The sequence below is a fragment of the Nitrospirillum goiasense genome (assembly GCF_034427435.1).
Classification (GTDB): Bacteria; Pseudomonadota; Alphaproteobacteria; order Azospirillales; family Azospirillaceae; genus Nitrospirillum.
Genome location: NZ_JAXQNP010000002.1, coordinates 2,022,612 through 2,079,694 on the forward strand (window position 1 = coordinate 2,022,612; position 57,083 = coordinate 2,079,694).

Consider the following 57,083-nt stretch of genomic DNA (forward strand, 5'->3'; position numbering starts at 1 on the left):
TGGTGCAGTACGGTTTGGCTAAACTGTACTGGTTCAGATGGCAATACAGTCAGCGGATGCGGCGGTCCCGTTGGTCATGGGGCGTACCCTGGTGGATACGGTCATGGCGGACATCCACGCTCGCGTGGACGGAAGACTGCTGTTGGCCGGCGCTCGCGCGCCGTCTCTCCGCGCCACAGCGAAGCGGCTTGGCGTGTCGAAGTCCACGGTGGTCGAGGCCTATGACCGGCTGGTGGCGGAGGGGGTGCTGGCCGCCCGTCCGGGCTCTGGATTCTATGTGGCCAAGCGGGCCGCCCCCCTGGCGCTTAGGGGGGCGGCGTTGGCGGGGGCCGAGCCGCCGCCGGACCGCGCGGTGGACCCGTTATGGCTGATGCGGCAAGCGCTGGAGCCGGGCGAGGGTGTGCTGAAACCCGGTTGCGGTTGGCTGCCCGCCGACTGGATGCCGGAACCGGCCATCCGGCGCGCCTTCCGCGCCCTGGCGCGGGCGCCGTCCAGCGCCTTGCTGGATTATGACAACCCCTTGGGCTATCCGGCCCTGCGCCGCCACCTTTGCGACCGCTTCGCCGCGCGGGGCATCACGGCGGCGTCCGACCAGATCCTGCTGGCCGACAGCGGCAGCCAGGCCATCGACTTGGTTTGCCGCTACTTTCTGGAGCCGGGCGACGTCGTGCTGCTGGATGACCCCTGCTACTACAACTTCAAGGCCGTGGTGGCCGCCCACCGCGCCCGCGCGGTGCCGGTGCCCTATACCCCCGCCGGGCCGGACCTGGCTGTCTTCGCCCACGCCGCCGCCGCCCATCGGCCGCGCCTCTACATCACCAACGCCGCCCTGCACAATCCCACGGGCGCCAGCCTGACGGCGCCGGTGGCGCACAAGCTGCTGACCCTGGCGGCGGCCCATGACATCCTGATCGTCGAGGATGACATCTTCAGCGACTTCGAGGTCGACCCGTCGCCCCGGTTGGCCGCCTTCGACGGGCTGGAGCGGGTGATCCATATCGGCAGCTTCTCCAAGACGCTGTCGGCCGCGGTGCGCTGTGGCTATATCGTGGGCCGGACCGACTGGATCCAGGCCATCGCCGACGTGAAGCTGGCCACCGCCTTCGGCAACGCCACCACCAATCCCCGGATTGTCCATCAGTTGCTGACCGATGGCAGCTACCGGCGGCATATGGAGGGTGTACGCGGTCGCCTGGCCGGTGCCATGGGGCGTACGGTGCGGCGGCTGGAGGCCCTGGGGCTCAAGCCCTGGGTGGAGCCACGGGGTGGCATGTTCCTTTGGGGGCGCTGCCGCCGGGGGTATCGTCCGTGGCTCTCGCCCGGGCCGCGCTGGACCAGGGCGTGGTGCTGGCGCCGGGGGACGTCTTCAGCCTGACCAACAGCGCGGACGGCTTTTTGCGGTTCAATGTCGCCCAGTGCGACCACCCCCGGATCTTCGAGGTGCTGGCCCAGGCGCTGGAGACGGCTCACATCGCCTGATAAACCCCATCGCGAAGGATGGGGGCCGTGACGCTGGTGTCCACGGCCAGGGCGAGGTCCACGTCACCGGCATAGCCCCAGCCGGCCAAGTCGCGGCCGGACATGCCGCCCCGGATGATATCGGCCAAGTCGGCACCAGCGGCCCGGTACGCGTCGCGCGCCACCCGCGCTTCAGCCGACGGGGACAGGTCCAGGGCCGCGATGATGGCGCCGGCCCCCAGCAGGTCCTCCACCGCCGGCCGCAGGCTGCCATCGGGCCAACGCTCGCCCGCCGGGATGACGGCGATATCCCCACCGTTCGCCCACATACGGGCGGTCCCGGCGACGGCGGCGGCATTGCGCAGGCAACCGGCCAACACCGTTGCGGCACCCCCCGCCAGCGACAAGCGGGAGCCATTGGGCGACAGCAGCATCAGGCGGGTTCCCGCCGGAATGGTCATCAGCGACTGGGGGGACAAGCTCAATTGGCCGCCGGCGTTGCGCGGGGAGGCCAACCTCGCGCCCGCGCTCGCCGCCGCCGTTCGCGCCTTGCCGGGATCGCCGTAGGGAAATGGCAGGATGGCCGCTCCTCGGCTGACGGCGATGTCTACGGCGGTGCAGAAAGACAGCACGTCGACGATCACAAGCACCGCCACGGCCTCGCGCAGCGCCTCCACCCCGGCCAGGCCCCACTCGCAGCATACGGTCTGGGTCATAGGCGTACGTTCCCTTTTGCCGTCCGTTATTGGGGGCAGGTACGCCCAATACAGGGACGTCTCCACCCAGGTGCCCGGCATAGCCGGTAGGTTATGCCGTCAATGCCATCAACGAAGGCATTGACGGCATGACATTGGTTCGGGCGTTGGAGGAAGCAGGGCGAAAGGAAAAGGCCGCCCGGTTGCCCGGACGGCCTTTCCAAAACCAGGGGAAGGTTTTCGCCATCGCCCTTCAGTGCAGCAGGGACACCACGGTCGCCGCGACGCCCAGGACCACGCCCAGGGTGGTGACGATCATCAAGGCCAACCGCTTCAACCGCCGGCCCGGGGGCACGGGGTTGTCGTTGGCCGGCAGGTGACCTTCCAGGGAACGGGCGGGCAGGATGCGCGCGCGGGGCTGGGACCGGCCACCGCCGCTCTCCTTATCGCCATCACTGGGATGAACCCGCTCGCCCATCGTTTCGCCCGCCTATGCCTCAGCGCTGTTCGACCGGGACATAATCCCGCGTCGTGGCGCCGGTGTACAGCTGACGCGGACGGCCGATCTTCTGCGAGGTGTCCGCGATCATCTCCTGCCACTGGGCGATCCAGCCCACGGTGCGGGCCAGGGCGAACAGCACGGTGAACATGCTGGTCGGGAAGCCGATGGCCTTCAGGATGATGCCCGAGTAGAAGTCGACGTTGGGGTACAGCTTCTTCTCGATGAAGTACGGGTCTTCCAGCGCGATGCGCTCCAGCTCCACCGCGATGTCCAGCAGCGGGTCGTCCTTGATGCCCAGTTCGGCCAGGACTTCCTTGCAGGTCTGCTGCATGACCTTGGCGCGCGGGTCGTAGTTCTTGTAGACCCGGTGGCCGAAGCCCATCAGACGGAAGCTGTCGTTCTTGTCCTTGGCGCGGGCGATGAACTCGGGGATCCGGTCCTTGTGGCCGATCTCCGCCAGCATCTTCAGCACGGCCTCGTTGGCGCCGCCGTGGGCGGGGCCCCACAGGCAGGCGATACCGGCGGCGATGCAGGCGAAGGGGTTGGCGCCGGAGGAGCCCGCCAGACGCACCGTGGAGGTGGAGGCGTTCTGCTCGTGATCCGCGTGCAGGATGAAGATCTTGTCCATCGCCTTGGCGATGACCGGGTTGATCTTGTACGGCTCGCACGGGACGCTGAACGTCATGTTGAGGAAGTTCTCAGCATAGCTCAGGTCGTTGCGCGGGTACACGAAGGGCTGGCCGATGGAGTACTTGTAGGCCATGGCGGCCAGGGTCGGCATCTTCGCGATCAGGCGGTGGGAGGCCACCATGCGCTGGCGCGGATCCTCGATGTCGGTGCTGTCGTGGTAGAAGGCGGACAGGGCGCCGACCACGCCGCACATGACGGCCATCGGGTGGGCGTCGCGGCGGAAGCCGCGGAAGAACTGCGACAGCTGCTCATGCACCATGGTGTGGTAGGTGATGGAGCGCTCGAACTCGCCCTTCTGCTTGGCGTTCGGCAGCTCACCGTGCAGCATCAGGTAGCAGACTTCCATGAAGTCGCTCTTCTCGGCCAGCTGCTCGATGGGGTAGCCGCGGTGCAGCAAAACACCCTTGTCGCCATCGATGAAGGTGATCTTGGACTCGCAGCTGCCGGTCGAGGTGAAGCCCGGGTCGTAGGTGAAGTAGCCGGTCTCGCCGTAGAGCTTGCGGATATCGACCACGTCAGGGCCGGTCGTGCCGTGCATGACCGGGAATTCATAAGACTTACCGGTTTGGTTGTCGGTGAGGGTGACCGTTTTCTTTCCGGCCGCCGGTGTCGTCGTATCGCTCATTTCGGCACGTCCTTGTTTATACGAAGTGGGGCCCTCTGCCCCTTATTGGTCTTTATGACGCGGTGCGGAGTGTAGTGTTCCGCACCGCCGAAGGCAATGACGCCAGGAGGGTTCACGCACCCCCTGCGACATCGCTGATACGGGCCAGGGTTTCGTCCCGGCCCAAGACTTCCGCCACCTCGAAAATCGGCGGCGACACGGTGGAGCCGGAGAGTGCGGCGCGCAACGGCTGGGCCAATTTGCCCAGCTTCAGGCCCGTCTCCCCGGCGTACGCGCGGACGATTTCCTCAAGGGCCGCCGCGGTCCAGTCGGACGCGGCCGCGAACCGCGCGGCGAGCACCGCCAGCTGGGCGCGCGCCTCGTCCGACAACAGTTGGGAAGCCTTGTCGTCCAGCGGTAGGGGGCGCGTCGTGACATAAAACTGTGCGCCGGCCGCAAGTTCCACCAGGGTCTTGGCCCGCGCCTTCAGGCCCGGCATGGCGCGGCGCAGCACGTCGCGCTCGCCCTCCGTCAGCTCCCGCCCCAGCGCCGTGGCCAGGCGGGGGGCGATGAGGCCGACCAGCCGGTCGTCGTCGGCCTGCCGGATGTAATGGCCGTTCAGGTTGTCCAGCTTGGCGTAATCCATGCGCGAGGGGGAGCGGCCGATGCCTTCCAGGTTGAACCAGGCGACGGCGTCCTCGGTGCTGATGATCTCGTCATCGCCATGGCTCCAGCCCAGCCGCAGCAGGTAGTTGCGCAGCGCTTCCGGCAGATAGCCCAGGTCGCGGTAGGCCTCGGCCCCCAGGGCGCCGTGGCGCTTGCTGAGCTTGGCGCCGTCGGGGCCATGGATCAGGGGGATGTGGGCGAAGTCCGGCGGCGTCCAGCCCATGGCCTGGTAAATCTGCAACTGGCGGAAGGTGTTGGTCAGGTGGTCGTCGCCACGGATGACCTGGGTGACACCCATGTCCTGGTCGTCCACCACCACCGACAGCATGTACGTGGGCGTACCGTCGGCGCGCAGCAGCACCATGTCGTCCAACTGGCTGTTCTGCACCCGTACCTCGCCCTGCACCTTGTCGTGCAGGACCGTCTCGCCTTCACGCGGGGCCTTCAGGCGGATGACGGGGGCGACGCCGGCGGGCGCTTCCGACGGATCGCGGTCGCGCCAGCGCCCGTCGTAGCGCACCGGCAGGCCGGCGGCCTTCTGCTGCTCCCGCATCGCTTCCAGCTCTTCCGGCGAGCAATAGCAGTAATAGGCGTGGCCCTGGGCCAGCATGGTGCGCGCCACCTCGGCATGACGCTCGCGCCGCTCGAACTGGCTGACGGCGTCGCCATCCCAGGTCAGGCCCAGCCAGCTCAGGCCGTCGATGATGGCGTCGACCGCCGCCTGGGTGGAGCGCGCCCGGTCCGTATCCTCGATGCGCAGCAGGAAGGTGCCGCCGTGATGGCGGGCGTACAGCCAGTTGAACAGGGCGGTACGGGCGCCGCCAATGTGCAGGTAGCCGGTGGGGGACGGGGCGAAGCGGGTGACGACACTCATGGGAAACGCACTCTCCGGCATGCGGGCGGGCGGCGCTTCGCCAGGGGCTTCGGAGACGGTCTCCCGAGGGGACGTCATCCAAAGGTTGACGACGCGACGCGACTATCGAGATGTCTGGTGATAAGGTCCGGCGGCAGGATAGCCGCCAAGGGCGCATCACCAGGATGCGGAAGCCGCTGAGATAGCACACCCGGAACGAAGATGCACCCTGAGGCGGGTCCCGCTGGACAGACTGGCAGTCCTCCAAATCTTGCGCCCGCAGGCCGGTCGCCCGGTAGCGGGGAACAGGATTGGAACGTGGGCGTTCCGTCCTATTTAACTACTGGGCGGAGCGAATTTGGAACCGAGCCACCCCCGTCAGATGTGATGCGCGTCACACATCGTGTGCTCGGCGCGTTAGTCAGCATTGTCGCATCTGCGTATGTCAATTTGGTGGAAGAGCGCGAACGGTGGGTCCTTTGGGTGCCGGTCTTCCTGGGGGCCGGAATCGCCCTTTATTTCGCCCTGCCGGGCGAACCGCCCCCGTGGAGCGGCCTGCTGTTCGCCTTGGGCGTTCTCGGCCTGTACCTGCTGGCGGGTGATCGGCTGCCACTGCGCCTGACGCTGGGCGCCTTGCTGGCCTTGGGGGTTGGGTTCACGGCGGTGCAGGCGCGCACCACCTGGCTGAAGACGCCAATTCTTCAACGCCCCCTGGGCCCGGTTCCCGTGGAAGGCCGCGTCGCCAATGTCGAGCGCCTGGACAAGGGCGTACGGGTCACCTTGGCCGATCCCCATATCCCCCGCCTGGCGGCGGAGGCGACGCCCCCGGCCGTACGCATCCGCTTGCGGCCGACCGACGCGGCCCCGCCGGCGGGTACGCGCGTTCGCATCCTGGCCGCCCTGCGCCCGCCGCCCGACAGCCCGGAGCCCGGCGCCTACGACTTCCGCCGCTCCGCCTTCTACCAGGGCATCGGCGCCGTGGGCTTCGCCTTCAAAACGCCGGAGGTGGTGGCGCCGGCGCCGGTGGGCGTGCTTGGGTGGGTGAACGACCGGGTGGTGGCCCTGCGCGAGCTGATCGCCGCCCGTGTGGCCGAACGGCTGACGGGCGCGCCCGCCATGATCGCCATCGCCCTGCTGAATGGGGAGCAGACCGGCATTCCGCCTGATGACCTGCAGGCCATGCGCGTTTCCGGCCTGCAGCACATCCTGTCCATCTCCGGCCTGCACATAAGCCTGGTGGCGGCCATCTTCTATTTCACCGCCCGCGCCGCGTTGGCGCTCTGGGAGGGGGTGGCGCTGCGATATGCCATCAAGAAATGGGCGGCCGCCTTCGCCATCCTGGCGACCCTGGCCTATATGATGCTGGTGGGGGCACAGGTGCCGACCTTGCGCTCCGTCCTCATGACAGCGCTGGCCATGGTGGCCATTCTGGCCGACCGCTCGGTGCTGAGCCCCCGGGCCATCGCCGTGGCCGGCATCCTCTGCCTGCTGTACCAGCCGGAGCAGTTGCCCGGTCCCAGTTTCCAGATGAGCTTCGGCGCCGTGCTGGCGCTGATCAGCGCCTATGAGGTGCTGCGCGAGCCGCTGAGCCGTTGGCGCAAGGAGGGCGGCTGGCCGCGGCGCGTGGTGCTGTTCGTCGGGGGACTGTGCCTGACCTCCATCATCTCCACCATCGCCACCATGCCGTTCTGCCTCTACCACTTCCAGCAGGTGGCGAATTACGGCGTGCTGGCCAACCTCATCGGCATCCCCATCACCGAGCTGTGGATCATGCCGCTGTGCCTGGTGGCCTATGTCGCCATGCCGTTCCACCTGGAGGGCTGGATCATCGACATGATCGGCTGGGGCTGCCAGGGCATCCTGTGGACGGCCCGTATCACCGCCGCCTTGCCGGGGGCCGCCCTGCACGGCGCCGCCCTGTCCGACCTGGCCTTCGGTCTCATGGTGGTGGGGGGCCTGTGGCTGATGCTCTGGCGCCGCCGCTGGCGCCTGATCGGTCTGGCGCCCATCGCCCTGGGCTGCGTGTTGGCGCCGCTGACGCCCCGGCCGGACATGGTGGTGTCGGGTGGCGGCACCATGGTGGCGGTGCGCGATGGGGGCGGCAAGCTGTGGCTGTCGTCCTCGCGCGGCGGCGGTTTCGAGGTGGAGACCTGGGGCAAGCGCGATGGCGGGGAGGGGCGGCCCCCCGCCTGGCCCACCGTGGGCACGGATGACGGCAGCCTGCGCTGCGACAGCCTGGGCTGCCTTTACCACCCCGATCTCTATCGGCCGGACAGGCGCGATCCGGCCGAGCCGGAGGGGCGCTTGGTCGCCATCGCCTGGACGCGGGACGCCCTGGCGGAGGATTGCGACAACGCCGATTTGGTCATCTCCCGCGTGCCGGCCGCGGGCTGTGACGCCCCTCAGGTCATCGGCCCCGACGTGCTGGCGGCGCGCGGCGCCCATGCCCTGTATTTCGAGCGGGGCGCCATCCGCATCGAGACGGTGCACGATCCGCAAAGCAAACGGCCCTGGGACTGATGTCACCAGGGCCGTTTTACCTTTGTTTTCCCCTCAGGTGCCGGGCACCGCCATCCGGCGGCTTGGCTATCCTCGCGTTTCAGTCCGCTTACGCTCCCCGAAACGCTCCGGCGGCCGCAGTCGCAGCCTAGATCGGCAGGGAATGATCAATACCGGCGGAACAAACCGACCAGGCGGCCCTGTACCCGCACCCGGTCGGCGCCGAACACCCGCGTCTCGTAGGAGGGGTTGGCCGGTTCCAGGGCGATGGAGTTGTTCTTGCGGCGCAGGCGCTTCAGCGTCACCTCGGCGGCGTCCACCAGGGCGACGACGATGGCGCCGTTCTCCGCCGTCTCGCAGCGCTGGATGATGACCGTGTCGCCGTCATGGATGCCGGCCTCGACCATACTGTCGCCGGCCACCTCCAGGGCGTAATGCTCCCCGATGCCCAGCATGGAAACGGGGATGTCGATGCTGCTGCCGCTGTCGCGCAGCGCCTCGATGGGCAGACCGGCGGCGATGCGGCCATACAGCGGCAGGCTCACGGAGCCGACGGCGTCACCCGGGTCCTTGCCCGGCAGCCCGGCCTGGAAGTCGGCCTTGATGACATTGGGCTTGAACCGGGGTTCGACCTCGGCGGCGGCCTTCTTCGGCGCCGGCGTCGTCTCCGGCAGGCGCAGCACCTCCAGCGCGCGGGCGCGGTGCGGCAGGCGGCGGATGAAGCCGCGCTCCTCCAGCCCGGTGATCAGGCGGTGGATGCCGGACTTGGACTTCAGGCCCAAAGCGTCCTTCATCTCATCGAATGAGGGGGAGACGCCGCCTTCACCCAGATGCTGGTGAATGTACAGCAGAAGCTCCTGTTGCTTACGCGTCAGCATATCGCCCCCTTCGCTGCGTCGAACCGCTATATATGGAACAAACCCGAAACGTACTGGCCATGTTCTATTTTGGTTCACGGCCCACGTCAAGCGTTAGCGATCAAAAACCATCAGACGATGACAGATTTAGGGCGGGCTCCACGGCTGGCGGCTTAAATCCCGTCAAGCGGCACGATGTCCACGGTGTCACCGGCCTCGGCGGCGGGGGCGTGGGGCGGCCGGACGATCAGGCAATCCGCCGCCGCCAGGCGACTCAGCATGGAACTGTCCTGCTGGCCGAAGGTGGTCGCGATGGGCAGGGCGCCATCGCCGGGGCGCAGCGTGGCGCGTAGGTAATCCTGGCGCCGATCATTGGCGGGCAGGGGGGCCCCCAGTGCCGCCCGCGCCCGGTGCGGTTCCGCCGGGTCCAGGCCCTGCAGGCGCCGCAGGGCCGGCACCAGGAACAGGGCGGCGCACACCAGGCTGGAGACGGGGTTGCCCGGCAGCCCCAGCAGGGGGGTGGCGCCCAGGCGCCCGAACATCAGCGGCTTGCCCGGTCGCATGGCGATCTTCCAGAAGTCCAGTTCCAGACCCTGGGCGCCCAGCACGTTGCGGATCAGGTCGTGTTCCCCGACGGAGGCGCCGCCGGTGGTGACCAGCAGGTCGCAGCCCGCGGCCCCGCGCGCCAGGATGCCCAGGGTGTCGGCGTCGTCGGGCGCGATGCCCAGGTTGACGGGGATGCCGCCGTGGCGCCGCACCAGGGCCGCCAGCGCCAGGCCGTTGCTGCTGACGATCTGGCCCGGGCCCAGCGGTTCGCCCGGCATCACCACCTCGTCACCCGTGGCCAGGATGGCGACGCGGGGGCGACGACGCACCGTCAGGAAGGGGTGGTTCATGGCGGCGGCCAGGGCCACGTCGCGCACGGTCAGGCGGCGGCCGGCCCTCAGGCCCACGGTGCCCGCGGTGAAGTCCAGGCCGGCGGCGCGCACCCAACGGCCGGGCGTGCCCTCGCGCACGCGCACGGCGTGGCCCAGGTCGTCGCAATCCTCCTGCAGCACCACCGTGTCGGCGCCATCCGGGATGACGCTGCCGGTGAACAGGCGCACGGCCTGCCCCGGGGCGACGGTGCCGGTGTAGGGCCGGCCGGCCGGCGCCTCGCCGATGCGGGTCAGGGTGGCGGGCAGGGTGGCCAGGTCCGATCCCCGCACGGCCCAGCCGTCCATGGCGGAAACGGCGGTCGGCGGCTGGGTCACGCGGGCGACGACGTCGGCGGCCAGGACACGGTCCACTGCCTCGCCCACCCCCACCAACTCCCCGGCCACCGGCTGGAAGTGCGACAGGATGCGCGCCAGCGCTTCATCAACGGGGATCATGGGCGGGCCTTGGCAACAGCTTTGGGGGCGGGGTCAGGGAGTGTCCGCGCGGTAGGGGCCGCTTTTGCCGCCGTCCTTGGCGACCAGGCGGATATCGGCGATGACCATGCCCTTATCCACCGCCTTGCACATGTCATAAAGGGTCAAGGCCGCGACGCTGACGGCGGTCAGCGCCTCCATCTCCACGCCGGTGCGGCCCTTCAGCTTGGCCGTGGCCTCGATTTCCACCGCGTTCTGGTCGGGCAGGCAGGTCAGGTCCACCGTCACCTTGGTCAGGGCCAGCGGGTGGCAGAGGGGGATCAGGTCGGGCGTGCGCTTGGCCGCCATGATGCCGGCCAGACGCGCCACGCCCAGCACGTCGCCCTTGCCCATCTGCCCGGCCTGGATCAGGGCCAGCGTTTCGGCCTTCATGACCACGCGGCCGCGGGCGATGGCCAGGCGCTCCGTCTCCGCCTTGTCGGAGACGTCGACCATCACCGCCTGGCCGGCGGCGTCGAAATGGGTGAAGCCGCTGTTCTCCGCCATGTCAGGCGACCTTCTGGTCCAGGCCCAGCAAGGCGCGGGTGGCGGCCGCCACGTCGGCCTGGCGCATCAGCGACTCGCCGACCAGGAAGCGGCGGGCGCCCACGATCTCCATGCGCATCAGGTCCTGCGGGCTGTACAGGCCGCTTTCCGCCACCAGATGGCGGCCGGGCGGCACCATGCCGGCCAGCATCTCGGTGGTGGCGAGGTCGATGGATAGGGTCTTGAGGTTGCGGTTGTTCACGCCCAGCAGGCCGCCGGGCAGGGCCAGGGCCCGGCGCATCTCGTCGGCGTCGTGCACCTCGACCAGCACGTCCATGCCCCAGCCGGTGGCGGCGTCATACAGCTCCGCCGCCTGGGCATCGTCCAGTGCCGCCATGATCAGCAGGATGCAGTCGGCGCCCAGGGCGCGGGCCTCGGCCACCTGATAGGGGTCGAGCATGAAGTCCTTGCGCAGCACCGGCAGGTCGCAAGCCGCGCGGGCCGCCACCAGATACTCATCCGCCCCCTGGAAATAGGGCACGTCGGTCAGCACCGACAGGCAGGCGGCGCCGCCCTCCTGATAGGCCTTGGCCAGGGCCGGCGGATCGAAATCCGCACGGATCAGGCCCTTGCTGGGGCTGGCCTTCTTGATCTCGGCGATCAGGGCGTAGAGCCCCGCGTCCACCTTGGCCTGCAGGGCGCGGGCGAAACCGCGGGTGGGGCCGGCGTCGCGCGCCGCCCGTTCCACCTCCGCCAGGGGGCGGGCGGCCTTGGCATTGGCGATATGGTCGCGCTTGTCGGCGCAAATCCGGGCCAGGACATCGCTCATCAGCGGGTTCCTTCGTTTTTCGCCGCCGCTGTTGCCGGGGCGGCTTCTTCCGTCACCGGGGGCGGCAGGGGGCAGTGGTGGACCAGGGCCGCCAGCTTGGCGGCGGCGCGGCCGTCGTCCAGGGCCTGGGCCGCCTGGGCCACGCCGTCACGCAAAGTGGTGGCCTTGTCCGCGACGATCAAGGCGGCGGCGGCATTGATCAGAACAATGTCACGGTAGGCGCCGCGTTCGCCCGCCAGCAGGGCACGCAGCGCGCGGGCGTTCTCCGCCGCGTCGCCGCCCTTGATGTCCTGCGGCCGGGCGCGCGGCAGGCCGGCATCCTCCGGCGTCACCTGGAAGCGGCGGACGGCGCCGTGGCGCAATTCCGCCACATGGGTGGCGCCGGTGGTGGTGATCTCGTCCAGCCCGTCCTCGCCGCTGACCACCCAGGCGACCTCGGTGCCCAGGCGGTTCAGCACCTGGGCCAGCGGTTCCACCCAGCGCTCGGCGAACACGCCCATCAACTGGCGCCGCGCCCCCGCCGGGTTGGACAGGGGCCCGGTCAGGTTGAAGATGGTGCGGGTGCCCAGTTCCACCCGGGTCGGGCCGACATTGCGCATGGCGCCATGGTGGCGGGTGGCCATCAGGAAGGTGATGCCGTCCTGCCACAGGGCCGCGCGCACGGCCTCCAGCTCCGCCTCCACGTTCACGCCCAACTGGCCCAGCACGTCGGCGGCGCCGGACTTTGAGGACAGGGCGCGGTTGCCGTGCTTGGCCACCGGCACGCCGCAGGCGGCCAGGACGAAGGCCACGGCGGTGGAGATGTTGTAGGTGCCGCTGGCGTCGCCGCCGGTGCCGCAGGTGTCGATGGTGCCGGGGGGGCAATCGATGCGGGCGGCGCGGCCGCGCAGGGCGCGCACCGCGCCGGTGATCTCATCCACCGTTTCGCCGCGCACGCGCAGCGCCATAAGAAAGCCCCCCATCTGCGATGGGGTTGCGTTGCCGGACATGATGATGTCGAAGGCGGCCAGGGCCTGATCCTCAGACAGGCGCTTGCCCTCGGCCACCCGGCCGAGCAGCGCCTTCATGTCGCCGATGTCACCACTCATGCCGCCAGGCCGGTCTTCTTGACGGCCTTGCGCGCCACGCCGGCGAAATCCAGGAAGTTCGCCAGGATCTGGTGGCCATGGTCGGAGGCGATGCTCTCGGGATGGAACTGCACGCCGTGGATGGGCAGGGTGCGGTGGCGCAGGGCCATGATCATCTGGTCCTCAACGTTCCCCTGGGGCCCGCCCTCGATCCAGGCGACCGACTCCAGCTCCGCCGGCAGGGTTTCCCGCTCCACGATCAGGGAGTGGTAACGCGTGGCGGCGAAGGGCGAGGGCAGGCCCTTCATGACGCCGCCGTCGGCATGGCTGACCTGGCTGACCTTGCCGTGCATGGGCAGGGGCGCGCGGATGACACGGCCGCCGAAGGCCTGGCCGATGGCCTGGTGGCCCAGGCAGACGCCGAACAGGGGGATGCGCTTGTCCGCGGCGGCGGCGATCAGGGGCAGGCAGATGCCGGCCTTGTCGGGATCGCAGGGGCCGGGGGAGAGGACGATGGCCTCCGGCTTCAGGGCCAGCGCGTCGTCCACACTCAGCGCGTTGTTGCGCCAGACGGCCACGTCGGCGCCCAGCTCGCCGATGTAATGCACGAGGTTGTACGTGAAGCTATCGTAATTATCGATGAGCAGCAGCATGATCTGGGACCCGTTCGGGGAAATTGGACATGGCCAAAGGCGGCTTACACCAGAGGCGGCTTACAGTAGTCCGGCCGATGTTGGCAGGGCAACCGGATTGGGTGCGGATCCGATAAGCGGCATAAGCCGCCTAGGAGATTGCCAGTACGCCGGCGCTGTAGCACTAGTGGTGGGCCGGCCGGCGACACGCTGCCGGTGCTTCTTCAAGGGACAGGCATGACCGTTTCCACCGCGACCGTTCCCGCCACGTCCGTTCCCACCATGGGGGCCCGCTGATGCCCCGCCGCGTCACTCCCCCGCCGCCGCTGGGACGGCCCGGCCAGAAGGGCCCCGCCAAGCGTGCGCCCGCGCGCCGGCGCAAAGGCGCCCGGATCAGCCTGACCCGGGCGCAACTGGCTGGCATCGTCGGCCTCACGGCCATCGTCGCCCTGCTGGGCGCCTATGTGCTGGGCAACCGCCATCCGCACAAGCCCGCGGTTGCGACCGCGCCCGCCCCATCGGGACCAACCAAGACTGGCCCCCGCCCGCCCGGCACGCCGTCCGCCCCGCCCGTGGCGCCGCTGCCGGAACAGCATGCCGAAGCGTTGACGCCGCCGCCAACTGTGCCGCCCAAGGCCGAGGCGCCCAAGCCTGAGCCGGGCAAGCCGGAAGCTGGCAAGGCCGGCGCCGCCTGGCGGCGCAACGCCGTGCCGGCGCCCCCGATGGCGCCCCCCGTGCCCGGTGCCGCGCATGCGCGCATCGTGCTGGTGATCGACGATCTGGGCCTGGATCGGCCCCGGTCCACCCGCGCCGTGGCATTGCCGGGCCCGGTCACCACCGCCTGGCTGCCCTATGCCCACGATCTGGCCGAGCAGACCCGGGCGGCAAGGGCGGCGGGGCATGAGCTGATCGTCCATGTGCCCATGGAGCCGATGGGCAAGGCCGACCCAGGCCCCGGTGCCCTGACCGTGAACCTCAGCGATGAGGAAATACAGCGGCGCCTGGAAACGGATCTCGCCTCCTTCGATGGCTATGTCGGCATCAACAACCACATGGGCAGCCGCTTCACCGCCAATGAGGGCAAGCTGGCCGTCGTGCTGGCCGAATTGTCGCGGCGCGGCCTGATGTTCCTGGACAGCCGCACCACGCCCGACACCAAGGGACCGGAACTGGCCGCGCGCTACCATCTGCCGCTGGTCAGCCGCGACGTCTTCCTGGACGACGACCAAACGCCCAAGGCGGTGCAGGCCATGCTGGCCAAGGTGGAGGAGGTGGCCCGCCGCCATGGCACCGCCATCGCCATCGGCCATCCCCACGACGTCACCTTGACGGCGCTGGAGCATTGGCTGCCCACCCTGGCCGCCAAGGGCTTCACGCTGGTGCCATTGACGTCCGTCATAGCGCCCCCGCCGGGTGGGAGCTAAAAGCCCTTTCACGTCCGGCAGGGCGGCCTTGGCGGTTTGGCTTGGGGCCGCTTGGCCGGTGGCGGTTTGCAGCCCGTGGCAGTTTGGAGAGAGAGATGAGCGCGTCATATCGGATCGACGGCATGACCTGCCAGGGCTGCGCCCGGTCGGTGACCAAGGCCATCCAGGCGGTCAGTCCCACGGTCGAGGTGTCCGTGGACCTTGAGGCCGGCGTGGTGGCCGTCACCGGCCCCGCCGATGGCGACCAGGTGAAACGCGCCGTCGAGGATGCCGGCTTCGACTTCGTCGGGCCGGTCTGACCACCGCCCATGCAAGCTGGGTGGGCAGGCGCCTGAGAGGTGCGGCGCGTTTTCTCCGTGACGCGCGCAGACCATAAAAAAGCCGCCGGCAGGGGCTCCCACCGGCGGCTTTTCTTTCAAGCGGCCTTCAGATATTCCGCGTCGACCGTTTTTCCTGGGCGTAGCGCACGGCCTCCTCGGCGGCCTTGAACAGGGCCTTGGCCTTGTTCACGGTCTCCTGGTACTCGGCCTCGGGATCGCTGTCGGCCACGACGCCGCCGCCCGCCTGGACGTGCATGACGCCGTCCTTGATGACGGCGGTGCGCAGGGCGATGCAGGTGTCCATGGTGCCGTTGGCGGCGAAATAGCCGATGCAGCCGCCATAGATGCCGCGCCGCGTGCCCTCCAGCTCCTCGATGATCTCCATGGCGCGCACCTTGGGCGCGCCGGAGACGGTGCCGGCGGGGAAGCCGCCCACCAGGGCGTTGATGGCGTTGAAGCGGGACTTGTCCAGCTTGCCCTCAACGTTGGAGACGATGTGCATCACATGGGAATAGTGCTCGATGGTGAAGCGCTCGGTCACCGTGACCGTGCCCACCTCGGCCACCCGGCCCACGTCGTTGCGCCCCAGGTCCAGCAGCATCAGGTGCTCTGACAGCTCCTTGGGGTCGGACAGCAGATCCGCCTCCAGCTCCTTGTCCTCCGCCGGGGTCTTGCCGCGGCGGCGGGTGCCGGCGATGGGGCGGATGGTGACGGTGTCGTCCCGCAATCGCACCAGGATCTCGGGGCTGGAGCCGACCACGGCCAGATCGCCGAAATCCAGGAAGAACAGGAAGGGCGAGGGGTTGATGCGCCTGAGCGCGCGGTAGAGCGCGAAGGGCGGCAGGGCGAAGGGGACGGAGAAGCGCTGGCTGGGCACCACCTGGAAGATGTCGCCGGCGCGGATGTACTCCTTCGCCTTCTCCACCATGGCGTGATAGTCGGCGCGGCTGACGTTGGAGGACGGGTCGGGCAGGCCCTCGACCTCGCCCACCGCATCGTGGCCCACGGGCAGCGGCCGGTCCAGGTCGGCCATGGCGTCGGCCAAGCGTTCCTTGGCGGCCAGGTAGGCCGCTTCCGCCGACACCCCCGCCTGCGGCCGCACCGGGGTCACCAGCGTGACCACGTTCTCGATGCTGTCGAAGATGGCCATGATGGTCGGGCGGATGAGGACAGCATCTTCCACCCCCAGCGCGTCCCGGTTCTTCTCCGGCAGCTTTTCCATGAGCCGGACCATGTCATAGCCGAGATAGCCGAACAGGCCGGCGGACATGGGCGGCAGGTGCGCCGGCAGGTCGATGCGGCTTTCCTCCAGCACATCGGCCAGGGCGTCCAGGGGCGGGGCCGACAACGGCTCGAACGCCGCCGGGTCGGTGGCGGCCCGCCGGTTGATCCAGGCCTGGGTCCCCTTGCTTTTCCAGATCAGGTCGGGCTTTAGCCCGATCAGGGAATAACGGCCGCGGACGGAGCCGCCGGTGACCGATTCCAGGAGGAAGGAGAACGGGCGCCCATGCGCCAGCTTCAGCATGGCGGCGACGGGCGTCTCCAGGTCGCTGACCAGCCGCGTCCAGACGACCTGCGCCTGGCCTGCAGCGTACGCCGTGCCGAAGGCCGTCTCATCGGGGAAGGGGATCACGTCACCTTACTCCTGGTGTTCCAGGCGCTGCAGCAGCGTCCGGTTCTCGGTGATGCGGTAGCGCTGGCGCAGGGCGTCCAGGAACTGGACGTAGAGGTCGCCGGCCACGCCGTCGCGTAGCTGCTTGGCGGCCACGGTGGCGCGGTCAGCCAGCAGCGGTTCCGGCATGGGCACCAGCGCCGCCAGGCGCACGACCATCTGGCCGTCGGCCACGGGGCCGGTGGTGATCTCCCCCGGCTTCAGGGTGAACAGGGCGTCCACCAGCTCGGGCGTCAGGGGGCTGTCCTTGGGCGGGGTACGGCCCACCGGCGGCTGGCGGGTATAGACGGCGCCCGTCTCCTTGGCCACCTGCTCGGGCGAGGCGCCGGCCTTCAGCTTGTCGGCGATCTCCTTGGCCTTGGCCTTGGCGGCCTCGTCGCGCTTGCTGGACTTCCAGTCGGCGATGACCTGGTCCTTCACCTGGTCCAGCGGCTTCAGGGCTGGGGCCTGCACGCTGTCGACGCGCACGGCGAAATAGCTCTTGTTGCGCTCGCCTTCCGTGGTGCTGCTGGTGTCGCCAGAGGCCAGGCCGAAGGCGGTCTGCACCACCTTGGCGATGGGGGCGGCCAGGCCGGTCACCGGCTTGCCGGCGGCGTCCTTGCCGTCGCGGTCCACGGCGGCGATCTTGGTCACCGTCGCGTCCACCTTCTTGGCGGCCTCCTCCAGCGAGGCGCCGCCGGAAATGGCGTCGTCCAGCTTGTTCGACAGGTCGTATAGCTGGTCGGTGGCGCGCTCGGCCTTCACCTGCTCCACCAGCTGGGCCTTCACCTGGTCCAGGGTCTGGGTGCTGCCGGGGACGATCTTGGTGACGGCGACGACGTGCCAGCCGAACCCGCTCTTCACCGGTTCCGACACCTTGCCCTGGGGCAGCGAGAAGGCGATCTCCTGCAGCTCCGCCGGCAGGTCGGCCTTGGTGATGCCGGCCAGCGGCAGCATGGTCACGCCGGCGGCCTTGGCGGCGTCGGCCAGCGACTTACCCCCGGCCGCAGCCTGGACCACCTTGTCGGCCTGTTCCTTGGTGTCGACCAGCACCTGGTCCAGATCGCGGCGTTCCGGCTTCACGAAGTCCTTGGCGCGGGCGTCGTAGGCCTTCTTCAGGTCCTCGTCGCTGACCTCCTCGGTCTTGGCGATGGCGTCGGTCGACAGGGTGACCACGGTCAGGGCGCGGTATTCGGGCGCCGTGTAGCGCGCGGCCTGGGCCTTGTGGAAGGCCTCCAGCGCCGCCTGGTCGGGCGTGCCCGGATCCGGCATGGCCTTGTCGGCCACGAACAGGGTTTCCGCCCCGCGCTGCTCGCCGCGATAGCGCACCAGGTCGCGGGCCAGCGCCTGCGGCACGCGCACGCCGGCGGCCAGGGCCTCCGTCACCTCGGTGCGGGCCATGTCCTCGCGCACCTCGCCGACGATCTCTTCCTCGGTCAGCTGGTTCTGGCGCAGCAGGGCGCGCATCAGCATCGGATCGAACTGGCCGGACTTGTCCTTGAACACGGGCATGTCGGCGATCTTCTGCGCCGCCGCCTGTTCCGACACGCGCAGGCCGAAATCGTGGGTGGCCTGCTTGATCAGCGCCCGCTGGATCTCGTCCTGCAGCGCCGCGCGCATCAGGCCCATCTGCTTGGCCTGTTCGGCGGTGAACTCAGGCCCCATGGTCTGGCGCAGGCGGTTCACCTGCTGGCGGAAGGCGCGGTCCACGTCTTGCGGGGTGATCTCCGTGTCGCCAACCCGGGCCACAGCTTGGTCACTGACGGTGGTGCCCACCCGGCCCACGCCCCAGATCCCGAAGCTGATGATCAGGAACACGAACAGGATCTTGGAGAACCACGAGCCCGAGAATTTGCGGATGAACTGAAGCATGTGCCTGCTGCGTCTTGCGAATTGGCTTGCGGGTGGGGAAAGGGGCCGAGGCCCCGCATACCCACCCTCCCGTCAGGGCGCGGCATCATAGAAGCAGGCACCATGGCCGGCAATAGATGGTTGGGCGGGCGACGCGCATGGGCCGGACGTGCCGACTCACGGCCTTGTCACGGCCTGAATCATGGAAATGCCGTCGCATGACTGTTACAGCATGACGACAGGGACAGGTGTGACAAGGTGGGCCACCACTATAAAGGCCCCCGCGCGCCTGTTCCTTTGAGTGCGTTAAACTCGGGGAGATAACAAAATGCGCCGCAAGTTCATTGTCGGTAATTGGAAAATGCATGGGCTGAGGGAAGGGGGCGCGGCATTGGCCTCCGATCTCGCCGGCCGCATGCTGGGGGCGGGTGACGTCGCCTTCGACATGCTGCTGTGTCCGCCCGCCACCCTCATCCACACCGTGGTCCAGGCCGTGTCCGACGCGCCGGTCAGCGTCGGCGGCCAGGATTGCCACGGCAAGGATTCGGGGGCCCACACCGGGGACATCGGGGCCCCCATGCTGGCGGATGCCGGCTGCCGCTACGTCATCGTCGGCCATTCCGAGCGCCGGCAGGGCCACGGCGAACTGAGCGGTGAGGTCAAGGCCAAGGCCGCCGCTGCCCACCGCGCCGGCCTGGTTGCCATCGTCTGCGTCGGCGAGACCGAGGCGGAGCGCGATGCCGGCCGCGCCCTGGATGTCATCGCCCGCATGGTGGACGAGTCCATGCCTGACGGGGCCACCGCCGCCAACACCGTGGTGGCGTACGAGCCCGTCTGGGCCATCGGCACCGGCCGCACCCCCACGCCCCAGGATGTGGGAGCCATGCATTCCATGATCAGGCGCCGTCTCGCAACGCTGGTTGATCAGCCGGACGCCGTGCGCATCTTATATGGCGGTTCCGTCAAGCCGGACAACGCGGCCAGCCTGCTCCACATCGACGATGTGGACGGGGCCCTGGTGGGCGGCGCCAGCTTGAAGGCGGACGAATTCTGGGCCATCGCGGAAACTTGCCGCTAGCGCCCCGGGTTCGGACTGGGTAAAGAGATGCGCTTGAAGGTCGGCCGCCCCCGCATGGGGGCGGGCGGCTATTTTATGTTTTGCCAACACCTCCTGTTTTGGCCTGCTGGATAGGATTGCTGCTTCGATGTCCACCGTCGTCCTGGTTTTGCACATTCTGATCGGCATCGCGCTGGTCGGCGTCGTCCTGGTCCAGCGTTCCGAAGGCGGCGGGCTGGGTATGGGCGGCGGCACCATGGGCGGCTTCATGACGGCCCGGGGCAGCGCCAACCTGCTGACCCGCACCACCTCCATCCTCTTCGGCGCCTTCCTGGTGACCAGCCTGGTGCTGGCCCTGCTGAACCGCGCCGCCACACACCATGATTCGGTGTTCGACAAGCTGCCGGCGGCCCCCGCCGCGGCTCCGGCGCCGGCCACGCCCGCGCCCGGCGCCGTGCCCACCGGCGACCAGCCGGCCGCGCCAGCGGCGCAGCAGCCGGCCCCGGCGACCACCACCCCGGCTCCCTCCTCGGGCGAGCCCAAAGTTCCGACCGGCCAGTAAAAGGCGGGCGACACAAGAACGGAGGCGGCGAAAGCCGCCTCTTTCAATTCGGGGGGCCGGCGCATTCGCGTTGGCCCGACATGCGGCCTTTAGCTAAACTAGGCTTCCATGACGCGCTTCATTTTCATCACCGGCGGCGTGGTCTCTTCCTTGGGTAAGGGACTGGCGTCGGCCGCTCTGGGTGCTTTGCTCCAGGCTCGTGGCTACAAGGTCCGCCTGCGCAAGCTCGACCCCTATCTGAACGTCGACCCCGGCACCATGAGCCCCTACCAGCATGGTGAGGTGTTCGTGACCGACGACGGTGCGGAGACCGACCTGGACCTGGGCCATTACGAGCGCTTCACCGGCGTCTCGGCCCGGCAGTCGGACAACATCACCACCGGCCGCATCTACTCCAACGTCATCGCCAAGGAGCGCCGCGGCGACTACCTGGGCGCCACCGTGCAGGTGATTCCGCACGTCACCGACGCCATCAAGGAATTCATCCTGGGCGACGTGAAGGATGAGGACTTCATCCTGTGCGAGATCGGCGGCACCGTTGGCGACATCGAAAGCACCCCGTTCCTGGAGGCCATCCGCCAGCTCGGCAACGATTTGGGGCCGGAGCGGGCGCTGTTCATCCACCTGACCCTGCTGCCCTACATCCCGTCGGCGGGTGAGCTGAAGACCAAGCCCACCCAGCACTCGGTGAAGGAGCTGCTGTCGGTCGGCATCCAGCCGTCCATCCTGCTGTGCCGCTCCGACCGCCCGATCCCGGAGAACGAGCGCCGCAAGATCGCCCTGTTCTGCAACATCCGGCAGGAGCGGGTGATCGCCGCCCTGGACGTGGACACCATCTACCACGTGCCGGTCAGCTATCACGAGCAGGGCTTCGACGAGCAGGTGCTGCGCTACTTCGGCCTGCCGGCCGACGAGGCGCCGGACCTGACCCGCTGGAAGGAGATCGCCGCCCGTGTCCGCCAGCCGGAGGGTGAGGTCACCATCGCCGTGGTCGGCAAGTACACCAGCCTGCTGGACAGCTACAAGTCGCTGGCCGAGGCCCTGACGCACGGTGGCATCGCCAACAACGTCAAGGTCAAGCTGGATTGGATCGATAGCGAAATCTTCGAGGGCGGCGGCGCTGTGCAGCGGCTGGAAGGGGTGCATGGCATCCTGGTTCCCGGCGGCTTCGGCGAGCGTGGGTCCGAAGGCAAGATCCGCGCGGCCCAGTTCGCGCGGGAGCGCAACGTGCCCTATTTCGGCATCTGCTTCGGCATGCAGATGGCGGTGATCGAGGCCAGCCGCCACCTGGCGGGCCTGGAGGACGCGGGCTCGTCCGAGTTCGGCCACAAGTACAAGCACCCGGTCGTCGGCCTGATGACCGAGTGGGTGCGCGGCAACGACACCGAGAAGCGCGGCGCCGAGGGCGACCTGGGCGGCACCATGCGGCTGGGCGCCTATCCCTGCCAGCTGCTGCCCGGCTCCAAGGTGGCGGAGGTGTATGGCGCCAACCATATCGAGGAGCGTCACCGCCACCGGTATGAGGTGAACATCACCTACAAGGACCAGCTGGAGAAGGTGGGCCTGAAGTTCTCTGGCCTGTCGCCCGATGGCGAGCTGCCGGAGATCGTCGAGATCCCGTCCCACCCCTGGTTCATCGGCGTGCAGTTCCATCCGGAACTGAAGTCCAAGCCGTTCGAGCCGCATCCGCTGTTCACCAGCTTCATCAGCGCCGCCATCGCGCAGAGCCGGCTGGTTTAAGCGGGAACGCCCGTGTAACCCTTGGCATGGACCTGGTTCCAGGCCAAGGGAGGCCGGCGACGGCTGGCCCGGACCGTGAGGTCCGTAAGCCAAGCCGGCGGACGCCGGCGACCGGCGCCTGAGGGCAACATAGAGTCCCAGGGGGCCGCCGCATCGTCAGCGGCGGCCTTTTGGCTTTTGGGAGCATCTTGAGATGAGCGATATCCGCACCGTCCGCATCCGCGACCTGGCCGTGGCCAACGACAAGCCCTTCATGCTGATCGCCGGCCCTTGCCAGCTGGAAAGCCGCGCGCACGCGCTGGAGATGAGCCACGCCCTGGTGGAGATCACCGCGAAGCTGGGCATCGGCCTCGTCTACAAGACCAGCTTCGACAAGGCCAACCGCACGTCGGTCAGCACAGCGCGTGGTCTGGGCATGGAGAAGAGCCTGCCCATCCTGGCCGAGGTGCGGGAGAAGTTCGGCTGCCCCGTCCTGACCGACGTGCACACGGCGGAGCAGTGCGCCCCCGTGGCCGAGGTGGTGGACGTGCTGCAGATCCCGGCCTTTCTCTGCCGCCAGACCGACCTGCTGCTGGCGGCCGGAGAGACCGGCAAGGTCATCAACGTGAAGAAGGGCCAGTTCCTGGCGCCGTGGGACATGAAGAACGTGGCGGCCAAGATCGCCTCCACCGGCAACGAGAACATCCTGCTGTGCGAGCGTGGCGCCAGCTTCGGCTACAACACCCTGGTCAGCGACATGCGCAGCCTGCCCATCATGGCGCAGACGGGCTACCCGGTGGTGATGGACGCCACCCATTCCGTGCAGCAGCCGGGCGGGCAGGGCACCACCAGCGGCGGCCAGCGTGAGTTCGTGCCGGTGCTGGCCCGCGCCGCCCTGGCCGTGGGTGTCGCCGCCGTCTTCATGGAAACCCATGAGAACCCCGACTGCGCCCCCAGCGACGGCCCCAACATGGTCAAGCTGAAGGACTTGCCGGCCCTGCTGGAAACCATGGTCGCCATCGACCGCATCGCCAAGGCCAACCCGATCTTCTGATCAACGGCTTCGGCCATTGGGTCTGAATGTCCGACGCCGGCGGCAGGGCGACCTACCGCCGGCGTTTCATTTGGAGGAATGCGCCGCCAACCAGCGCGCGGTGGCGGGCATGGTGTAGATCCTGGTGCGCTGGGCCAGGGTGTGCTTCTGGAAATCGTGGCCGCCCGGATCGGCTCCCGCCTCGAGCAGACGAAGCGCTATGGCGTCTTGATCGGTATGCAGCACGGGCGTTGTGCCATACTTGTCCCGGACATTCGGATCGACGCCAGCAGCCAGTAGCAGGCTCAGCATCTCCACGCTGGTCACCTGGAACAAGGCGTTCCTGCCGACGGCGTCCACGTGGTTGGGGTTGGCACCATGCGCCAGCAAGCGCTTGGCCGTTTCCAGCCGGTCTGCTTCGGTCTTGCACGTGGCGAATCCTACCCCGGTGAAGGCGGTGCCGCCGGCGCCATAGTCAGTGCCGGGCGCCGCGGTGGTGGCGTCCATCTTGATGCCGGCCGCAGCGGCGGCATCGACCAGATCGGGGCTGCAACCGGCGCTGTTGGACGCGAAATCCTCTTCGATCTCCTGATGTGGCAGGCGCGCCAGCCAGCCTTGGGCGGCTAGCCGTTTGAAAATGGCCGCTTCCCCGAATTTAAAGGCCTCGCGCAGCAGGTCCAGTCCTACAAGACTGTCAGGCTGGCCATCGCGTCCCCTAGCGACGGTTTCCAATGGCAAGCCACGGTCGATCATGCCTAGGACGGTTTCGGTGGCAGGCGGGTTCGGGCTGCGCAGGGCGAGGGCGGCGGCGGATACCGACGTGAAGTCGAACCCGGTGGCGGCCAGCCACTCAACCAGCCCCGGCGCGCCATCGACCCATCGGGCGGTATTGGCGACGCGGTCGACGTCATCCTCCAGCGTTCTGACCACGGCCGGCATTCCCACCCGGGTTCCGGCATAATCCTCGATATGCTTGCGGCCCTGGCTGGTCTCCAGGGTCAGGCTGTAGTGCGGTTGATCGGTGACCATGGCGACATAGCTGTCAGCCAGGTCAAAGAAATGCGCCTCCTCGAAGCGGCGCACCAGCGCGGCCACCGCTTCGGGCGGCACATGGTCCTCCTGCCGGCCGGGCACGACCACGTCGGGGGAGAAGAAGGGTGGACGACGATAGACGACGGTGGGGAAACGCTGGCCCGCCGGCAGATCGCCGCCGCCGTCGAAGACGACGCGGCCCGATCCCTCGATCTGCACGCTGTATTGCGGGCAGCGCCCTATGCCGCATCCCAGGCGGGTCAAGGTTATCCGCAGCTTGCTGGTGTCCTCGGCGGGAAGCGGCTGCGGCTCGGGCGCTGCCCGCGCTGGGAAGCCTGCCAAGGCCAGGAGCAATAGCCCGGCCGCGCTCAACAGGCGGAGCGCAAAGCGGGGGGCTGCGGGCCGCTGCTTCATGGCTTCACACTGGGGGCCGTCGCCTGCCCATGCGCCGCCAACCAGCGCGCGGTTGCGGGCATGGTGCCGTCCTTGAGCCTGTTGTCGAGTGTTTCGCCGTGTTCGAGTTGGCCCAAGGAACTGGCGCCAGCTTCCAGCAGGCGCAGGACGACTGTATCCTGACTAGAATACAGGACGGGACCGGCACCGTCCCGGTCGCGTATCCGGGCATCGGCGCCGGATGACAACAGCAGCTCCAAAAGATCCGGGTCCTCCATCCAATAAAGCGCGGTCTGCCCCCGACTGTCACGGTGGTTGGGGTTGGCGCCATGGGCGACCAGGCGCCGGGTGGTCTCGATCCGATCCGCGTCGGTCTTGCACCGGGCGACATCCAGGCGATTCAGCGCCGTCCCGCCGGCATCGATGCTCCAGACTGGGTCCGCGATTGTTTGGGCGTTAGCCGGGATGCCGCTGGCAATGGCTGCATCAATGAAGTCGGGATTGCAGCCCCCGACCCACGCGGCGAAGAGGTGGCCCGCCTCGCTGGGGGGCAAGCGCTTTAACCACCCGTCGGCGACCAGGCGCCTGAAGACGGGAAGCTGGCCATCATGGAATGCCTCACGCAGCAGTTCTAGGCCCAGCGGGGTGTCCGGCTTCCCCGCACCGCTTTTGATCGGCGTGTCAAGCGGCAGGCCCCGGTCGACCATAGCCACGATGGTATCTGCATCGGCTGGCTGTGCAGCGTTCAACAGGATCGCGGCGGCTTCCCGGGACTTGAAGTTGAATCCCTGCTCATCCAACCACGCGACCAAGCCCGAGCCGCCGCGAACCCAGCGCGCCGTCCCGGCTACGCGGTCCACAGCTTCCTCAAGCTGGCGCACAGCCTCCGGCATGCCGATCCATAAGCCGGCATAGTCTAACACCCGTTTCTTGCCATTGCCGGTGTCAACGGTAAGGGAAACGGTCGGCTGGTCGGTGATGGCACTTTCGTAATCATCGGCTAGGCCAAAGAAGATCGCGTCCTGGAAGGCATGCACCAGCGTCACGACCGCCGCTTTTGATACCTGAGTCTCGTGCCGTCCCGGCATCGCCACGCCGTGGAGCACCTGGCCGACCCGGCTCCCCAGGCTCTTGGGCGGCGTCTGATTGGCTGGTTCGCTGGAGAAGACGACCCGGCCGGTGCCATCGATCTCCACCTCATAGGCCGGGCAGCCGAAGAAGCAGCCGCTGCGTGTCAGGGTGATCCGTAATGTGTCCCAATCGATCTTGGGAAAGGGCGCACTCCGGTTCGCCCACCGTTCCGCAGGACGGACGACGAAATCGATGTGCACCTCGGCTGTGATCGGCCGCCCCCGATAGGTGAACGGGGAAAATCCCACGGAGCGGGCGGCTGATTGCGCGGCCGCGATGGCCGCCGGATTGGGGGACGGACTGCCGCCGTGGAATGGCGTCGCCCGTACCGACAGGACGTCGCCTTCTGGGCTCACCCTGATCGTCATGCCGATGTCCTCGACGTGTTCCACGGCGGCCGAACGAACCACCTGTGAACCGAGCAGGTGACGCTCCGCCAGCTTGCCGCTGACGCCAATCACCTCTGGTGCCTGGGCGACGGCCGTTGGCGCCAGGGTCAACAGGCAGATCGCCGCCACGGCCCCGGCGACCGCGTGGCTACGAAGCTGCCAGCCAAACCCAGTGAGCGACATGTCGGTCATCCGCGTTTCAATGGGCCTGCCCATGCGCCGCCAACCAGCGCGCGGTTGCGGGCATGGTGTAAAGCGTTGTCCGCTCGCTCAAGGTGTGGCCGTCCTCGTCGCGCCCCTCCGGGCTGGCGCCCGCCTGCAGCAGGCGCAGGGTTATGGCGTCTTCCTGGCTGTACAGGACCGCGCTGTTGCCGGCCGGGTCCCGCAGCGTCGCGTCGGCGCCGTGGGCCAGCAGCAGTTCCAGGAGGTCAAGATTGCGGACATGGAACAGGACGGTGCGGCCGTCTTCATCCCGTCGGTTGGGGGCGGCGCCCAGGGCCAGCAATTGGGCTGCAGTGTCCAGCCGTGCCTGCTCCGACCTGCAGGAAGGGCGGGTGGCCAGGGTGATCAACGCCGTGCCATCGGGGCCGTTATCCGATCCGGCGGCCGGGCCATCCACCGTCAGGCCCGCCGCCATGGCCGCCCGGGCGAAGCCCGCGTCGCAGCCCGCCGCGCCCAGCGCGAACATGCGATCCGCGTCCCCGGGCGCCAACCGCGTCAGCCAACCCGCCGCCGTCAGGCGGGTGAAGACGGCGGTCTGTCCCTTGGTCAGGGCCTGGCGCAGCAGCATGGCTCCGACAGGCTCCGCTGGCGGGTGGCCCACGGTCGAGGTCTTTTCCAAATCCACACCCCGGTCCATGAATTCCAGCACTGTGCTGACGTCGTTCCAGCCATAGTCGCTGACGGCCAGGATGGCGGCCATGTCGGATTTGAAGTCGAATCCGCTCGCCGCCAGGAAGCCGACGACGCCCGGCGCGCCCTGGATCCAGCGGGCGGTGCCGGCGACGTGGTCCACCTCGTCTTCAAGGTCTTTCACCGCTTGGGGCATGCCGACATCGCGGCCAACATAATCACTGACTTGGCGGCTGCCGTGACCGGTATCCAAGGTGAGGGTGCTGAACGGAGCCTCACGCGTTCGCGCCTTGTACTCCGGCGCCAAGCCGAAGAAGCGTGCCGCCTGGAACTTGGCCACCAGGGCGCGGACGGCATCCGGCGCGATATGGTCCTCATGCCGGCCCGGCAGGAACAGGCCGCGCGGCAACATGGCGCGGCTTGAGAAGACGGCCATCTCGGGCCGGGCGGGGCTCTCGAAGACGACATGGCCGTCACCCGCCACGGTAACCGTATAGTGGCTGCCGAAAGGCAGATCGCGGCTCAGACTGATGCGCAGCTTGGACCAGTTGATCTCGGGGAAGGGGGTGTCGGCCTGAGCCCAGCGTTCGGCCGGCAGGACATGCACCGTTACCGTGGCCTGTGTCGGCACGGGCCGTCCCCGATAGGGGAAGGGGCGCAGGCGCCAGCCTTGGGCCGCATCCATCGCGGCCTTCACCGCCGGGTCATCTGCCTTTTGCGGCCAATCGATGCCATAGGCGTGCCTTTGCGGCGGCGCGGTCACGGCGACGACGCGGCCGTTCTCGTCGGCGCGCACCTGCAGTTCGACGGTGGTCGCCTCCGCCAGCGAGGGCTCGCGGATGTCCGCAGGGTTGGTGAGGCGGCTGAAGAACGTCGTGGAACTGACGCCGAGGTCGCCATCGGTGCCCCGGTTCAGGGCGCAGGCGCTGAGGAGCAGGAATTGGACGGCGATGAGCAGGGGCACGAAACGGCGCGGCGCTTGCGGCAAGGCGGGCTCCCCAACGGCACAGTTGCCCCCACTCTGCCATAACGGGAATAAGGTGGCCAATTTTCCCGCAGGAAAGGGGCTATCCGGGTGAGGCGGGGCCGTCACCGCGCCCGTCCACAACCGCCGACTTTAAAACGTCATAGGCGATACCGCGCCTGCTGGTCTTGCCTGGGGCCGGCCCTAAAGGCTATGACGGGCACCGTCCCGCCACGACGCATCCGCCGTCACGACGCATAAAGGGAAGAACCCATGTCCGCGATCATCGATATTCAGGGCCGCCAGATTCTCGACAGCCGGGGCAACCCGACCGTTGAGGTCGACGTTCGGCTGGAGTCCGGCGCCTTCGGCCGCGCCGCCGTGCCCTCCGGCGCCTCCACCGGCGCCCACGAGGCCGTTGAGCTGCGCGATGGCGACAAGAGCAAGTACCTGGGCAAGGGCGTGCTGAAAGCGGTCGAATCGATCAACAGCGAGATCTTCGACACCATCGGCGGCCTGGAATCCACCGACCAGGTCACCATCGACACCGCCATGATCGAGCTGGACGGCACCCCGAACAAGGCCCGCCTGGGCGCCAACGCCATCCTGGGCGTGTCGCTGGCCGTGGCCAAGGCGTCGGCGGCCGAGCTGGACCTGCCGCTGTACCGCTATGTCGGCGGCACCAACGCCCGCATCCTGCCGGTGCCGATGATGAACATCATCAACGGCGGCGCCCACGCCGACAACCCCATCGACATCCAGGAATTCATGGTGATGCCGGTGGGCGCGGAGAGCTGCGCCGACGCCATCCGCATCGGCGCCGAGATCTTCCACGCCCTGAAGAAGAAGCTGAAGGACGCCGGCCACAACACCGCCGTGGGTGACGAGGGCGGCTTCGCCCCCAACCTCGCCTCCACCGACGAAGCTCTGTCCTTCATCATGAAGGCGGTCGAGGCCGCGGGCTACACGCCGGGCGACGACGTGGTGCTGGCGCTGGACGCCGCCTCCACCGAGTTCTTCAAGGACGGAAAGTACGTGCTGGCCGGTGAGAACAAGACCCTCGATCCGGATGCCATGGTGCGCTATTGGGCCGACCTGGTGGGCCGCTACCCCATCGTCAGCATCGAAGACGGCATGGCCGAGGACGATTGGGCCGGCTGGAAGGCCCTGACCGACGCCATCGGGTCCAAGGTGCAGCTGGTTGGCGACGACCTGTTCGTCACCAACCCGGCCCGCCTGACCGATGGCATCAAGAAGGGTGTCGCCAACTCCATCCTGGTGAAGGTCAACCAGATCGGCAGCCTGACCGAGACGCTGGAGGCCGTGCGCATCGCCCAGAGCAACGGCTATACCGCCGTCATGTCGCACCGCTCGGGCGAAACCGAGGACGCCACCATCGCCGACCTGGCCGTCGCCACCAACTGCGGCCAGATCAAGACCGGCTCGCTGTCGCGTTCCGACCGGATCGCCAAGTACAACCAGCTGATTCGGATCGAAGAGGCGCTGGACCTGGCGGCGGTGTTCCCGGGGCGCGGCGCGCTGAAGCGCGGCTGAAACCGGGCATCGTTCCGGTATCGTCCGGAATAGCCGGAAAGTGGGGGTGGGGGCCTGGCTTCCACCCCTTTTTCTTTGCCCTATAGTCGGTTGAAGTCGCGCGCCGGTTGGTATTTCAGATGAATTAAATGCTGCACCCAGACTAGGCGCCGCTTTCCATTTGACGGTTGCGGAACCCTTGTGGAACCATGGCCCCATGATTGGCGCCCGTTCTTTCCGTACCGCACTGAACCGCGCCCTGCGCCAGGTGGTTGCACCTGTGGTGGGGGCGTCCGTTGTCGCCTATTTCGCTTACCACACGGTGCAGGGCGAACGCGGGCTGGTGGCGCTGACCCAGCTGCAGACCCAGGTCAGCCAGGCCAAGGCCCAGCTGGACCAGGTGCGCGCCGAGCGCGAGGCCATGGAGCGGCGCGCCCGCCTGTTGCGCCCCGACAATCTGGACCCCGACATGCTGGAGGAAGAGTCCCGCAAGGTGCTCGATTTCTCCCGTCCGGATGACCTCGTGATCCTTCTTCCGGGCAAGCCTGCCCCGCATGAAGACAAGGACGCGCCGGCCAAAACGCCGTAAACCGCTGATAATCCACCGATTAGCCAGAATTAGGTTAATCGTAAATAATCCTTTTGAAGCAAGGTATTGCAGTGCACACTCCTTGCATTGCACCGCACTTGTGGTTAGCAGTGATGCCGTGCCGGCCGACCCGGCCCGGAGTGCACCTGGGGCCGACCCCCGGGGACCGCGACGCAATGCCCACGCTTGAGAAGGGAGACGCCAGTGGCCACGACCACGAGACGCCGTGCCAAGCCCGCTGAGAACGCAGCGCCGGAGCCGACCCAGGAGGAACTCCTCCACTATTACAAGGAAATGTTGCTGATCCGCCGCTTCGAGGAGAAGGCCGGTCAGCTGTACGGCATGGGCCTCATCGGCGGCTTCTGCCACCTGTACATCGGCCAGGAGGCCGTGGTGGTGGGCATGCAGGCGGCGCAGCTGCCGGGCGACAGCGTCATCACCAGCTACCGTGACCACGGCCACATGCTGGCCTGCGGCATGGACGCCAAGGGCGTGATGGCGGAGCTGACGGGGCGCGCGGGCGGCTATTCCAAGGGGAAGGGCGGCTCGATGCACATGTTCTCGCGCGAGAAGAACTTCTACGGCGGCCACGGCATCGTCGGCGCCCAGACGCCCATCGGCACGGGCCTGGCCTTCGCCCACAAGTACAAGAAGGACGGCTGCATCGACGTCTGCTACCTGGGTGACGGCGCCGTCAACCAGGGCCAGGTCTATGAGTCCTTCAACATGGCCGCCCTGTGGAAGCTCCCGGTGATCTACGTCATCGAGAACAACAAGTACGCCATGGGTACCTCGCAGCAGCGCGCCTCGGCGGGTGAGCTGTACCTGCGCGGCAGCGCCTACGGCATCCCCGGCAAACAGGTCAATGGCATGGACGTGCTGGAGGTCAAGAAGGCCGCTGACGAGGCCGTGGCCTATGTCCGCGGCGGCAACGGCCCCATGATCCTGGAGATGAAGACCTACCGCTACCGCGGCCACTCCATGTCCGACCCGGCCAAGTACCGCACGAAGGAAGAGGTCAACAAGATGCGGTCGGAATATGACTGCATCGACCATCTGAAGTCGCTGCTGTTCACCAAGGGCTATGCCGACGAGGAAAGCCTGAAGGTCATCGACCGCGACGTGAAGGCCATCGTCACCGACGCCGCCGACTTCGCGACCACCAGCCCCGAGCCCGACGCCTCGGAGCTGTGGACCGACATCCTCGTGGAAGCCTGATCGCTGGCCGGAGAATAAGAAAATGCCCATCGATATCCTGATGCCGGCCCTGTCCCCCACCATGACCGAAGGCAAGTTGGCCAAGTGGGTGAAGAAGGAAGGCGACACCATCAAGGCTGGTGACGTCATCGCCGAGATCGAGACCGACAAGGCCACCATGGAAGTGGAAGCGGTCGACGAAGGCACCCTGGCCAAGATCCTGGTGCCGGAAGGCACCGAGAACGTGGCCGTGAACACCGCCATCGCCCTGCTGGCCGGCGAAGGCGAGAGCGCCAGCGACGTGACCGCCGCCCAGGCCCCCGCCACGCCGGCCGCCAAGGCCGAGGCGCCCGCCCAGGTGTCCAAGGAAGAGGCCAAGCCGGCCGCCGTTCCCGCCGCCCCGGTGGTGGCCCCGGCGGTGAAGGCCCTGGTGGCCCCGCCCCCGTCGGACGAGGACCGCTTCTTCAAGAACACCCAGACCATGACGGTGCGCGAGGCCCTGCGCGACGCCATGGCCGAGGAGATGCGCAAGGACGCCAACGTCTTCGTCATGGGCGAGGAAGTGGCCGAGTACCAGGGCGCCTACAAGGTGACCCAGGGCCTGCTGCAGGAGTTTGGGCCCGACCGCGTGATCGACACCCCCATCACCGAGCACGGCTTCGCCGGCCTGGCGGTGGGTGCGGCCTTCGGCGGCCTGCGCCCGGTCGTGGAGTTCATGACCTTCAACTTCTCGATGCAGGCCATCGACCACATCATTAACTCCGCCGCCAAGACGCTGTACATGTCCGGCGGCCAGATGGGCTGCCCCATCGTGTTCCGTGGCCCCAACGGTGCGGCCGCCCGCGTGGCCGCGCAGCACAGCCAGGAATACAGCAGCTGGTACGCCCACATCCCGGGCCTGAAGGTGGTGTCGCCGTACAGCGCCGCCGATGCCAAGGGCCTGCTGAAGGCCGCCATCCGCGACCCGAACCCCGTGGTCTTCCTGGAAAACGAAATCCTGTACGGCCAGCACTTCGAAGTGCCGACCGATCCGGATTTCATCATCCCGATCGGCCGCGCCAAGATCGAGCGCGCCGGCACGGACGTGACCATCACCGCCTTCTCTCTGCAGGTGGGCATGGCCCTGGCCGCCGCCGAGAAGCTGGCGGAGCAGGGGATCAGCGCCGAGGTCATCAACCTGCGCAGCATCCGTCCCCTGGACGTCCACACCATCGTGGAAAGCGTGAAGAAGACCAACAGACTGGTCTCGGTGGAAGAGGGCTGGCCCTTCGCCGGCATCGGCGCGGAAATGTCCGCGGTGATGATGGAGCACGCCTTCGATTACCTGGATGCGCCCGTGGTGCGCGTGCACGGCAAGGACGTGCCCATGCCCTACGCCGCCAACCTGGAAAAGCTGGCCCTGCCGCAGGTGGATGACGTCGTCACCGCCGCCAAGGCCGTGCTGTACCGCTGAACCGGCCGGGAAGGCGCCTCCCGCCCCGATAGGGGCAGGGGGTGCCTTCTGCCGCATCCGTCAGAGATTTGGGGCGCCTGGCCTGACGCCACGGCCCCCTGGGGGAGAGCAAACCCATGCCGATCGATATCCTGATGCCGGCCCTGTCGCCCACGATGACCGAGGGCAAGCTGGCGAAGTGGGTGAAGAAGGAAGGCGACACGATCAAGGCGGGCGACGTCATCGCCGAGATCGAGACCGACAAGGCCACCATGGAAGTGGAGGCCGTGGACGAGGGCACGCTGGGCAAGATCCTGGTGCCGGAAGGGACCGACGGCGTGGCGGTGAACGCCAAGATCGCCATCCTGCTGGAGGAAGGCGAGGGCGCCGACGCCCTGAACGCAGCACCCAAGGCCGCCGCTCCCGCGCCCGCCAAGGCGGAAGCCGCCGCCCCGGCCCCCGCCAAGGCTGAGGCCGCCCCGGCCGCCGCCGTTGCGGCTCCGGCCCCGGCGCATGACGGCAAGCGCGTGTTCGCCAGCCCGCTGGCCCGCCGCATGGCCGCCCAGGCCGGCCTGGACCTGGCCAAGGTGTCGGGCACCGGCCCGTCCGGCCGTATCGTCAAGGCCGACGTCGAGGCCGCGCTGAAGGGTGGGGCCGTCAAGGCCGCGCCGGCCGCCGCTGCCGCTCCCACCGCTGCCGCGCCAGCCGCAGCCCCGGCTCCAGCCGCTGCTGCCGCTGCCGCACCGTCTGCTGCGCCCAAGGGGGGCATCGACGCCAAGGCTTTGGCCGACAAGCTGGGCATGAAGTACAAGGTTCTGCCCAACAGCGGCATGCGCAAGACCATCGCCAAGCGCCTGACCGAAGCCTGGCAGACCATCCCGCACTTCGGCCTGTCGGTCGATTGCGAGATCGACGCCCTGCTGGCGCTGCGCGCCCAGCTGAACGAGAAGTCGGGCGAGAAGGTGTCGGTCAACGACTTCGTCGTGAAGGCCGTGGCCGTGGCCCTGCGCAAGGTGCCGGAGGCCAACGTGTCCTGGCATGAGGACGGCATCCTGCAGTACGAGGGCGTGGACGTCTCCGTGGCCGTCGCCACCGATGGCGGCCTGATCACCCCCATCGTGAAGAACGCCGACCAGAAGGGCCTGGCCACCATCTCCGCCGAGGTGAAGTCCCTGGCCGCCAAGGCCAAGGAAGGCAAGCTGAAGCCCGAGGAGTTCCAGGGCGGCACCTTCAGCGTGTCCAACCTGGGCATGTTCGGGATCAAGAGCTTCACCTCCATCATCAACCCGCCGCAGAGCTGCATCCTGTCCGTGGGTGCCGGTGAGAAGCGGCCGGTGGTGAAGGGTGACGCCCTGGCCGTGGCCACGGTCATGAGCCTGACGCTGACGGTGGACCATCGCTCGGTCGACGGCGCCGTGGGCGCCCGTTACCTGCAGGTCCTGAAGAAGCTGATCGAGGACCCCATCACGCTGATGCTGTGATGCCCATCCCCGGAAGCGCCCGACGCTTCCGGGGATTTCTCTTGTCGTTGACCAAAAGCGCGGGGTGGGCGCCCCCAAGGTTGGGCGGGCCCGGCGCCTTTTGAAGGGAACAGAGCGAAATGGCCGATACCGAATTCGACGTGCTGGTCCTGGGCGCCGGCCCCGGCGGCTACGTCGCCGCCATCCGCGCCGCCCAGCTGGGCCTGAAGGCCGCGGTGGTGGAACGCGAGCATCTGGGCGGCATTTGCCTGAACTGGGGCTGCATCCCGACCAAGGCCCTCCTGCGCTCCGCCGAGATCTACGGCTACATGAAGCATGCCGACGCTTACGGCCTGTCGGCCGGCGCCATCGGCTTCGACCTGCCCAAGGTGGTGAAGCGGTCCCGCCAGGTGGCGGGCCAGCTGTCGGCGGGCGTGAAGGGCCTGCTGAAGAAGAACAAGGTGCCGGTGTTCGACGGCAGCGCCAAGCTGGCCGGCGGTGGCAAGGTCACCGTCACCGCCAAGGACGGCACCGCCCAGACCCTGGCGGCCAAGCACATCATCATCGCCACCGGCGCCCGCGCCCGCTCCCTGCCGGGGCTGGAGCCGGACGGCAAGTTCGTCTGGTCGTACAAGGAGGCCCTGGTCCCCGACACCATGCCGAAGTCGCTGCTGGTCGTGGGCTCCGGCGCCATCGGCATCGAATTCGCCAGCTTCTTCCGCACCCTGGGTGCCGAGGTGACGGTGGTGGAGGTCATGGACCGCGTCCTGCCGGTGGAGGATGAGGAAATCTCCGCCTTCGCCCGCAAGCAGTTCGAAAAGCAGGGCATGAAGATCATCACCGGCGGCAAGGTGACCAAGCTGGACAAGGGCGCCGCCACCGTCACCGCCCATATCGAGGTGGGCGGCAAGGTGGAGACCCTGACGGTGGAGCGGGTCATCACCGCCGTCGGCATCCAGGCCAATACCGAGAACATCGGCCTGGAGAACACCAAGGTGAAGCTGGACCGCGGCCACATCGTGACCGACGGCTATCTGCGCACGGACGAGCCGGGCGTCTACGCCATCGGCGACGTGGCCGGCGCCCCCTGGCTGGCCCACAAGGCCAGCCATGAAGGCGTGATCTGCGTGGAGAAGATCGCCGGCGTGAAGGATGTCCACCCGATGGACAAGCTGAACATCCCGGGTTGCACCTACTGCAACCCGCAGGTGGCCAGCGTCGGCCTGACCGAAGCCAAGGCCAAGGCCGCCGGCTATGAGGTCAAGGTCGGCCGCTTCCCCTTCATCGGCAACGGCAAGGCCATCGCCCTCGGTGAGCCGGAAGGCATGGTCAAGACGGTGTTCGACGCCAAGACCGGCGAGTTGCTGGGCGCCCACATGGTGGGGGCCGAGGTGACGGAGCTGATCCAGGGCTATGTCGTCGGCAAGACCCTGGAGACCACCGAGGCCGAGCTGATGCACACCATCTTCCCGCACCCGACCCTGTCGGAGATGATGCATGAGTCGGTTCTGGCCGCCTATGGCCGGGCGATTCACTATTAAGCGTTCCCTCAGACGCCGGGCGCGGCCATCCGGCCGCTTGGCTTCCTCCCTTTGCGGTCCGCTTCGCTCCCCACAAAGGTCCGGCGGATGCGGTCGCATCCTACAACGGCATGAGGTTTGACCTCATGCCGTTGCTGTAGGAACGGGGAGCCAGAAAGTTTTGATACAGGGGGGCCGGGGCGGGTGGTGCATGCGTGGGGTTCGCCCGGCGCACTTGGCCTTCCGCTCCGGCCCCCTTATGTTTCAGGAAACATTCGTTTCAAAGGCTGCATGCCCATGACCGCCGACAAGATCCGCCATCCGGAAAAGCAGAACCGTCCGGACAACCCCATCCAGCGCAAGCCGGAATGGTTGCGGGTGAAGGCCCCGGCCGGCGGCGTGTTCAACGAGACGCGCAACCTGATGCGCGGCCTGAAGCTGAACACGGTGTGCGAGGAGGCGGCCTGCCCGAATATTGGCGAGTGCTGGAAGCAGCGCCACGCCACCTTCATGATCCTGGGGGCCGTTTGCACCCGCGCCTGCGCCTTCTGCAACGTGGCGACCGGCCGTCCCGACCAGCTGGACCCGCATGAGCCCGACAACGTGGCCGAGGCCGTGGCTCGCATGAAGCTGCAGCATGTGGTGGTCACCTCCGTCGACCGCGACGATCTGGCCGACGGCGGCGCTGAGCATTTCGCCCGCACCATCCGCGCCATCCGGCGTGAGGCCCCCGGCGTGACCATCGAGGTGCTGACGCCCGACTTCATGAAGAAGCAGGGCGCCATCGAAACGGTGGTGGAGGCCCGCCCCGACGTCTTCAATCATAACCTGGAGACGGTGCCGCGCCTGTACCCCGGCATCCGTCCCGGCGCCCGCTACTTCACCTCCCTGTCCCTGCTGTCGCGGGTGCGGGAGCTGGACCCCAGCATTTTCACCAAGTCCGGCATCATGGTCGGCCTGGGTGAGACCAAGGAGGAGGTGGGCCAGGTCATGGACGACCTGCGCGCCGCCGACGTGGATTTCATCACCATCGGCCAATACCTGGCGCCCACGCCCAAGCATGCGCCGGTGGACCGTTTCGTTACCCCCGATGAGTTTGCCAGCTATGCAACCGTGGCCCGCGGCAAGGGGTTCCTGATGGTGTCCAGCTCCCCGCTGACCCGCAGCAGCCACCATGCCGGCGATGATTTCGTGAAGCTGCGGGAAGCCCGCGAGGCCAAGCTGGCCGGTCGTTCCCCGTTGGCCGCCCCTGCCGCTGACGCCGCCGCCGAGTAAGCCTGATGCCCACGCATGCCGAGAAGCGCGTCCTGCCCTACACGCCGGAACAGCTGTTCCAGCTGGTGGCGGACGTGGAAAAGTATCCGGAGTTCCTGCCCTGGGCCGTGGCGGCCCGTATCCGCCGCCGCGAGGGCAACACCTTCTGGGCCGACCTGGTGATCGGCTTCAAGATGGTGCGGGAGCGTTTCACCTCCAAGGTGGTGCTGAGCGAACCGGGCCGCCGCATCGACGTGGCCTATACCGAGGGCCCGTTCCACTACCTGAACAACCACTGGATCTTCGAGCCGCACCCCGACGGCTGCCTGCTGGATTTCTACGTGGATTTCGAGTTCCGCAACGTCATCCTGCAGAAGATCATCGGCGCCCTGTTCGGCGAAGCCGTGCGCCGCATGGTCGCCGCCTTCGAGACCCGGGCGCACCAGCTCTACGGCGCGCCCGGTGGCCGGCCGGTGGGGGCGGTTTGACGTTTCCCGCCTGTGCCTGAAGCGGTAATAGCTCTTTGGATTACCCCGAAGGGATTGCCCCTGATGGCTAGGCCTTGATCCTTTCCTCTCTCCGACACGTAGGATGACCGTACGGCCCGCTATCAGGCGAGGCCGTGGTCATGGCGTGATGGGACTGCGTGAGGGTGGTGGCATGGCGGGCGAGAGCGGTTTGGCACCGGAAGGATGCGCCGTGGTGGTGGGGGCCGGCGGGTTGGGCCGGGCGCTCGCCTCCGCTTTGACGGAACGGGGCGCCCATGCCCAGGTGTTGCTGGCCGGCCGGCGGGAGGACCCGCCCTGCGACATCACCAACGAACGCGCCGTCGCCGCCCTGGCGGCGCGGGTGTGGGACACAGGCGCGCCTTTGCATACCGTGATCGTGGCGTCGGGCTTCCTGCACGGGCCGGGGCCTCAGCCCTATCAGGCCTTCGCGCCGGAAAAGACTTGGCGCCAGCTTGACCCCGCGCACCTGGCCCATGCCTTTGCGGTCAACGCCATCGGCCCAGCGCTGCTGGCCAAGCACCTGCTGCCCCTGTTCCCGGCCAGCCGGCGCTGCGTCTTCGCCGCCCTTTCGGCCAAGGTCGGGTCCATCGGCGACAACGCCACGGGCGGCTGGTATGGCTACCGTGCCAGCAAGGCCGCGCTGAACCAGATCATCCGCACGGCGGCCGTGGAGTTGGCCCGCACCCGCCCGTTGTCGCTGTGCGTCGCCGTCCATCCCGGCACCGTGGACACCCCCCTGTCGGCCCCCTTCGCCAAGACCGGCCTGGACGTCCGCCCGCCGGACCGCGCCGCGGCCCAAATCCTCGACATGCTGGACCGCCTGCACCCCGACGACACCGGCCGCTTCTTCGCCTACGACGGCCGCGAACTGCCGTGGTGAGGGTCAGGGCGCTGCCAAACCGGACCACTCCAGCCCGAAGCGCTGCAGGTACTTCCGCAGCCGGTCCGCGTCGTTGGAGGACGCCCGCCGGGTGCGGGAGGCGCTGAACAGCTGGCGTCCCGCCTCTGACAGGCTGCGGCAGGCGCGGCAGATTCGGACCACCTCGGCCAACTGCACCCGGTCGAACGGGTCCAGCGTGTCCAAGGCATCGGGTGTGAGCAGCGCCGCCAGGCCATCGTCTGTCGCGGGTGTGCCCCATAGGCGGCGCAGGCGGGCGATCTCCTGCTCCACCGTGTCCTGGTCGATGCGGGCCGAGGGGGCCAGGGTGGCCATGCGGGTGACGCTGGCCCCCAAATCCCGGAAATTGCCCGGCCAGGGTGCCTCCGGCCCAGTGGCGAAGGCCAGGTAGCGCGCCCGCGCTTCCTTGTTGAAGGTCACGCGCTGGCCATCGCGCTGGGCGTGGCGGTCCAGCTCATAGTCCAGGTTGGGTTCGATATCCTCCCGCCGCTGGGCCAGGCCGGGCAGGGTGAAGGTCCACAGGTTCAGGCGGGCGTAGAGATCGTCGCGGAAGGCGCCCTTGGTCACGCTGGCCCCCAAATCGCGGTTGGTGCCGGCGATCAACTGGAAATCCGACGCCACCTCCTTGTCCGATCCCACGGGCAGGAAGCGCTTGTCCTCGATGGCGCGTAGGATCATGGCCTGCTCGTCCAGGCCCAGTTCCCCGATCTCATCCAGGAACAGCATGCCGGTGTCGGCGGCGCGCAGCAGGCCCGGCCGGTCGCTGACGGCACCGGTGAAGGCGCCCTTGCGGTGGCCGAACAGGGCGGACATGGCGCCCTCGCCGCGCAGGGTGGCGCAGTTCACCTCCACAAAGGGGCCGGACACCTGGTGCTTCAGCCGCTTCAGCTCATAGATGCGGCGGGCCAGGTGGCTTTTACCGGCACCGGTGGGGCCCATCAGCAACAGGGGCGCCTTGCTGCGCAGGGCCACGCGCTCGATCTCATCCACCATGCGGTTGAAGGCGGCGTTGCGCGTTTCGATGCCGGATTTCAGGAAGGACGATCCCTCAGCCGCCGCCGCCGCGAACCGGGTGGCGATGCTGTCATAGCGCGATAGGTCCAGGTCGATGGCGCTCCATTCCCCTGCCGGGTTGAGACCTTCGCCACGGGAGGGCTGGGTCTGCAGCAAGCGGCCGGGCAGGAAGCGCGCCTCCGTCAGCAGGAACAGGCAGATCTGGATGACATGGGTGCCGGTGGTGATGTGCACCAGATAGTCCTCCCGCTCCGGCTCGAACGGGAAGGCGCGGGCGAAGTCCAGCAGCTTGCCGTAGACCTCCTCGAAGTCCCAGGGGTTGGTGAAGCCCAGGGTGCGTTGCTCGACCGTCGTTTCCGGCGAGACGGTGCGGATGTCCTCCACTACCTGCTCGGCCAGGCGGCCATGCCGCTCCCCATGCAGCAGCACGAAGCGGTCCACCCGCAAATCCTCATGCATGCAGATGCCCACGCTGGGCCGCCACTTCTGCCAGCGGCTGGGCCCGAACTTGGCGGCGTCCAGGGTGGAGCCCAGGAAGCCGATGACGGTGAGGGGGCGAGACATAAGGATTATCCATTTTTATAAATTCGTATCGATTGGTATCCGATTTTTCCGATTGGCGGAAGGCGTATTTAGAGCGGCCGTGATGGCGGAAATGAAAATGTCTATTTAATATCAATGAAATAAGTTTTTACTCCGGTGCGCCTTCACCTTCTGGCACGGCCGTTGCTCTTATCCTGGCATCGGATCGGGGCCGCCGGAATGCGCCGGCGGCCCCCGAGGCGGAAGCTTCGAGGAAAAGGAGTGAGGACCATGGCCAACAAGCAGCTGTTCGCGTCGATGATCGCGAAACTGATGCCGGATGCGCGTAACCGCGAGGGCGCGCCGGCCTACAGCTATGGTCCGGAACACACCCTGGCCCAGCTGGCCGCCACCGGTACGCTGAACGACGGCTTCTATGGCACGGCCGAGGCCCAGTTGGCCGAGGTGCTGGCCGTGGCCAAGGCGGTTGACCCGCGCTTCGTGGCCCAGGCTGCCGTCTATGCCCGCACCAAAGGCGTGATGAAGGATATGCCGGCGCTGTTGACCGCCTGGCTGACCGTGGCCGACCCCCACCTGTCGGTGGCCGTGTTCCGCCGCGTCATCGACAACGGCCGCATGCTGCGCACCTTCGTGCAGATCATGCGGTCGGGCGTGGTGGGCCGCACCTCCCTGGGCACCCGGCCCAAGCGCCTGGTGAAGCAGTGGCTGGAGCAGGCGTCCATGGCGCAGCTGATGCGGGCGGCGACGGGCAATGACCCGTCGCTGGCGGACATCGTGAAAATGGTCCATCCGGCGCCGGTGGACGCCACGCGTCGCGCCTTCTATGGCTGGCTGATCGGCAAGCCCTATGACGTGGCGGCGTTGCCGGCGGAGGTCGCGGCGTTCGAGGCCTGGAAACGGGACCGTTCGCTGCCCCTGCCGCCGGTGCCCTTCGAGTGGCTGACGGCGGAGCCGCTGGCGGCCGCGCAATGGGCGGAGGTGGCGGACCGCATGGGCTGGCAGGCGCTGCGCATGAACCTCAACACCCTGGCGCGTCACGGCGCGTTCGCGGTGGAGGGGCTGGCGGAGCGGGTGGCGGCACGGCTGGCGGATGCCGAGATGATCACCCGGTCCCGCGTCCTGCCTTATCAACTGTTGGCGGCGCGGGGCATGGTGGGCAAGGACGTGCCGCCGGTGGTGGTCGCGGCGCTGGAAACGGCGCTGGAGCTGTCGCTGGCGTCGGTGCCGGTTCTGCCCGGCCGGGTGGTGGTGTGCCCCGACGTGTCGGGGTCCATGGCCAGTCCCATCACCGGCCACCGCAAGGGGGCAACGACGGCGGTGCGCTGCATCGATGTGGCCGCCCTGGTGGCGGCGGCGGTGATGCGGCGCAACCCGGGCACCCTGGTGCTGCCGTTCGAGACCAAGGTGGTGCCGCTGGACCTGGACCCTGGGGCCCCGGTTTCGGTGAATGCCGCCAAGCTGGCCGCCATCGGCGGCGGCGGCACCACCGTCTCCGCCCCGCTGGCCTTGCTGAACGCGCAGCGGGCGGTGGCGGACCTGGTGGTGATCGTTTCGGACAACCAGTCCTGGGTCGACGCCCGGCGCCAAGGCGCCACGGCGACGATGCAGGAGTGGGAGCGCCTGAAGCGGCGGTGCCCCCGGGCCAAACTGGTCTGCATCGACCTGCAGCCCTATGGCACCACCCAGGCGGTGGAGCGCCCCGACGTGCTGAACGTCGGCGGCTTCTCCGACGCCGTGTTCGAAACCCTGGCCCGTTTCGCCGCCGGCGGAGCGGGCCGGGATTGGGTTGCGGAGGTGAGCGCGACGGTCGTCTGACCGGGGATGATGCGTTGGGTCGTGGCGAATGCTGGATGGAACTACATCCTCCACCTAAGCCCGTGGTAGAGCGCCCGGTCCGTGAGGGCCGGGAGATGCGGTTCGAGCCCGCCTTGGAGAAGATAGCTCAAAGGGCGGTTCCGTCCCCCCTGGTCGCCACGACCCAGCCCGTCCATCCCAGGTCACCGCCGGTGAATGCGGTGGGGAGTACAGTAGGCATGGCCGTAAGGCCTGCGGTTCGACTCCGCTAACCTCCCCATTCCCCTTGTCACCGGCGGCTCGGCCGTCGCGCTTTCCAACGCGAGCGGCGCTGGCGAATGCCGGCCAGACTACTTGGATAGAGCGCCCACCGACTGGTGGGAGGCGGCGGTTCAAACCCGCCTCCGGGCAACCGGATAGCTCAGTCATCGTCTGGCCATGCCTTGTCGCTGGTGCCGCTTTCATCGTTTGGGCGAATGCCGTGGGGAACTCCGTCACCTGCAAGGTCGCCGGTGCAAGTCCGGTCGTGTCCGTCCCATTCGGGGGCTGGACGCGTAGCTCAGCAGCGAGAGCATGCAGCCCCTGTTTCCCACACCTCTCGTCGCCTTTTTTGAGACTGTTCGCACTGTTTTGACTGCACGCGCGGGTTTCCGGGCGAATGCCGCGGGGAACTACAATGTCGCCGGTTCAAGTCCGGCCGGGCCTTCGGGCCTGTAGCTCAGTGGGTAGAGCATGTGCCGTTTTCCGCACCACTCTTGTCGCCACCTTGCGCCGTGACTGTTAAAGATATGAAGGATTTGAAGGAAATGACCATGACTGATCTGGTCGCCGGGCAGGGCTTTGAGGTCACGGTGGCCGATGGCGCCGTGCCCATCAAGATGTGGACCAAGGGTGTGGCCGTGGACGACCAGGCCCGTGCCCAGTTGGCGCGGGTGGCGCGCCTGCCCTTTGTGTTCAAGCATGTGGCCGCCATGCCCGACGTCCATGTCGGCATCGGCGCCACTGTCGGCTCCGTCATCCCCACGGTGGGTGCCGTCATCCCGGCGGCTGTGGGGGTGGACATCGGCTGTGGCATGATGGCGGCCCGCACCTCGTTGGCGGCTGCCGACCTGCCGGACAACCTGGCGGGGCTGCGCACCGCCATCGAGCGGGCGGTGCCCCATGGCCGGGACGTCGGGCGGGGCCGCCGTGACAGCGGGTCCTGGGGCGATCCGCCCGCCGAGATCGTGGCGGCGTGGAGCACCCTGGCGGAACGCTTCGCCCGCATCACCGCCAAATACCCCAAGCTGGCCAGCGCCAACACGCTGGCGCATCTGGGGACGCTGGGCACCGGCAACCACTTCATCGAGCTGTGCCTGGATGAAGGCGGCCAGGTATGGGTGATGCTGCATTCCGGGTCGCGCGGGATCGGCAACGCCATCGGCACCTTCTTCATCGAGTTGGCGAAGAAGGACATGCGCCGCTGGTTCATCAACCTGCCGGATGAGGATTTGGCCTATTTCCCCGAGGGCACCGACCACTTCAACGACTATGTCGAGGCGGTGGGCTGGGCCCAGGATTTCGCCGCGCTGAACCGGCGCATGATGATGACCAACGTCATCGCCGCGATGCGGACCGTCATCACCAAGCCGTTCGACGCGGCGATGGAGGCCATCAACTGCCACCATAACTACGTCCAGCGGGAACGCCATTTCGACCGCAACAACGTCCTGGTCACCCGCAAGGGCGCGGTGAACGCAGGCAGTGGGGTGATGGGGATCATTCCGGGGTCCATGGGCGCCAAGTCCTTCATCGTGCGGGGCAAGGGGAACGCGGAGGCGTTCAACAGTTGCTCCCACGGGGCCGGGCGCCTGATGTCCCGGCATGAGGCCAAGCGGCGCTTCACGCTGGAGGACCATGCCCACGCCACCGAGGGGGTGGAATGCCGCAAGGACGCCGACGTCATCGATGAGACGCCGGCCGCCTACAAACCCATCGAGGCCGTCATGGCGGCGCAGGCCGACCTGGTGGAAATCGTGCATACGTTGAAACAGGTCCTGTGCGTGAAGGGGTAGGACCCTTCACGCACAGGACGGGGGGATACAGTGATCATCATTGATGGATCGGAGGGCGAGGGCGGGGGGCAGGTGTTGCGTACCGCCCTGTCCCTGTCACTGGTGACGGGCCAGCCCTTCCGCATCGACAACATCCGCGCCAAGCGGGACAAGCCCGGCCTGATGCGTCAGCATCTGACGGCGGTGGAGGCGGCCTGCGCCATTGGCGGCGCCACCGCCGACGGGGCGGCCATCGGGGCGGGCAGCCTAACCTTCACCCCGGGCCGGGTGCGGGCGGGCGACTACACCTTCGCTGTGGGCACGGCGGGCAGCACGGGGCTGGTGCTCCAGGCCCTGCTGCCGCCCCTGTTGCTGGCGGATGGCCCGTCACGCCTGGTGTTGGAGGGCGGAACGCACGCCCATGCCGCGCCGCCCTTCGATTTCACGGCGCAGACCTTTTTGCCGCTGGTGTCCCGCATGGGGCCGGCGGTGACGGCCACCCTGGTGCGCCCGGGATTCTACCCGGTGGGCGGCGGCCGTGTGGAGGTGTCGGTGAGCCCGGCCCCCTTACGGCCCCAGGAGTTCATGGAGCGTGGCGCCTTGCGTGGTGTCCGTGGCCAAGCGCTGCTGTCCAACCTGCCGGCCAACATCGCGGAACGCGAAGTCGCCGCCGCCCGCCAAGTGCTGGACTGGCCGGATGAGGCCTGGTGCGTGGAGACGGTGGCGGAGGGGCGGGGCCCCGGCAACATCCTGATGCTCTCGGCCAACTTTGACCAAGTGACGGAGGTGGTCAGCGCCGTGGGCCGCATCGGCCTGCGGGCCGAGGATATCGGCCGCCAGACGGCCAACCGCCTGGCCGGCTATATCGCCTCTGGCGCCTTCGCCGGGCCCTATCTGGCTGATCAATTGCTGCTGCCCCTGGCGCTGGCCGGCGGCGGGCGCTTCACCACCGTGCGGCCGACGCGGCACACCCTGACCGCCGTGACCATCATCCGCCGCTTCCTGGACCGGGACATCCGGATCGAGGGACGGGCTGACGGCACCCATCTGGTGACGGTGGCATAAGCCTGAACCGGGGCCCCTACTTCGCCAGCGGCGTCACCTTGACCGCGTTCTGCGGGCCGGCGGTGATGGTGGTGCCGGTGGCGTCGGGGATGAAGCGGATGGGGACCTCGATCCGCTTGGTGCAGGTCTGCAAGGTCCACACCTCGCGCCAGGGCGGCGACTTGCCGCCGGGGGCGGGGCCAGGGGCGGGGGGGACCTCGCGGTCCACGAAGCGGGTGTCGGCCACATACTCGCGGGCGCAGCCTTCCTCGGTGGCGCCGGGGGTGATCTTGACCAACTGATCCACCTGCTGGATGGCGTCGCGCTGCAGCAGGACGTCGGTATGTGTGCCGCCCGGCAGCAGGGCGCCCATGGCGATGGCCTGGCCCGCCTGCTTCCAGCCCAGGACGTTCAGGGTGCGGGTGACGCCGCAGCCGGCCAGCGTCACCTGCTGGCGCCAGATGCCGGTCTGCAACTGGCCGGCGGCATCGAACACCAGCGGCTGGAACACCGCGACGTCGGTCGAGGCGGTGGCCTGGGCGTTGGGGCAGGGGTTGTTCATGACCACGGCCGACTGCTGGGCCGTGGCCAAGGTCATCTGCCGCACGCCGGGATCGGCGAACAGCCGGGCCGTGTTGGCCTGGTCGTCGGCCAGGGCGGGGCTAGCGGTCAGAACGGTTGCCGCCGCGACGAGATTCAAGGCATGGACACGGATTTTGTAGGCCATGGGCATATCCTGGGCTGATCCACGATTTAAAACTGATCGAAGAACTCATTGTTTATGGTGATTTCTTCGACGATGACCTCACGGACTGATACTCCAAGCCGGAGGTCCTTGAGCAGGCCGCAAAGGGTTTCGCCATCAATCAAATCGATGGCGGGTGCGCCGTCCCGTGTCGCCTCGCGTCGCCCCTCAGCGGTGAAAGTGCCCGTCGTTATGATCAATCCCTTATCGGCACGCCCTTGCATGGCACCTCGGAAATTTCGAACAACCTCCGAGCCCACCGCGTTCTTCCAGCGCTTGCACTGAAAAAGAACATGGAACGAAACGAGATTGATACGCAGGACACCCACACCATCGATGCCGCCATCATTTGTCTTCCCGGTCACCTCCACCCTGGTGAAGCCGCTCTCCCTCAAGATGCGCTTGCATAGTTGCTCGAACGCGGATGGGGACATGGTCATGAGACGCTGGAGAAGGCGACTGGTCCAGTCGTCCACTTCCTCCCCTCTATCGACTAGGGCGATGTCGTTTTCGGACTCAACGGCCTTTTTGGCAGCCAGGGACGCATTGTAAGCATCGGCGACAATGCGTCGAAGATCGGCGCTAGGCCTTTCCGCCGCAGTTCGACCTTCTTCTGTGAGAATCCAGACACCTCGGCGGGGGTTGGTGATGAACCCCGGTATCTTCAGAAAGCTACGCGCCCATGACATCCGGTCCGGTAGAATTGGTGCACCGCTCTTGGAATAAGTGACGTTCAGCAACTCCGCTGGAATCTTCATTGAAGATACCAACGCATCTTCTATCTCCTCCACCGACCCGGAGCCGCCGAGGTCACGGAGGGCCTCAAGTGTGGGTTTGAAAAAGTCCGTGTACTTGGGCAGTTCGGAATGTTTAGGAGAAGCGGTCATGCGCGGAACTCTATAGCGGGCAGGTTGAGTCCGATCCGTGAGGGGCGGTCGTGTTTCTTTATTCTCCCAGGCTGTATTGCGCCGGTTCCCAGACATAGCTCTTGGGGTCGGCCTTGCCGTCGGTGGTGTCCTTGGGGCGGATGTGGCCGATGCCGGGGAAGGAGATGTGGGCGGCGGCCACCCAATAGCCGTCCTTGGCGGCCTCGGCGAAGATGCGCGCCCGTTCCTTGGCGGCGGCGGGGCTGTCGCTGTCGAACTGGATGGTGGTGGCCGGGGTGTCGAACTGCACGGCGGCGACATGCATCAGGTCACCCCAGAACAGCATTTTCTGGCCCTTGCTCTCGACCGCGTAGGCGGAATGGCCCGGCGTGTGGCCATGGGCCGGAAGGGCGGTGACACCGGGGAACAGCGGCGTCACGCCGTCGAAGGTCTTCAGCTTGCCGGCCATCGCATAGGCGTCCAGCAGTTTGTGCGCGGTGGCGAAGCCGCGCTTTTCATCCGCCGGGGCCTTGGACTCGGCCTCCGGGTTCAGCCAATGGCCCTTTTCCGCCGCGTCGACATAGACGGTGGCGTTGGGGAAGGTGGGGTGGCCATCCGTCATCAGGCCGCCGATATGGTCGCTGTGCATGTGGGTGATCAGCACCGCGTCCACCTGCTCGGGCGTGTAGCCGGCGGCCTTGAGGTTGGCCAGCAGGTGGCTGGGCGCCTGGGGGCCCGCCAGGCCGTTCAGGCCGGTGTCGACCAGGATCAACTGCCCCCCGGTGTTGATCAGGAAGGCGTTGACCGAGGTGGGCGTGGGGCTGGGCTGATGGTTGCGCGCCAACGCCGCCGCCACCTTGGCCGGCGTGGTGTTGGTCATCAGCTTGTCCATGGGCAGGGTCAGGACCGTGTCATTCAACGCCGTGATCTCGAAATCGCCCAGCATCAGCCGGTAGTAGCCCGGCGCCTGGGTCTTCACCTGCGGGGCGGCGGCGTGGGCCGCCAGGGCCAGCGCGACCAGGGGCAGCGCGACCAGGGGCAGCGACAGTGGGGCAGCGGCGAGCGCCAGGACCAGACCAAGAGAACGCGGCGACATGGGGGAAACTCCGGCAGGCGGGACCGTGAAGGCGGGACATTGAAGGCGGTACGGAGCGCCAGACTATGCCCCAGTCTCCCCGGCATGCAACCGGGGCGGAGCCCTGGCCATCGGTTGACGCGGGGTCGACCCCTCCCCCAAGCTGCCGGAATGGGGAAGCCGGGCGGGGGACGGGATGCGCGGGCGTGTCTTGGGGGTGTTGGCCTGCCTGCTGCCGCTTATGATGGCGCCGGCGCGGGCGGATGATCTGGTTCATCTGACAGCCCGGCCGCGGGTTACGCCCGTGGCGGTGGAGGCGCCGGTCGGCCCCGTGCGCCTGGGCGATGGCATGGTCCTCGTTCCCCGATCCTACCGGCCTGGCCAGCCCCTGCCAGTGCTGGTGATGCTGCACGGTGCCAGCCAGCGCGGCGCTGACATGATCGCCCGGCTGGCGCCGGTGGCGGAGGCCCGGGGCATCCTCATCGCCGCCCCCGACTCCGGGGATTACACCTGGGACATGCTGGCCGCGCGCAAGCGTGAGGCGGACGAGCGCTGGGGGCCGCGCTATGGCACCGATCCGGCGCGCATCGACGCCTTCCTGGCCCTGGTCTTCGCCCGCTATGCCGTGGATCCGGCCCGGGTGGCGCTGGCGGGATTCTCTGATGGGGCGACCTACGCCCTGTCCCTGGGGCCGGAAAACCGGGACCTGTTTTCCACGCTGATCGCCTTTTCCCCCGGGCACATCGCCCCATTGCATACCCAGGGGGCGGTGCCCGGCGGCGGCCAGATCCGGGTGTTCATCAGCCACGGCAGGGCCGACCGCGTTTTGCCCTTGGAGGAGACGGCGCGCGCCACCGCACCGGCGTTCACACGGCGCGGCTTCCTGGTGGAACTGCGGGTGTTCGATGGCGGGCACGCCATGCCGCCTGAGGTGGTCGAGAGCGCCTTGGAGTGGTGGTTGGGGCGCGGTTGAGCGTCGGCAATAGAGAGTGGTTGCACGGACGCAACCAATATGGGCTCAATTCTTCAGCCGTCCGGATGGGGAAGGGGCTTGGCAGGAGGGGGACGCTTTGACGTGGGCATGGAAGGCGGCCGCTGGTGCGGTGATGATCGTGGGGGCGCTGATCCACGGGGTGGCGGCGCAGGAGGCGACGCCGCAGCCGCCCCCTGTTCAATTGCCCGATCCATCGCCTGAGGATGTCGCCGCCGCGACGGAACTGGCTGAGGTCTTCGAGGATTTTTGCCTGAAGCGCTTTCCGGATGATGAGGCGGTCAAGGCCGGGGCACAGGACCTGACCGCCATGACGCCGGACCAGGTGAAGGGCATCTTGAAAGATGATCCGGGCATCGGCTGGTACAAGAAGACGCCCCTGGCCCTGTACAAGATCACCTTGGAACTGCCGCCCTATCATGCCTGCGCCGTTCGCCGCATGACCGCGAACGGCATCCCCACGGTCAAGCCTTACCTGGCGGCGATCACGGCATTCGCCGCCGCGCAGGGGCGGCCCCTGCAGCGCCAGCAGGCCCAGAAGATGAACCTGCCCACCGGGCCCACCGTCACCATCTTTCCCCAGGCCATTGCGGACGCGACAGGGCAACGCGTCCAAACCCAGTTCATGGTGCTGCTGACCAACTACCACCATCAATACGGGGGTGAGGACTATGTCGGCGGCGTGGGACTGGAAGTCCGATACGTCCGGCAGGAAAAGCAGCCTTGATTGAATGCGTCGCCCTGGTTCAGGACCCCAGGGGGCTGGGTTAGCCTTCCCCCGTTCCGTCCTCTGCCGCGGCAGCCAGGCCCAAGGCCAGCGCCCGCGCCACCGCCGCCAGGCGCACCGCGTCACGGTCGCCGGGGAAGACGTGGCGCTCCACCACCACCGGGCGGTCACGGCGGGCGCAGCCCAGGTAGACCAGGCCCACCGGCTTTTCCACACTGCCGCCGCCGGGACCGGCGATGCCGGTCACCGACAGGGCGATGTCGGCGCGGGAGCGGGCCAGCAGCCCCTCCGCCATGGCGTGCGCCACCTCGCGGCTGACGGCCCCGTGCCGGGCGATCAGGCCGTCGGGCACGCCCAGCAGGTCGATCTTGGCCTGGTTGCTGTAGGTGACCACGCCCCGGTCGACCACGGCGGAGGAACCGGCGATGGCCGTGAGGCTGGCGGAGATCAGGCCGCCGGTGCAGGACTCGGCCGTGGCCAGCCACAAGCCTTCCTTTTGGCAGGCGGCCAGCAGGCGTTCGGCCGTGTCCGTGATCTCCGCCGGGAACATGGGCGTCAGGCTCCGGTGGCCGGCCAGGGGAGGCGAACTGTGCAGGTCGCCATGGCGGCGATGCCCTCGCGCCGGCCGGTGAAGCCCAGGCCCTCGGTGGTGGTGGCCTTCACCGACACGCGGTCCGGCGCGATCGCCAGCAACTCGGCGACACGGGCCACCATGGCCTCGCGGTGCGGGCCCACCTTGGGCCGTTCGCAGATGACGGTGATGTCGCAATGGGCGATGACGCCGCCCTTGGCCGTCACCAGGCTGGCGGCGTGCTGCAGGAACTTGCCGCTGTCGGCGCCGCGCCAACGCTCGTCCGTGGGCGGGAAGTGGCTGCCGATGTCGCCGGCGCTGATGGCGCCCAGGATGGCGTCGGTCAGGGCGTGCAACCCCACGTCGGCGTCTGAATGTCCTTCCAGCTTGTGGGTGTGCGGCACCTTCAGGCCGCAGAGCACGATGTGGTCGCCTTCCGTGAACTTGTGCACGTCATAGCCGTGGCCCACGCGGACATCGCCCAACTGGTTCATGATGATCTTCTCCGCCCGCGCCAAATCCTCGGCATGGGTCACTTTCAGGTTGTCGGGGTTGGTGGGCACCAGGCGGACCGGCAGGCCGGCCTTTTCCGCAACCGCGGCGTCGTCGGTCAGTTCCTGCCCCGCCAGATCGCGGTGCGCCGTCAGGATGTCGGCGAAGCGGAAGCCCTGCGGCGTCAACGCCCGCCACAGGGCCGTGCGGTCCACCGTGGCGGCCACGGCGCCGTCCGTGCCGGCCCGCTTCAGCGTGTCGCTGACGCTGGCCGCCGCCAGGGCGGCCGGCACCTCCGCCAGGGCGCCGATGACGGCGGAAATGCTGGCGGCGTCCACCAGCGGGCGGGCGGCGTCGTGGATCAGCACCAGGTCATAGCCGCCCTCGGCCGCGGCGGCCTCCAGCCCGTTGCGCACGCTGTCCTGGCGGGCGGCACCCCCGGCGATGGGCGGCGGCAGGTCCAGGCCGGCCACCGCCGCCTCATACAGGTCGCGGTGGGCGGGGTTGATCACCACGCGCACGGCCGTCACTTCCGGATGGTTCTGGAAGGCGGCCACGGTGCGGGCCAGGACCGGGCGGCCGGCCAGGGACAAATACTGCTTGGGCATGTCCCCGCCGAAGCGGGAGCCACTGCCGGCGGCGACGATCAGGGCAAGGCAGGACGGCATGATGGGTCGAGACACCGGAAACGATGAAAAGAAAGTCGAGGCCAGGGATGGCCCCTGCGCCGGACAGAGATATCGCGCGTTCACAGGCCGCCGCCAGGGTTGTTTGGCCGCTGGCGTTCACGGCCTGCCATGCCACCGCACCATACCCCTGCCATACCATAGTCGCATCTGCCACCTTCGGCGGCGTCGCTTCCCTTTGCCATGACCTCATGATAGCTTGAACGCCTAATTTTGAAGCAGTCATGGAAAGCGCCTAGGAAATGGGCAGTAAGTTAGCGCCGATCCAGGTCGGTCCCATCACCATTGAGGATCCGGTGATCCTGGCGCCCATGTCGGGCGTCACCGATACGCCGTTCCGCCGCCTGGTGAAGCGCGCCGGCGCGGGTCTGGTCGTTTCCGAGATGATCGCCAGCCAGGCGATGATCCGCGCCACCCGCGAATCCGAGAAGAAGATCGACCCGGATGCGCAGGAGGGCGTGCTGTCCGTCCAGCTGGCGGGCTGTGAGCCCGAGGTGATGGCGGAGGCGGCCAAGCTGTGCGTGGACCGGGGCGCGTCCATCATCGACATCAATTTCGGCTGCCCGGTGAAGAAGGTGGTGAACGGCTACGCCGGGTCCGCCCTGATGAAGGATGAGCCGCTGGCCGGCCGCATCCTGGACGCGGTGGTCAAGGCCGTGTCCGTGCCCGTGACCCTGAAGATGCGCAAGGGCTGGGATGAGCGGAACCTGAACGCGCCGCGCCTGGCCAAGATCGCGGAGGAGTGCGGCATCCGCCTGATCACCGTGCACGGCCGCACCCGCAACCAGATGTACAACGGCACCGCCGACTGGGCCTTCATCCGCCAGGTGAAGGATGCCGTGTCGCTGCCCGTCATCGCCAACGGCGACATCGTGGATTTCCCCGACGTCACCCGCTGCCTGGAAGAGAGTGGCGCCGACGGGGTCATGATCGGCCGGGGCACCTATGGCCGCCCCTGGTTCATCAACCAGGTCATCCAGATGCTGCGTACCGGCGCGGCCCCGGCGGAGCCGACGCTGGTGGAACAGCGCGACCTGGTGCTGGAGCATTATGACGCCATCCTGGAGCATTACGGCACCGAGGCCGGGCTGAAGATCGGGCGCAAGCACATCGCCTGGTACTCCAAGGGCCTGCCGGGCTCCGCCGAATATCGCGCCAAGGTCAACACCATCGAGAAGGCCGACCTGGTGCAGGACTTCGTGCGCGGCTGGTACCAGGATCTGCTGGACCGCGGCATCGTCGGGCGCGACCTGTCCGGCCGGGGCCTGACGGCGGAGGCCGGCTGCGACGCCGAGGACGACGACACCGCCGGCGACAAGAAGGCGGCGGCCTGATGGGGCGGACGGCGGCCCTGCCGGCCCCGGCGAATGGCGTGGTCGATCCCACGGCCATCCTGTCCGCCCTGCCGGAACCCATCCTGGTCATCGATCGGCAGCGCCGCGTCCACTTCGCCAACCTGCAGGCGGAGGAGTTTTTCGACGCGAGCGCCACCTTGCTGGTGGGTAGCCTGCTCGACACCCTGATTCCGGGCGACAGCCCCGTCCATTCCCTGATCGACCAGGCGCGGATGACGGGTGGCAGCGTGTCGGACTACAGCATCATGCTGGAGACGCCGCGCATTGGCCTGCATTTCCTGACGGCCAAGGCCGCGCCCCTGTCCGATCCGCCGGACCTGGTGGTGCTGTCGCTGCATGAGCGGTCCATCGCCCGCAAGATCGACAACCAGCTGACCCACCGGGGGGCCGCCCGCTCCGTCGTCGCCATGGCGGCCATGCTGGCGCACGAGGTGAAGAACCCGCTGTCCGGCATCCGCGGCGCCGCCCAACTGCTGGAGGAGAACGCCTCGGAAGGCGACCGCATGCTGACGCGCCTCATCTGTGATGAGGCCGACCGCATCGTGGCCCTGGTGGACCGCATGGAGGTCTTCACCGATGGCCGGCCGTTGGAAAAGACGGCGGTGAACATCCATGGCGTGCTGGAGCATGTGCGCCGCGTGGCGCAGAGCGGCTTCGGCCGCGCCATCCGTTTTATCGAGCGCTATGATCCGTCGCTGCCGCCGGTGCTGGGCAACCGCGACCAGTTGATCCAGGTCTTCCTGAACCTGGTCAAGAACGCGGCCGAGGCCTGCCCCGACAAGGGCGGGGAGATCATCCTGTCCACCGCCTACCAGCATGGGGTGCGCCTGGCGGTGCCGGGATCGGACAGCCGGGTGCACCTGCCGCTGCTGATCAGCGTGCAGGACAATGGTGACGGCATTCCCGAAGACCTGCGGGCCAACCTGTTCGATCCCTTCGTCACCACGAAGATGAACGGGACCGGGCTGGGGTTGGCCTTGGTGGCCAAGATCATCGGCGACCATGGCGGGGTCATCGATTTCGACAGCGTGCCGCGTCGCACGATCTTCAAGGTTTCGTTGCCGGTCGCCCCTGGGCGGACGGCGTCAGAGGGGGGCGTTTAATCCATGGGTCCATCCACCATCCTTGTCGCTGACGACGACAGGGCGATCCGCACCGTCCTGAACCAGGCCCTGCTGCGCCTGGGCCATGACGTGCGGGTCACCGGCAACGCCGCGACCTTGTGGCGCTGGGTCCAGGATGGGGAGGGGGACCTGGTCATCACCGACGTGGTGATGCCGGATGAGAACGGCCTGGACCTGCTGCCGCGCATCAAGAAGCTGCGCCCCGAGCTGCGCGTCATCGTCATGAGCGCGCAGAACACCCTGCTGACCGCCGTGAAGGCGGCGGAGCGGGGGGCCTTCGACTACCTGCCCAAGCCCTTCGACCTGAAGGACCTCATGGGCATGGTGGAGCGCGCGCTGTCCACGCCCCAGCCGGCCCCGCCGGCGGCGGCCGGCGCGGCGGCCGCGCAGGCGGAGGAGGAGGCGCTGCCCCTCATCGGCCGGTCGGCGGCCATGCAGGAAATCTACCGTGTCCTGGCCCGCCTGATGGGGACGGACCTGACGGTCATGATCACCGGTGAGTCGGGGACCGGCAAGGAACTGGTGGCCCGCGCCCTGCACGATTACGGCAAGCGGCGCAACGGCCCCTTCCTGGCGGTCAACATGGCCGCCATCCCGCGCGAACTGATCGAGTCCGAGCTGTTCGGCCATGAGAAGGGCGCCTTCACCGGCGCCACCGTGCGCTCCACCGGCCGGTTCGAGCAGGCGCAGGGCGGCACCCTGTTCCTGGACGAGATCGGCGACATGCCGCTGGACGCCCAGACCCGCCTGCTGCGCGTGCTGCAGGAAGGCGAGTACACCACCGTCGGCGGGCGTACGCCCATCAAGACGGACGTACGCATCGTCGCCGCCACCCACCGCGACCTGCGCACCCTGATCCGCCAGGGGCAGTTCCGCGAGGATTTGTTCTATCGCCTGAACGTGGTGCCCATCCGCCTGCCGCCATTGCGGGAGCGGACGGAGGACATCCCGGCGCTGGTACGCCACTTCTTCGGCCTGGTGCACCAGCAGGGACTGCCGTTGAAGAGCATGGACAACGCGGCACTGGACCGGCTGCGGCGCCACCGCTGGCCGGGCAACGTGCGCGAGCTGGAGAACATGGTGCGGCGCCTTGCCGCGCTGTACACCCAGGAAGTCATCAGCATCGATGTCATCGAGCAGGAGCTGGCGGATTTCGCCCCCGCCGCCGCCCCGGCGGAGGAGCCGCAGAACGAAGGCCTGGGCGCGGCGGTGGAGCGCCACCTGAAGGATTACTTCGCCGCCCACAAGGACGGCGTGCCGGCCGCCGGCCTGTATGACCGCGTGCTGCGCGAGGTGGAGCGGCCGCTGTTGTCCCTGTCGCTGATCGCCACGCGCGGCAACCAGATCAAGGCCGCGCACATGCTGGGCCTGAACCGCAACACCCTGCGCAAGAAGATCAGGGACCTGGACATCCAGGTGGTCCGCGGCTTGAAGTAGCAGGGGCCCATTCCACCAACGGGCGTAAGACGGACGGCTGGAAACGCGCGTTGCATTCTGGTAACAGAGGTGGGCGCCTGGGCAACAGCGACCATTTCCGGGCGGGACCCCTTCGGCATTGCGCCGGATCGGTGCCGTTCGGTGGCTTCGCCCGCTCACTTCCCGTGTCGGGGGTGGCATCGCGCCCGTGTAATCCCTTTGGGCCCACCGACTTGGCAGCAACCGTGCTTCGTTTCGCCTTACACGCGGTCTCATATCCCAAAGCCCCGGCTACGGCGCCGGCCCTGGTTCTCGCGCCATGACGGCCACCCCGCCGGCGCTGATCACCCCGCCCCCCGGCCCGGAGATCCCGCACGCCGCCAAGGCCGATGGCTGGTGGCGCCGCCTGTCCGTCAGGGCCACGCGCTTCGGCCTGGGCAACAAGCTGGCGGTGGCCTTGGCCTTCGCCGCCGTTCTGTCGGGCTTCGCCACCTATGCGGCGCTGACGCAGCAGCCGCCCTTCGGCAACAACGCCCACACCGTCAGCTTGCTGCTGACCCTGGACGGCGCCCTGCTGCTCACGCTGCTGGCGCTCATGGCCCGGCGCATCGTCGGCCTGTGGATCGAGCGGCGGCGCGGCCTTGCCGGCTCCCGCCTGCATGTGCGGCTGGTGGCGGTGTTCAGCCTGCTGGCCGTGTTGCCGGCCATCGTCATGGCGGCCTTCTCCGCCTTTTTCTTCTACCTGGGGGTCCAGTCCTGGTTCAGCGACCGGGTGCGCACGGCGGTGAACGAAAGCCTGGTGGTGGCGCGCGCCTATCTGGATGAACACCAGATCGCCATCAGCAACGACGCCCGCTGGGTGGCCAACGACCTGTTCCGCCTGGGCCCGCTGATCACCCTGGACCCGCTCTACCTCTATTCCTTCCTGCGCAACGAGTCGTTCCAGCGCTCCTTCACCGAGGCGGTGATCTTCGACGGGCAGGGGCGGCAGTACGGCAGCTATACCCTGGGGTCCGTGTTCCAGGCCGACGCCTTCCCCAAGGAGCGCATGGAGAAGGCGCGCAAGGGTGATGTGGATGTGGAGTTCAACGAGGCCGACAAGCGCATCACCGCGCTGATCCGCCTGGATCCGGACTTCGACATCTTCCTGCTGCTGGGCCGGCCGGTGGAGGCCAAGGTCATGGAACACATGACCGCCGCCCAGACGGCCGTGCATGAATATACCGAGCTGGAGGGGCAGCGCTTCGGCCTTCAGACGAAGATGATGCTGATCTTCATCGTCGTCTCGCTGCTGCTGCTGCTGGTGGCCATCTGGGCCGGCCTGAACTTCGCCAACGCTTTGATCACGCCCATCAGCGCCCTGATCATCGCGGCGGAGCGCATCCGCACCGGCGATTTGAACGCCCGGGTGCCAGAGGTGCTGCCGGGTCCGGAGGATGAGCTGACCTCCCTCAGCCGCGCCTTCAACCGCATGACCAGCCAGTTGTCCTCCCAGCGCAGCGACCTGGTGGAAGCCAACCGCCAGCTGGACTTGCGCCGCCGCTTCACCGAGGCGGTGCTGGCGGGCGTGTCGGCCGGCGTCATCGGCCTGGATGAGCAGGGCTTCATCAACCTGCCCAACCAGTCCGCCGCCCAGTTGCTGGACATTCCCGACCTGCATGAGATGGTGGGCCGCGACATCCTGGCGGTGGTGCCGGAGCTGGAAGAACTGATGTCCACCATCCGTCGGCGCCCCTCGCGCCTGGTGGAGGCGCAGGTGCAGATCCGCCGCGGCAACACCCAGCGCACCCTGCTGGTGCGGGTGGCCGCCGACACCAGCGCCAACGGCATCCGCGGCTTCGTCATCACCTTCGACGACGTGTCGGAACTGCTGTCGGCGCAGCGCAAGGCGGCCTGGGCCGACGTGGCCCGCCGCATCGCCCATGAGATCAAGAATCCGCTGACCCCCATCCAACTGTCGGCGGAGCGCCTGCGGCGCAAGTACCTGAAGGAAATCCAGAGCGATCCGGAAACCTTCAAGGCGATGACGGACACCATCGTCCGCCATGTCGACGACATCGGCCGCATGGTGGATGAATTCTCCGCCTTCGCCCGCATGCCCACGCCGGTGATGAAGCCGCAGAACATCCAGGAGCTGTGCCGCCAGGCCGTGTTCCTGCAGGCGGCGGCCCAGACCGCGATCAAGTTCGAAAGCATCCTGCCGCCCCAGCGGATCGAGGTGGAATGTGATGGGCGCCAAATCTCCCAGGCCCTGACCAACCTGCTGAAGAACGCGATGGAGGCCATCGAGGGCCGGGTGGAAGAGGATGCCGCCAACGGCCGCGAGGGGCCGCCCGGCCATATCACCCTGAAGGTGGAGGGCGTGGACGACCACATCGTCCTGACCATCGCCGACAACGGCAAGGGATTGCCGCACGAGGGCCGCGACCGCCTGACCGAACCCTACGTCACCACCCGGGCCAAGGGGACGGGATTGGGCTTGGCCATCGTGAAGAAAATCCTGGAAGACCATGGCGGCACCCTGGGGCTGGATGACAACCCCGGGGGTGGCGCCCGCGTCACCTTGATCCTACCGCTCCTACAGGCGACCGCTCCGCAAGACGCGGAC

Annotated in this window: 48 protein-coding genes (1 of these 48 only partly in view); 27 read left to right on the forward strand and 21 right to left on the reverse strand. The window is 68.0% G+C overall.

Annotation, left to right across the window (positions count from 1 at the left end; translation table 11 throughout):
• The first annotated feature begins 76 nt into the window (after window positions 1-76).
• Window positions 77-1,375 (forward strand): aminotransferase-like domain-containing protein, encoded by a 1,299-nt coding sequence (locus ULB03_RS11875; protein WP_322483312.1) that lies wholly within the window; start codon window positions 77-79, stop codon window positions 1,373-1,375.
• Complete coding sequence (locus ULB03_RS11880) at window positions 1,309-1,479, forward strand: hypothetical protein (RefSeq protein ID WP_322483313.1); 171 nt, start codon at window positions 1,309-1,311, stop codon at window positions 1,477-1,479. The genes ULB03_RS11875 and ULB03_RS11880 overlap by 67 nt, the downstream gene beginning before the upstream one ends.
• On the opposite strand, the gene ULB03_RS11885 is transcribed toward ULB03_RS11880, so the two are convergent.
• The 4 genes from ULB03_RS11885 to gltX form a co-directional block, all read right to left on the reverse strand.
• Window positions 1,467-2,174 (reverse strand): 2-phosphosulfolactate phosphatase, encoded by a 708-nt coding sequence (locus tag ULB03_RS11885; protein ID WP_322483314.1) that lies wholly within the window; start codon window positions 2,172-2,174, stop codon window positions 1,467-1,469. The genes ULB03_RS11880 and ULB03_RS11885 overlap by 13 nt on opposite strands.
• 232 nt (window positions 2,175-2,406) lie before the next feature.
• The gene (locus ULB03_RS11890) at window positions 2,407-2,631 is read right to left on the reverse strand and encodes a hypothetical protein (RefSeq protein WP_322483315.1); all 225 of its coding nucleotides are present in this window, start codon (window positions 2,629-2,631) and stop codon (window positions 2,407-2,409) included.
• 19 nt (window positions 2,632-2,650) lie between these two features.
• Entirely contained in the window at window positions 2,651-3,970 is a 1,320-nt protein-coding gene (gltA, locus tag ULB03_RS11895; protein WP_322483316.1) for a citrate synthase, read from the reverse strand.
• Window positions 3,971-4,082: 112 nt separating this feature from the next.
• Window positions 4,083-5,489: a glutamate--tRNA ligase gene (gene gltX / locus ULB03_RS11900; RefSeq protein WP_322483317.1), complete on the reverse strand. Its 1,407-nt coding sequence runs from the start codon at window positions 5,487-5,489 to the stop codon at window positions 4,083-4,085.
• 462 nt (window positions 5,490-5,951) lie between these two features.
• Between gltX and ULB03_RS11905 the strand changes: the two genes are divergently transcribed.
• Window positions 5,952-7,988, forward strand: a complete 2,037-nt coding sequence (locus ULB03_RS11905) for a ComEC/Rec2 family competence protein (RefSeq protein ID WP_322483318.1) — start codon at window positions 5,952-5,954, stop codon at window positions 7,986-7,988.
• 146 nt (window positions 7,989-8,134) lie between these two features.
• Here the strand turns inward: ULB03_RS11905 and lexA are convergent, their stop codons facing one another.
• The 6 genes from lexA to ULB03_RS11935 all read right to left on the reverse strand — a co-directional run bounded on the left by lexA (window position 8,135) and on the right by ULB03_RS11935 (window position 13,250).
• Complete coding sequence (gene lexA / locus ULB03_RS11910) at window positions 8,135-8,845, reverse strand: transcriptional repressor LexA (RefSeq protein WP_322483319.1); 711 nt, start codon at window positions 8,843-8,845, stop codon at window positions 8,135-8,137.
• 152 nt (window positions 8,846-8,997) lie between these two features.
• A complete protein-coding gene (locus ULB03_RS11915; RefSeq protein ID WP_322483320.1) occupies window positions 8,998-10,197 on the reverse strand; it encodes a molybdopterin molybdotransferase MoeA in 1,200 nt (399 codons plus the stop codon).
• Window positions 10,198-10,230: 33 nt separating this feature from the next.
• Window positions 10,231-10,722: a cyclic pyranopterin monophosphate synthase MoaC gene (moaC, locus tag ULB03_RS11920; RefSeq protein WP_322483321.1), complete on the reverse strand. Its 492-nt coding sequence runs from the start codon at window positions 10,720-10,722 to the stop codon at window positions 10,231-10,233.
• A 1-nt stretch (window position 10,723) separates the two neighbouring features.
• Window positions 10,724-11,530: an indole-3-glycerol phosphate synthase TrpC gene (gene trpC / locus ULB03_RS11925; RefSeq protein WP_322483322.1), complete on the reverse strand. Its 807-nt coding sequence runs from the start codon at window positions 11,528-11,530 to the stop codon at window positions 10,724-10,726.
• A complete protein-coding gene (gene trpD / locus ULB03_RS11930; protein WP_322483323.1) occupies window positions 11,530-12,618 on the reverse strand; it encodes an anthranilate phosphoribosyltransferase in 1,089 nt (362 codons plus the stop codon). Before trpD ends, trpC begins: the two co-directional genes overlap by 1 nt.
• Entirely contained in the window at window positions 12,615-13,250 is a 636-nt protein-coding gene (locus ULB03_RS11935; protein WP_322483324.1) for an anthranilate synthase component II, read from the reverse strand. The genes trpD and ULB03_RS11935 overlap by 4 nt, the downstream gene beginning before the upstream one ends.
• Before the next feature lie 275 nt (window positions 13,251-13,525).
• Here ULB03_RS11935 and ULB03_RS11940 point away from each other — a divergent pair, with 275 nt between their 5' ends.
• Entirely contained in the window at window positions 13,526-14,653 is a 1,128-nt protein-coding gene (locus tag ULB03_RS11940; protein ID WP_322483325.1) for a divergent polysaccharide deacetylase family protein, read from the forward strand.
• A gap of 95 nt (window positions 14,654-14,748) precedes the next feature.
• Entirely contained in the window at window positions 14,749-14,952 is a 204-nt protein-coding gene (locus ULB03_RS11945; protein WP_322483326.1) for a heavy-metal-associated domain-containing protein, read from the forward strand.
• Window positions 14,953-15,079: 127 nt separating this feature from the next.
• Here the strand turns inward: ULB03_RS11945 and trpE are convergent, their stop codons facing one another.
• Window positions 15,080-16,606: an anthranilate synthase component I gene (gene trpE / locus ULB03_RS11950; RefSeq protein WP_322483327.1), complete on the reverse strand. Its 1,527-nt coding sequence runs from the start codon at window positions 16,604-16,606 to the stop codon at window positions 15,080-15,082.
• A 6-nt stretch (window positions 16,607-16,612) separates the two neighbouring features.
• A complete protein-coding gene (locus tag ULB03_RS11955; RefSeq protein WP_322483328.1) occupies window positions 16,613-18,496 on the reverse strand; it encodes a peptidylprolyl isomerase in 1,884 nt (627 codons plus the stop codon).
• Window positions 18,497-18,803: 307 nt separating this feature from the next.
• Between ULB03_RS11955 and tpiA the strand changes: the two genes are divergently transcribed.
• The 4 genes from tpiA to kdsA all read left to right on the forward strand — a co-directional run bounded on the left by tpiA (window position 18,804) and on the right by kdsA (window position 22,867).
• A complete protein-coding gene (gene tpiA / locus ULB03_RS11960; RefSeq protein WP_322483329.1) occupies window positions 18,804-19,553 on the forward strand; it encodes a triose-phosphate isomerase in 750 nt (249 codons plus the stop codon).
• Between the two features lie 127 nt (window positions 19,554-19,680).
• Entirely contained in the window at window positions 19,681-20,094 is a 414-nt protein-coding gene (gene secG / locus ULB03_RS11965) for a preprotein translocase subunit SecG (RefSeq protein ID WP_322483330.1), read from the forward strand.
• A gap of 108 nt (window positions 20,095-20,202) precedes the next feature.
• A complete protein-coding gene (locus ULB03_RS11970) occupies window positions 20,203-21,834 on the forward strand; it encodes a CTP synthase (protein ID WP_322483331.1) in 1,632 nt (543 codons plus the stop codon).
• A 193-nt stretch (window positions 21,835-22,027) separates the two neighbouring features.
• Window positions 22,028-22,867, forward strand: a complete 840-nt coding sequence (gene kdsA / locus ULB03_RS11975) for a 3-deoxy-8-phosphooctulonate synthase (protein WP_322483332.1) — start codon at window positions 22,028-22,030, stop codon at window positions 22,865-22,867.
• A 66-nt stretch (window positions 22,868-22,933) separates the two neighbouring features.
• On the opposite strand, the gene ULB03_RS11980 is transcribed toward kdsA, so the two are convergent.
• The 3 genes from ULB03_RS11980 to ULB03_RS11990 are packed head-to-tail and all read right to left on the reverse strand — an operon-like array spanning window position 22,934 to window position 27,631.
• Complete coding sequence (locus ULB03_RS11980) at window positions 22,934-24,292, reverse strand: DUF6438 domain-containing protein (RefSeq protein ID WP_322483333.1); 1,359 nt, start codon at window positions 24,290-24,292, stop codon at window positions 22,934-22,936.
• The gene (locus ULB03_RS11985; RefSeq protein WP_322483334.1) at window positions 24,289-25,983 is read right to left on the reverse strand and encodes a DUF6438 domain-containing protein; all 1,695 of its coding nucleotides are present in this window, start codon (window positions 25,981-25,983) and stop codon (window positions 24,289-24,291) included. Before ULB03_RS11985 ends, ULB03_RS11980 begins: the two co-directional genes overlap by 4 nt.
• A 7-nt stretch (window positions 25,984-25,990) precedes the next feature.
• Window positions 25,991-27,631 (reverse strand): DUF6438 domain-containing protein, encoded by a 1,641-nt coding sequence (locus ULB03_RS11990; RefSeq protein WP_322483335.1) that lies wholly within the window; start codon window positions 27,629-27,631, stop codon window positions 25,991-25,993.
• A gap of 249 nt (window positions 27,632-27,880) precedes the next feature.
• On the opposite strand from ULB03_RS11990, the gene eno reads away from it, so the two are divergent.
• The 9 genes from eno to ULB03_RS12035 all read left to right on the forward strand — a co-directional run bounded on the left by eno (window position 27,881) and on the right by ULB03_RS12035 (window position 37,981).
• Window positions 27,881-29,161, forward strand: a complete 1,281-nt coding sequence (eno, locus tag ULB03_RS11995) for a phosphopyruvate hydratase (RefSeq protein WP_322483336.1) — start codon at window positions 27,881-27,883, stop codon at window positions 29,159-29,161.
• Window positions 29,162-29,357: 196 nt separating this feature from the next.
• Window positions 29,358-29,729 (forward strand): FtsB family cell division protein, encoded by a 372-nt coding sequence (locus tag ULB03_RS12000; RefSeq protein ID WP_145730153.1) that lies wholly within the window; start codon window positions 29,358-29,360, stop codon window positions 29,727-29,729.
• 204 nt (window positions 29,730-29,933) lie between these two features.
• Window positions 29,934-30,947 (forward strand): pyruvate dehydrogenase (acetyl-transferring) E1 component subunit alpha, encoded by a 1,014-nt coding sequence (gene pdhA / locus ULB03_RS12005; protein ID WP_322483337.1) that lies wholly within the window; start codon window positions 29,934-29,936, stop codon window positions 30,945-30,947.
• Between the two features lie 22 nt (window positions 30,948-30,969).
• Window positions 30,970-32,379 (forward strand): pyruvate dehydrogenase complex E1 component subunit beta, encoded by a 1,410-nt coding sequence (locus tag ULB03_RS12010; RefSeq protein ID WP_322483338.1) that lies wholly within the window; start codon window positions 30,970-30,972, stop codon window positions 32,377-32,379.
• A 116-nt stretch (window positions 32,380-32,495) separates the two neighbouring features.
• Entirely contained in the window at window positions 32,496-33,839 is a 1,344-nt protein-coding gene (locus tag ULB03_RS12015) for a pyruvate dehydrogenase complex dihydrolipoamide acetyltransferase (protein ID WP_322483339.1), read from the forward strand.
• Window positions 33,840-33,958: 119 nt separating this feature from the next.
• Entirely contained in the window at window positions 33,959-35,359 is a 1,401-nt protein-coding gene (gene lpdA / locus ULB03_RS12020) for a dihydrolipoyl dehydrogenase (protein ID WP_322483340.1), read from the forward strand.
• 270 nt (window positions 35,360-35,629) lie between these two features.
• Window positions 35,630-36,613: a lipoyl synthase gene (gene lipA, locus ULB03_RS12025; protein ID WP_145730158.1), complete on the forward strand. Its 984-nt coding sequence runs from the start codon at window positions 35,630-35,632 to the stop codon at window positions 36,611-36,613.
• Window positions 36,614-36,618: 5 nt separating this feature from the next.
• The gene (locus ULB03_RS12030; protein WP_145730159.1) at window positions 36,619-37,080 is read left to right on the forward strand and encodes a type II toxin-antitoxin system RatA family toxin; all 462 of its coding nucleotides are present in this window, start codon (window positions 36,619-36,621) and stop codon (window positions 37,078-37,080) included.
• 148 nt (window positions 37,081-37,228) lie between these two features.
• Window positions 37,229-37,981 (forward strand): SDR family NAD(P)-dependent oxidoreductase, encoded by a 753-nt coding sequence (locus tag ULB03_RS12035; RefSeq protein WP_322483341.1) that lies wholly within the window; start codon window positions 37,229-37,231, stop codon window positions 37,979-37,981.
• A gap of 3 nt (window positions 37,982-37,984) precedes the next feature.
• Here the strand turns inward: ULB03_RS12035 and rtcR are convergent, their stop codons facing one another.
• Window positions 37,985-39,577: an RNA repair transcriptional activator RtcR gene (rtcR, locus tag ULB03_RS12040; RefSeq protein WP_322483342.1), complete on the reverse strand. Its 1,593-nt coding sequence runs from the start codon at window positions 39,575-39,577 to the stop codon at window positions 37,985-37,987.
• A 249-nt stretch (window positions 39,578-39,826) separates the two neighbouring features.
• Between rtcR and ULB03_RS12045 the strand changes: the two genes are divergently transcribed.
• The 3 genes from ULB03_RS12045 to rtcA all read left to right on the forward strand — a co-directional run bounded on the left by ULB03_RS12045 (window position 39,827) and on the right by rtcA (window position 44,448).
• Window positions 39,827-41,371 (forward strand): vWA domain-containing protein, encoded by a 1,545-nt coding sequence (locus tag ULB03_RS12045; protein WP_322483343.1) that lies wholly within the window; start codon window positions 39,827-39,829, stop codon window positions 41,369-41,371.
• A 785-nt stretch (window positions 41,372-42,156) separates the two neighbouring features.
• Complete coding sequence (locus tag ULB03_RS12050; RefSeq protein ID WP_322483344.1) at window positions 42,157-43,404, forward strand: RtcB family protein; 1,248 nt, start codon at window positions 42,157-42,159, stop codon at window positions 43,402-43,404.
• A gap of 30 nt (window positions 43,405-43,434) precedes the next feature.
• Window positions 43,435-44,448 (forward strand): RNA 3'-terminal phosphate cyclase, encoded by a 1,014-nt coding sequence (gene rtcA, locus ULB03_RS12055; RefSeq protein ID WP_322483345.1) that lies wholly within the window; start codon window positions 43,435-43,437, stop codon window positions 44,446-44,448.
• Window positions 44,449-44,464: 16 nt separating this feature from the next.
• Here the strand turns inward: rtcA and ULB03_RS12060 are convergent, their stop codons facing one another.
• The 3 genes from ULB03_RS12060 to ULB03_RS12070 are packed head-to-tail and all read right to left on the reverse strand — an operon-like array spanning window position 44,465 to window position 47,134.
• A complete protein-coding gene (locus ULB03_RS12060; protein WP_322483346.1) occupies window positions 44,465-45,154 on the reverse strand; it encodes a hypothetical protein in 690 nt (229 codons plus the stop codon).
• 26 nt (window positions 45,155-45,180) lie between these two features.
• Complete coding sequence (locus ULB03_RS12065; protein ID WP_322483347.1) at window positions 45,181-46,059, reverse strand: restriction endonuclease; 879 nt, start codon at window positions 46,057-46,059, stop codon at window positions 45,181-45,183.
• Window positions 46,060-46,117: 58 nt separating this feature from the next.
• Window positions 46,118-47,134, reverse strand: a complete 1,017-nt coding sequence (locus ULB03_RS12070) for an MBL fold metallo-hydrolase (protein ID WP_322483348.1) — start codon at window positions 47,132-47,134, stop codon at window positions 46,118-46,120.
• A gap of 175 nt (window positions 47,135-47,309) precedes the next feature.
• Between ULB03_RS12070 and ULB03_RS12075 the strand changes: the two genes are divergently transcribed.
• Window positions 47,310-48,086, forward strand: a complete 777-nt coding sequence (locus tag ULB03_RS12075; RefSeq protein WP_322483349.1) for an alpha/beta hydrolase — start codon at window positions 47,310-47,312, stop codon at window positions 48,084-48,086.
• Between the two features lie 97 nt (window positions 48,087-48,183).
• A complete protein-coding gene (locus ULB03_RS12080; protein ID WP_322483350.1) occupies window positions 48,184-48,831 on the forward strand; it encodes an NMCC_0638 family (lipo)protein in 648 nt (215 codons plus the stop codon).
• 40 nt (window positions 48,832-48,871) lie between these two features.
• Here the strand turns inward: ULB03_RS12080 and ULB03_RS12085 are convergent, their stop codons facing one another.
• The gene (locus ULB03_RS12085; RefSeq protein WP_322483351.1) at window positions 48,872-49,381 is read right to left on the reverse strand and encodes a CinA family protein; all 510 of its coding nucleotides are present in this window, start codon (window positions 49,379-49,381) and stop codon (window positions 48,872-48,874) included.
• Between the two features lie 5 nt (window positions 49,382-49,386).
• Window positions 49,387-50,562, reverse strand: a complete 1,176-nt coding sequence (locus ULB03_RS12090; RefSeq protein WP_322483352.1) for a bifunctional 2-C-methyl-D-erythritol 4-phosphate cytidylyltransferase/2-C-methyl-D-erythritol 2,4-cyclodiphosphate synthase — start codon at window positions 50,560-50,562, stop codon at window positions 49,387-49,389.
• A 260-nt stretch (window positions 50,563-50,822) separates the two neighbouring features.
• On the opposite strand from ULB03_RS12090, the gene dusB reads away from it, so the two are divergent.
• The 4 genes from dusB to ULB03_RS12110 all read left to right on the forward strand — a co-directional run.
• The gene (gene dusB, locus ULB03_RS12095; RefSeq protein ID WP_322483353.1) at window positions 50,823-51,914 is read left to right on the forward strand and encodes a tRNA dihydrouridine synthase DusB; all 1,092 of its coding nucleotides are present in this window, start codon (window positions 50,823-50,825) and stop codon (window positions 51,912-51,914) included.
• Complete coding sequence (locus tag ULB03_RS12100) at window positions 51,914-53,038, forward strand: two-component system sensor histidine kinase NtrB (protein ID WP_322483354.1); 1,125 nt, start codon at window positions 51,914-51,916, stop codon at window positions 53,036-53,038. Before dusB ends, ULB03_RS12100 begins: the two co-directional genes overlap by 1 nt.
• A gap of 3 nt (window positions 53,039-53,041) precedes the next feature.
• Window positions 53,042-54,496 carry a nitrogen regulation protein NR(I) gene (gene ntrC / locus ULB03_RS12105; protein WP_322483355.1) on the forward strand — a complete coding sequence of 485 codons (1,455 nt, stop codon included), beginning with the start codon at window positions 53,042-53,044 and terminating at the stop codon, window positions 54,494-54,496.
• Window positions 54,497-54,794: 298 nt separating this feature from the next.
• A protein-coding gene (locus ULB03_RS12110; RefSeq protein ID WP_322483356.1) for a sensor histidine kinase NtrY-like crosses the window boundary here: on the forward strand, window positions 54,795-57,083 show its 5' portion. 42 nt of this gene lie beyond the right edge of the window; only the first 2,289 of its 2,331 coding nucleotides appear in the window; its start codon is at window positions 54,795-54,797; the stop codon falls past the right edge of the window.

Coding starts and splice junctions, on each gene's coding strand:
- trpC (WP_322483322.1), bottom strand. CDS start 11,530: ATGAGCGATGTCCTGGCCCGGATTTGCGCCGACAAGCGCGACCATATC.
- ULB03_RS11955 (WP_322483328.1), bottom strand. CDS start 18,496: ATGCTTCAGTTCATCCGCAAATTCTCGGGCTCGTGGTTCTCCAAGATC.
- ULB03_RS12010 (WP_322483338.1), top strand. CDS start 30,970: ATGCCCATCGATATCCTGATGCCGGCCCTGTCCCCCACCATGACCGAA.
- ULB03_RS11890 (WP_322483315.1), bottom strand. CDS start 2,631: ATGGGCGAGCGGGTTCATCCCAGTGATGGCGATAAGGAGAGCGGCGGT.
- ULB03_RS11945 (WP_322483326.1), top strand. CDS start 14,749: ATGAGCGCGTCATATCGGATCGACGGCATGACCTGCCAGGGCTGCGCC.
- ULB03_RS11985 (WP_322483334.1), bottom strand. CDS start 25,983: ATGACCGACATGTCGCTCACTGGGTTTGGCTGGCAGCTTCGTAGCCAC.
- ULB03_RS11875 (WP_322483312.1), top strand. CDS start 77: ATGGGGCGTACCCTGGTGGATACGGTCATGGCGGACATCCACGCTCGC.
- ULB03_RS12075 (WP_322483349.1), top strand. CDS start 47,310: ATGCGCGGGCGTGTCTTGGGGGTGTTGGCCTGCCTGCTGCCGCTTATG.
- ULB03_RS11980 (WP_322483333.1), bottom strand. CDS start 24,292: ATGAAGCAGCGGCCCGCAGCCCCCCGCTTTGCGCTCCGCCTGTTGAGC.
- rtcR (WP_322483342.1), bottom strand. CDS start 39,577: ATGTCTCGCCCCCTCACCGTCATCGGCTTCCTGGGCTCCACCCTGGAC.
- ULB03_RS12030 (WP_145730159.1), top strand. CDS start 36,619: ATGCCCACGCATGCCGAGAAGCGCGTCCTGCCCTACACGCCGGAACAG.
- ULB03_RS11885 (WP_322483314.1), bottom strand. CDS start 2,174: ATGACCCAGACCGTATGCTGCGAGTGGGGCCTGGCCGGGGTGGAGGCG.
- gltA (WP_322483316.1), bottom strand. CDS start 3,970: ATGAGCGATACGACGACACCGGCGGCCGGAAAGAAAACGGTCACCCTC.
- ULB03_RS12015 (WP_322483339.1), top strand. CDS start 32,496: ATGCCGATCGATATCCTGATGCCGGCCCTGTCGCCCACGATGACCGAG.
- ULB03_RS11970 (WP_322483331.1), top strand. CDS start 20,203: ATGACGCGCTTCATTTTCATCACCGGCGGCGTGGTCTCTTCCTTGGGT.
- eno (WP_322483336.1), top strand. CDS start 27,881: ATGTCCGCGATCATCGATATTCAGGGCCGCCAGATTCTCGACAGCCGG.
- tpiA (WP_322483329.1), top strand. CDS start 18,804: ATGCGCCGCAAGTTCATTGTCGGTAATTGGAAAATGCATGGGCTGAGG.
- lpdA (WP_322483340.1), top strand. CDS start 33,959: ATGGCCGATACCGAATTCGACGTGCTGGTCCTGGGCGCCGGCCCCGGC.
- ULB03_RS12065 (WP_322483347.1), bottom strand. CDS start 46,059: ATGACCGCTTCTCCTAAACATTCCGAACTGCCCAAGTACACGGACTTT.
- trpD (WP_322483323.1), bottom strand. CDS start 12,618: ATGAGTGGTGACATCGGCGACATGAAGGCGCTGCTCGGCCGGGTGGCC.
- ULB03_RS12060 (WP_322483346.1), bottom strand. CDS start 45,154: ATGGCCTACAAAATCCGTGTCCATGCCTTGAATCTCGTCGCGGCGGCA.
- kdsA (WP_322483332.1), top strand. CDS start 22,028: ATGAGCGATATCCGCACCGTCCGCATCCGCGACCTGGCCGTGGCCAAC.
- dusB (WP_322483353.1), top strand. CDS start 50,823: ATGGGCAGTAAGTTAGCGCCGATCCAGGTCGGTCCCATCACCATTGAG.
- ULB03_RS11935 (WP_322483324.1), bottom strand. CDS start 13,250: ATGCTGCTGCTCATCGATAATTACGATAGCTTCACGTACAACCTCGTG.
- ULB03_RS11915 (WP_322483320.1), bottom strand. CDS start 10,197: ATGATCCCCGTTGATGAAGCGCTGGCGCGCATCCTGTCGCACTTCCAG.
- ULB03_RS12085 (WP_322483351.1), bottom strand. CDS start 49,381: ATGTTCCCGGCGGAGATCACGGACACGGCCGAACGCCTGCTGGCCGCC.
- ULB03_RS12035 (WP_322483341.1), top strand. CDS start 37,229: ATGGGACTGCGTGAGGGTGGTGGCATGGCGGGCGAGAGCGGTTTGGCA.
- lipA (WP_145730158.1), top strand. CDS start 35,630: ATGCCCATGACCGCCGACAAGATCCGCCATCCGGAAAAGCAGAACCGT.
- ULB03_RS12045 (WP_322483343.1), top strand. CDS start 39,827: ATGGCCAACAAGCAGCTGTTCGCGTCGATGATCGCGAAACTGATGCCG.
- lexA (WP_322483319.1), bottom strand. CDS start 8,845: ATGCTGACGCGTAAGCAACAGGAGCTTCTGCTGTACATTCACCAGCAT.
- moaC (WP_322483321.1), bottom strand. CDS start 10,722: ATGGCGGAGAACAGCGGCTTCACCCATTTCGACGCCGCCGGCCAGGCG.
- gltX (WP_322483317.1), bottom strand. CDS start 5,489: ATGAGTGTCGTCACCCGCTTCGCCCCGTCCCCCACCGGCTACCTGCAC.
- ULB03_RS12070 (WP_322483348.1), bottom strand. CDS start 47,134: ATGTCGCCGCGTTCTCTTGGTCTGGTCCTGGCGCTCGCCGCTGCCCCA.
- ULB03_RS12050 (WP_322483344.1), top strand. CDS start 42,157: ATGACCATGACTGATCTGGTCGCCGGGCAGGGCTTTGAGGTCACGGTG.
- ULB03_RS12090 (WP_322483352.1), bottom strand. CDS start 50,562: ATGCCGTCCTGCCTTGCCCTGATCGTCGCCGCCGGCAGTGGCTCCCGC.
- ULB03_RS11940 (WP_322483325.1), top strand. CDS start 13,526: ATGCCCCGCCGCGTCACTCCCCCGCCGCCGCTGGGACGGCCCGGCCAG.
- ULB03_RS12100 (WP_322483354.1), top strand. CDS start 51,914: ATGGGGCGGACGGCGGCCCTGCCGGCCCCGGCGAATGGCGTGGTCGAT.
- ULB03_RS12000 (WP_145730153.1), top strand. CDS start 29,358: ATGATTGGCGCCCGTTCTTTCCGTACCGCACTGAACCGCGCCCTGCGC.
- secG (WP_322483330.1), top strand. CDS start 19,681: ATGTCCACCGTCGTCCTGGTTTTGCACATTCTGATCGGCATCGCGCTG.
- ntrC (WP_322483355.1), top strand. CDS start 53,042: ATGGGTCCATCCACCATCCTTGTCGCTGACGACGACAGGGCGATCCGC.